Below are 57,671 nucleotides of genomic sequence, written 5' to 3'. Positions count from 1 at the left end.
TCATGCTGGGTCCCCCAGGCGATCTGCGTTGGGGTTATTACGCTTTTCCGGACATGTGGAGGGCCCCGGGCGGAGAGCTGTACCTGGCAGTAAACGTGGGTGAGGACGCCAACGACGTCGGGGAACGCGAGCCCACCCGATTCTTCGTCTCCCGGGATAATGGAGAATCCTGGCAGCCGATACGGGAAGATCAGGTGGACTTCTCTCCAGATGTCATTGCCCTGCCGAGTGGTGAGCAGGTGGCCTTCGGCACTGAAAAGTATGTCTATCATTATTCGACCTACGGACCTCGGCCGCGGGAATTCCACAGCCTGGATGAGCTTGGTCTCAAACTTGCCTTCACAACCAAGAAACCTGGCCTGATTGCGGCTCATTATCGTTACGCCGACCTGCCTGAGAGGCTGACCCGGATCCCCGTTAAGCGCCGTAAAGGACCGAATGCTCCCTGGCAGGACGAATATGCTCATTTTGACTCGTCCGACCTGCTGCTGCGTACCCCGATCGGTGCCCCGGACGCCAAAGGAGATTGGCATGAAATAGCGCCTATGATCTCAACGACGCCGCGGGATGCAGCCTCCGTCCTGTGGCCGGACCGGTTGGTCGTGCTGCCCGACGGCACGCTCCTCTGGCCACTCGCCAGTCAGGATCCACGCATTCAGAGTATGTTCTTTCGCGTCCAATGTGTCGCTTCCAGCGACGGGGGACAGACTTGGGGAATCCGTGGCACGATCGCCGATCAGCTGGAGCTGGCCGATTGGGGGTACGGCTGCGGCGAGCAATCACTGCAGAGGATGCCCGACGGGGATCTACTGTGCATTATGCGTACCCGGATGGCGGGCAACACGCTGGGAACGCGTCCCTTTACGAAGGTGGTGCATTCGCTGGCCGCGGCGCGCTCCTCGGATAACGGCTACACCTGGAGCAGGCCGGAGGCGATTGCGCCCTTCAGCGTCACGCCCCACTTGCGCACCTTGGACAACGGCACCGTTGCGGTCGTGTATGGGAGGCCAGGCGTGCATGTTCGCGCTTCGGCGGACAGCGGAAGGACCTGGACCAATGCCTTTCCGCTGGTGGGCCCCGTGGAGGCGCAGTTGATGGCCGAGTCCAGAGAAGAGCGCATGGCCCTGAGCCACGCCGGACACGGCTCCGCCCAAACCAGGGTCATCAGCTGCAGCAATACGGATGTGGTCGTCACGGGATCCGACCGGTTCATCGTTGCGTATTCCGACTTTCAGTACAGAGATGAGCAGGGCCGGCAGCGAAAAGCGATCAAGGTCAGAGAAGTGATCGTCGAAATGCCAATCTAGTCCGAAATTCTCACCACGCCGTTGAGTGATCGGAGAAGACGCATTTTTTGAGGAAACAGCGATTGTTGCGGAGCAGCCTCCTGGGGACCGACCGAGCTGGGCGCGCCCTCGCTGGTCTTTTCCTGACCAGGGGAGCGTCCGGCTCTCCCCCGCCCCGTATCAAGTCGGTCCGCCAATGGACAGAAGTTCGACGCCCTCACCCTCCTCGGGTTTTTTGATGCGGAACCGGACCGAAGTCACTTCCGATCCATGGGGGCCAAATCGGTTTTTGAAGCCTTCTCTTTGTCCGACCATGAAGATGGAGCCGTCCTCCAGAACGCAGGCGCTGGGGTAGTAAGACTTGGGATCACACTTGAAGCCGCGGCCCGGCGCCGGTTTCACCCAGGTCTTCCCATTGTCGCGGCTGTAGATCACTTCTCCGTTGTTCGGCACCTGAGGATCGTCGCTGCTGAGTTTGTGCCGACCCCCAAAGACCACGACCGATACGCCGTCGGGTGTCACCACCAGTTCACCCCTCCGGTACAACTTGGGGCCGCGATACTCGCTTCCAAAGTCAGGGTCTTCGATGATGGGGTCTGTCAGGAGCAGACGCGGCGGCGACCAGGTCTGCCCGTCGTCGTAGGACTGAAACCAAGCCGACGTCGGCCGGCAGGGGAAGGCCAGACTCCCGTCCGGCAAGTAGGCGGCGGTGCCCTCGTCCGCATCCCAGTCATTGCTCCCAATCACCGATACGGTGGACCAGGTGCGGCCCTTGTCCTCAGAGCGCATGAGGACCATGAACCAGCGGGGATCTTCGGTGGGCCAGCCGTTGCCCCCGGGAATGCAACTGCCGGCGGCGAATAGCAGCAACGCACCATCCTTGCTTTCGAACATGCTGTACGGGGCGTCCATATCGAAGGGCCCCACGAACCTAGTCACCTCCTTCCAGGTGTGGCCGTCGTCGTCGCTTCGAAAGATCAGGGTCTTGGACTGCCGGTTGGCCATGATCCGGGCGAATTCAAGGGGCGTCGTGGGCATCTGGTTCCAGTAGCCCCAATGGGGTTTCAGCCGGACTCCCGCAATCATCGTGCCGTCACTCAGTTGAACAACGTCCCCGACGTAGTAGGCGCCAGGCACCACCGGAAACGACCGGGGACGGCTCCAGGTCTTCCCCTGGTCCCGGCTGCGGACCCACATCAACCTTCCGCCCTCGGGCGCATCCCAGTCCAGGAGCCATTCCCGATCAGGCCTTTTGATGCGTTCCCAGGCCTCCGGAGGCATGTCCCAAGGGGTGGGCCAGGAAGCGTGCCAATAACCGGCTGAGAAGGTCATGAACAGGTCGCCATTCTGCAGTCGGCAGACCGTCGGCCACCCGCAGTAACCGCCAAACCCGCGGAACGGCTCCGGTGGATTGACATCGGGGGAGACGATGATCTGTCGATACTTCTCGAAGTCCACCCGGGGTCCATCACCCGTAATCAGGGCCTCAACCGGTGGAATGGAACTCGCGGCCGACTTCTTCTTGCCGGCACTGACAAGACTGGTGGCCGCCAAAGCGGTCGCTGACGCAGACAGATATTGCCGGCGGGTCAATTGAACACCCATCACTGAACCTCCTCCTTGTGCCGATTTGAAAACGAAGGTCCCAGCCCGATTCATTCTTCGGGTAAGCCTAAGCTCTTTATAACATATAAAATCGTGCCGGGAGCCATCCCGCCCCGAGTGATCGGTTAGGTTTGGGAGCAATATATGACCGATTTCCAGGCAGTCGAGGTGGCAAGCCAGGAGGAGGATCAGTGTCTATCCACGGTCTGACTGAAAAGACTGAAGCAAGAGACGAGCTTCGTTCCCTTAGGCCGGTCGTCATGGGGACCGAACACATGGTCGTAGCCGGGCACTATCTGGCGGCACAGGCCGGCATGCAGATCCTGGAGGAGGGAGGCAATGCGGTTGACGCCGGTGTGGCAGCAGGTCTCGCTCTCGGTGTCGTGCAGAGTGACCTGGTAAGCGTCGCCGGCGTCGCCCCCATTGTTCTGTTCTTGGCTGACCAGCAGGAGGTGGTGACCATCAGCGGTCTGGGCGTTTGGCCCCAGGCAGCCAGCGTGGATCTGTTCCGGAGGGAGCACGGAGGAAGAATCCCGGAGGGACTGTTGCGAACGGTCGTGCCAGCCGCCCCAGACGCTTGGATTACGGCGCTGGAGAGGTTTGGGCGCATGAGTTTTGGCCAGGTGGCCGGGCCAGCCATCCGGTTTGCTTCCCATGGTTTCCCCATGCACTCGTTCATGAGCGCCCGGATTAGCGAGGCGGAGGAGGACTACCGTCGTTGGGAGAGCAGCGCCCAGGTCTTTCTCCCTGGCGGTCGTCCCCCCACACCCGGAGAGATCTTTTTCCAACACGATTTAGGAGCCGTTCTCCAGTACATGGTTGAGGAGGAGCGGAGCGCATCGCGCCGTGGACGTCTGGCAGGATTGCAATCGGCACGAAATGCATTCTACAGAGGGGACATTGCAGTAAGAATTGTCCAATACCACCATGAGAATGGTGGACTCCTCTCCGCTCAGGACCTGTCCAACTTTCGCGTGAGAATCGAGCCACCCGAGAAAATCACCTTCCAGGACACTGAGATCTATGCTTGTGGACCATGGTCTCAGGGTCCGACTCTGCTCCAGACCCTCAAGCTGCTGGAGGCCTATGACCTGAAATCCTTGGGGCACAACTCGGCGCCGTATGTGCACATTTTGACGGAGGCCCTCAAATTGGCATTCGCTGACCGCGAACACTTCTACGGTGACCCCCTCCATGTCAAAGTGCCTATGGCCGAACTCCTTTCCGAGCGGAACGCCAACCAACGGATAGGGCTCATCCGCTCACACCAGGCGTGGGTAGAGATGCCTCCGCCCAGCCGGTTGGGCACAGCCGGTGAGTCGCCAGCCGATTCGTCGCGGGGACCGGCGAACTCTTCCGGCGAAGCTGGAAATCCAAAGCGGCCTGGCTGGGACACGAGCTACGTCTGCGTCGTTGATCGAGACGGAAACGCCTTTTCGGCCACTCCAAGCGATGTGTCCTACGACACACCGATCATTCCGGGAACCGGCCTGGCGGTCTCTTCGCGTGGCTCGCAGTCGCGTCTGGATCCGAGTCATCCGGCTTGTCTCGCTCCCGGGAAAAGACCGCGCCTGACGCCCAACCCCGCCCTGGCGTTGCGGAACGGGGGCGTTTTCATGCCGTTCGGTACTCCGGGCGGGGATGTGCAGCCACAGGCCATGCTTCAGGTCCTCCTCAATGTTCTCATCTTCGGTATGAACCCCCAGGAGGCGGTCGAAGCGCCCCGTTTTGCTTCCTACAGTTTTCCCAGCTCTTTCGCACCACATTCCTGTTTTCCAGGGCTGCTGAAAATGGAATCGCGAGTACGTCGGGAGACGGGCGTAGAGCTCGAGGAGCTGGGTCACCGGGTCAGTTGGTGGCCGGACTGGAGCTGGCGGGCCGGCGGAGTTTGCACGATCATGGCCGATCAGGCCAGGGGCGTTCTGCAGGGTGGAGCCGACCCGAGACGCCCGGGATACGCCGTGGGCTGGTAGTGATTACAGGTATGACATCAGCGCGGTCCTTGATTCAGCCGGCTCAAGTCAATCGGATTGGACCAGGCATAGCCATCCTCCCCGTCCCATAACTCGACCCGCACATAGTGGCCGACCGTCTTTTCCTTCTTAAAATAGCCGCGCTGGATGAATCTCCGGTTCATGGCCGAAACGCCGTCAGGACTGGCCAGCCCAAACAATGGCGCCCGGGCCTGCGCCAGTTTCTCGCCCGGCGCTGCCACTCGGCGCACGCCGAGGTAGGGAACAGAAGCGAACCAAATCCACCGTACGGGTGAAGTCTCAACCTGGATCTCCCCGTCTACAACGGCAATGTCCTTGATCCGTGGCCCCGTCGTCGAATAGAACTGCCCCCGGCGCATGGCGGCAAGAATAGCCGGTGCAGTGCACGACTCGGCGCGGACCATCACCCAAGCTTCGTACTGGTCGCGAAATGGCTGCTTTCCGAGTGGCGCGAAAGTCAACTCCGGCTTCCGGCCACTGTGCCGATCATCACTGGCCACACCCCAGAGCATGTGGCCGTTGGCGAGCAGTTCGTCCCATTGCGCGGTCGAGAGACCGCGGCGCCCGGTCCAGTAGTTGGGAGCGTTGAAGATCTCGATTCCGACCAATCCGTTGAGTCGTGATATGGCGGTGGCATTGGCGCCGCTAAGGGACGGATGCGAGAGAAACGGAAGTCCCCCCTGTGCCAAAACGTCACCAATAACCCGCTGTGGGGCGACCTTGTGATTCTTGACCCGTTCTATGCCAAGGGCCAGCACCTCCGCCGGGAAGGTTTCCTCCCAGTCCACGCGAATCTCGGCGCCGGGCATGACCAGAATCCCGGGTGAGCGGCTCTTGCTCACATCCGTTACCACGTTGTGGTCAGTGACGAACAGAAAATCGTAGCCATTGCGGTCATAGCAGGCAGCCAATTCGGCAACGCTGAACTGACCATCGGAATTCGTCGTGTGGCTGTGAACATTACCCCTGTACCACTGGCCCGAGCCGGCGAATGGGTTACCTGGAACCATCACTTACGTTCCTTGATCAATTGGCGCCGTTTCCGTCCACGGTCAAGCCCGACCTCTTATCGGCAAGAGTTCTACGCCTTCTCCCTCCTCCGGCGTCTTAATGCGAAACCGGACAGACGTCACTTCGGCTCCATGGGGACCGAATCTGTTCTTGAAGCCTTCGCGCTGACCCACCATGAAGATGGAGCCGTCTTCCAGAACACAGGCGCTGGGGTAGTAGGACTTGGGATCACACGTGTAGCCACGTCCTGGCGCCGGTTTCACCCAGGTTTTCCCGCTGTCACGGCTGTAGATCACCTCCCCGTTGTTCGCCACCAGATGGGTACCGCCGCCGACTTTGTGGCGGCCTCCGAATACGACCACGGAGACTCCGTCCGGCGTCACCACCACGGCCCCTTTTCTGTACAGCTTGGGCCCGTGATACTCAATTCCGAAGTTGGGGTCCTCGATGATCGAGTCGGTCAGGAGCAGACGCGGCGGGGACCAGGTCCGCCCGTCGTCGTACGACTGATACCAGGCCGAGGTCGGTCTGCAAGGGAAGCCCAGGCTGCCGTCCGGCAAGTAGGCGGCCGTGCCCTCGTTCGCATCGAAGTCATTGCTGCCGATCACCGACACGGTCGACCACGTGCGGCCCTTGTCCTCAGAGCGCATGAGGAGCATGAGCCAGCGAGGGAATTCGCTAGGCCAGCCCTCGCCCCCGGGAATGGGTGAGCCGGCGGCCAATATCATCAGAGCTCCGTCTTTGGCCTCGAACATGCTGTGGGGAGCGTCCATGAACAACGGTCCCACGAAGCGGGTCACCTCCGTCCACGTGTCGCCGTTATCATCGCTTCGAAAAATAAGCGTTTCCGACTGCCTGTTGGCCGCAATCCGGGCAAATTCAAGGGGTGTCGCGGGCATCCGTCTCCAGTATCCCCAATGGGCTTCCATCCGGGCGCCTGCAAACATCGTTCCGTTTCTCAATTGCACCACGTGATTCATCACATACGCGCCACGCACTACGGGAAAGGAACGGGGCCGGCTCCAGGTTTTTCCGCCGTCCCGGCTGCGGATCCACATCATTCTTCCGCCGTCGGGCGCATCCCAGTCCAAGAGCCAGGACTGGTCCGGCCGTTTCCAGCGCTCCATCGCCTCAGGAGGAATGTCCCAGGGGGTGGGCCAGGAAGCGTGCCAATAACCGGCTGAGAAGGTCACGAACAGGTCGCCGTTCTGCAGCCGGCACACCGTCGGCCACCCACAGTAGCCGCCAAACCCGCGGAAGGGCTCCGGCGGATTGACGTCGGGGGAGACGAGGATCTTTCTATACTTCTCGAAATCCACTCGAGGCCCATCACCCGTAATCAGAGCCTCGACCGGTGGAATGGAAGCCGCGGCTGACTTCGTTTTACCTGGTCTGACGAGCGTCGTGGTTGCCAAAGCGGTTGCTGAAGTGGACAGAACTTTCCGGCGGGTCCATTGGACAGCCATCTCCTTGCCTCCTCGCTGCGCCGAATTGCAATATGAAGACCTCGGCACCAGAACTTCTCAGAATCGATTATAATTTTATAACATATAAAACATCGAATCTTCCGGGCCACTTTGGCAGGATGAATCTGGGTTCCTCCCGAACCGCTGAATCAACGGCCTCTTCTTTGCAGCCTGGCCGACGGGAAGTTCGGGAATGCCGGTGGAACCGGCGGAAGAATTTTCGGTCAAGTCTTGACCAGCAGAGAGACCGCATTGGGTAATTTTGACAACGATGGCGATCAGGACATCGAGGAGGAGTTAGGCGCTGACCACGACCGGGAGACAACCTGAAATCCTGCTTCTATGGCTGGCATTACTGGGAATTGAGTTCTTTTCAGCCAGCCTTGCCCATCAGGCATCGGTGTCATCCCTTCACCAGGAAGCCTACGAGGCCCAGCGGAAGGGAGATTTCCAGACCGCACTTCAGAAATACCAACAGCTCGTTCAGCTGCGACCGGAGTTGGCAGAGTTGCAGGCCAATCTGGGCCTGATCTATTTTCACCTGGGACAACGGAAAGAAGCGGAAACCGCCTTCCGGAAGGCCATTTCGCTCAAGCCCGAACTGCCGGGCGTGGATCTCTACTTGGGAACCATTGCTTTTGAGCAAAGGCGTTATCGGGAGGCCACGACTCACCTGAAGAAGGCGGAGAAAGCCGAGCCTACTCACCCACAGGTTCTTCTGTTGCTGGGTTACCTGTATTTTGCTGAATCGAAGCATGGCATTGCCGCGCGTTACTTCGAAAGACTCTCCGAGGCTGAGAACCGACCCGATCTCCACTACTATCTGAGCCGGTGTTATTCTCGCTTGGCGGCCAACTTTCACTCGCGGTTGCAAGCGGAATTCCCCAGTTCCTTTTACGCACACCTGGCCCGGGCTCATTTCCACCTGACACAAGCGGACTGGGAGAAAGGTCGGGAGGAGTATGAAGCGGCGCTGAAGCAACGCCCCGACAACCGGCAACTTAGGGTCAGATTGCAGTGGCTCACCGACCGGACGGGTGCCGCCCCAACCTGGTTTTCCAACGATCCTGATTTTGAGCTCATCGATGGCGTTACCCGCTATCTGCAGTCCCTTCCCGAGCCAAGTAAAATCGACCAGGAACTGCGTTTTTACCAGGAGAGGATACGAACATTGGGCGAGGATGCGCCCCATTCGGATGAGCAGGTCTATCTACTGGCGGAAGCCTACCAGATCCTGGCGCTTCTGACCTCTCACAAGCTGGAATCCGGACCGCATTCTTTTCAGGCCCATTTGCTTCGGGCGCAGCTGAACCAGGAGCTGGGCGAGGCAGAAGAGGCCATTCGAGAATACCGCAAGGCGCTCAAGCTGAAGCCTAACCTGGGAACCATCCACCTTTCGATGGGGAATCTCTACTGGGAGCTTCGACGCTACGACGAAGCGCTGGCAGCGTTGCGAGAAGGCATCGACAAGGACTCGGCTACACCACTCTCCCTCTATCAGATCGGGGATATCCTGTTGCTCAGAGGCCAGTTGGAGCAGGCGGAGGAGTATCTGTCCCGAGCGCTGGTTCTGGATCCGGAGATGATAGAGGCCCTATTGGCCATGGCACGCGTCTATAGCTTGAAACGTGACTACAAGGAGTCCCTGAAGTATCTGAAGGCAGCCGCGGAGCGGCGCCCGAATGACCCTCAGTTGCACTATCGGTTGTCGGAAACCTATCGAAATCTGGGCCGCCCTGAGGACGCCCAGAGGGAATTGAACATTTTCCGAGAGCTGTACGCCGCACAGGAAAAGCCATGATTTCCCTCCCCCGGAAAAGTCGGCTGTGAAATCGTCGACAGAGAGTTGATGCCCAGGCAACAAAAGAGCCGATAGGCTTCGATTCCGTTGAAATCGGGCTGGCCATAACTTGGGCCAAAACCGATCGCTCAATTGTAGACTTCCATGATGAGATCCTCTCTCACCTTGCTCGTCAACGCACCCCTGGAGGAAGACCAGAGGAAGCGCATTCGAGACCTGGGAGTGCGCTTGTTGGATGGGCTTTCGGAGGAGAGTCTGAGGGTAGCTGAGGTCATTTATACGACGCGCATCCCCTTTGAGCCTCGCCAAGTGCCTCGGCTCCGTTGGATTCAACTCAATACGGTGGCCGTCGACCACATCTTGACCGGCGCTATGGCAACAACGGGTATTCGGATAGCCAACGTTCGGGGTGCCTACAGCGTAGCCGTGGCAGAGTTGGCGGTGGGAGCGATCGTGGCGCTGAGTCGCCGTTTCCAGAGTGCTCATTCTCTACAGCTTCAGAATCGCTGGCCCGATGACTTCACCCCGCTCAAAGGCGAGAATTGTTACGGCAAGACATTGTCTATTCTCGGATACGGCAGCATCGGGCGTCATCTGGCTCGAATCGTCACGGGCATGGGGATGCGGGTGCTCGCCTGCAAGCGTTGCCCTGAGCGGAAAAAGGACAAAGGATTCTATCTGCCCAATACAGGGGATCCCGAAGGGCTCTTTCCAGAGGAATGGTATGGTCTCAGCAATATTGGGGAGATGTTGTCTATCAGCGATATCCTCGTAATCTGCCTTCCGTTGACCCCGGAAACCAAGGGTGTCATCGGACCGTCGGAACTGGCCAAGCTACCCCGCAACGCCTATCTGATTAACGTCGGTCGGGGTGAGGTGGTCGCGGAAGAACCCTTGTTGGACGTGTTGAGAACGCGCCGCATAGCCGGAGCGGCACTTGACGTCTTTCCTAAAGAGCCCCTGCCTACCGGTAGCCCCTTCTGGGGGCTGCCCAATACGATTATCCTACCCCATATCGGCTCGTTCACTCGCGAGCAGGGTCACTTGGCTGGCGAAGTCCTGATCGAGAATTTGACCAGGGATCTTTCCGTATCGCCGCTGCTAAACCTGATTGATCCCCAACGGGGATACTAGGATCGGAGTCTCTGACGTGGGGTAATCCGGTGGCGGATCCAAACTCCTGATTCAATCCGTTTGCGGTTTCTTGTATTGAGTTCTCCGTCGCTGGCGCACACGGCTGTGTTTCTCGATCTCCAGCAACAGGCTCAGGAATCCGATAGATCCATATTACTCAGGCTCCTCTCCAAGGACTTTTGGACGTTAAACCGGATCGCCTCTGGAAGGCCTCTCTTGTTCTCCCGGTTGCAGGCCTCCAGAATGTCCCTGTGTTCCCCGAGTTCTTCTTTAACTCGTTGGGCGTCGTGAGTCTGTATCGTGCGATAGCGAGTGCTACGGTCCCACAGTTCATTAAGCAGTTCCAATAGTAGCGGTCGCCGACAGGCTTGGTAGACCGTAAAGTGAAACTTACGGTTGAGGTTGAAGAGCGAGCGAAAATCATTCCGTTCGGTTGCAGACTTCATCCGGGCAAACAGGGTCTCCATCGTCTTGACATCTCTCTGAGTCAGTCGTTTCGATGCCAATTGTGCGGCCAGCTCCTCCAACTCGATGCGAATTAGATATACATCCTCGATTTCCCGAAGAGACAATTCGTTCACATAGGCGCCACGATGCGGAATGATACTGATGAATCCCTCCGACTGCAATTGCTTAAACGCTTCACGCAAAGGGATGATACTGATTCCCAATTCCTCGGTGAGCTGCTTCTGGTTAATACGCTCACCCGGCCTGAACTTTCCGGAAAGTATTGCCTGACGAATCTCGTTGAAAGCAATCTCGCTGACCGTCGTGTAACCCATCTATTCACCTTTTTAAATAAAAGCCAAAAAATATCTGCACAACACCAGGTTCTTCCTTCAGCCAAGACATGATACCAGCCCGTTCACCACCGTGTCGTCCGCGCCCACTGCGAGGTACGTCTCCTCCAGTGCCCCCCTCGCAGCCGCAGTTCCTGCGCCCGACTCTCTTCCAAGTCCCGATACTTGTCCCGGAACAGCCGTAATACCGTCATCTCCCGCTCCACGGCTCACGAAGGACCTGGCTGCATCCCCGCTTCCTCTCTGTCGGGGGAACTACTGATCCTGCCCGGCCCCTTCCGGGATCGGACAGATCACGTGCCCAAAGACCGGACACTTCACGCACCAACGACACACCGGCAGGCGACCACTTTGACATACTCGCCGGGTCTTTCTAGACTCTCTCCTCAATGACTGGATCCTTATACTTTATTAGACTCTCAGGAAGTAGTAGGCAGCGTGGCCTCCAACACGGCCGCCAATTGCGTGAGCCCATTCAGACCGCGATCGACTTTTACCGGGAGCTGTTCAGCAGACATCTGAGCATCGATTCAGCGGAAATTCGAAGGAGGGCCGCGCGCTTCATCGAGCCGACCGCCCGGACCAGTCCCGAGCTCCTGGCTGAGTATGAAGGAATTGCTGAGGGATCGGGCCAGACACTGGAAGACATTTTCGCACTCTCCGGCCGTTACGAAATCACTTATGAATCGATTCGACTTGGAGAATGCTCGAATGTTTTCGTAGGCCCTCAGTGCATGGCCCAGGGACACACGCTGCTGGGTCAGAATTGGGAGTGGAGACCGGAGGTGATGGCTTTTCGAGCCGTGATTATCGCCCGCTGCGACGATCTCCCGGATCACATCATGGTGACCGAATGCGGACAGCCTGGGAAATACGGCCTGAACGAATATGGACTTGGAGTAGCCGAAACCGGTCTTTCCTGCGCCAGCCAGAGGAGCGTTGGAGACAACCTGTTCGTGGTTGTGATGCGAAAGATGCTGGCTTGCCGGGACCTGGACCAAGCCCGGCAAATGGTTCATCGATATCCTCCGGAGGCCACCATCAGCTTTTTCGCCGCCGACAGTCGAGGTCACGGATTCAATCTGGAGGCTCTCCCCTCCGGGATTGTCGAACGAGAGTTTTCTGAGGACGAAATCGACTGGCACACGAATCACTCCCGCTTGACGGAGGAGCCGTGTCTGTTTGGAGATAGCTTGATTCGGGGCCGCCGTTGGGAAGAGCTTATCGATGCCGCGCGTCCTGTCACCGTACCCCTTCTGGGAAGGTGGCTGGCAGACTCCGCAAACGGATACAACTCAATTTGCCGAGCACCCGATCCGGAGCGAGCCCAGACCCCAACCTTTCTACAGACGCTCTGCTCAATTGTGCTTGACCTGACGACTCGCGAGATGTGGATCAGCGACGGCCTGTCTTCCCAAATGCCTTACCAGCGTGTCGGATTTGATGAGGAAGAGCGACGACCATCCTTCTTGGCCTTTGACCAGGAACAAATGACCCCAACGGGACCTGATCACACCCGCCAACGAGCGTCGATGGAATGAGCCTGTTGCCTTTCTCTTTTCTCCGCTCCGCTGCTTTTTAACGCACGCTCGGAACATGTGCATTCACCCAGGATAGAGGAGTAGAGGCGATGAGAATCACCGATCTTCATTGTATGCGCTTGCTGGGCCCGCGACCCCATGGGGGTGGTGGGAAGCCCGGCACCTTTTCCAAGCTCCTGGTCAGAATCGATACCGACGAGGGTAGTTACGGCCTGGGAGAGGCCGAAAACATGATGGGAGTAAAAGAGGGCATCGAATATCTAAGGGCATGGCTGATCGGCCGGGATCCAATGGCTGTGCGCCCCTTTTTCTCCGAAATGCTTTATGGGACCGTACCTCCCCATCCCAGATTTCGGGTCTATGACCCCATCCGTTTCGAGAAGACTTATCGCCCGTCCCTGATCTGCTCTCCGACGGCGACGCCGACCGGGCCCGTGATCTGGGCCCTTAGCGGAGTAGAGATGGCTTTACTCGACCTCGCCGGCAAGATCCTGAATACTCCAGTCTACAACCTCCTGGGCGGACGGTATCGTGATCGGATACGCATCTACCTCGATCGGAGCGCTCCGGAAGCGGTCGACGATCTGGACGCTTGGAAGAAAATGGCCGAGGACTCGGTCAGGGATGGTTTTACCCAGCTGAAGTTCGACATCGACTATACGGCGTCTGACCTCGTCGAAGACTTCTGGAACCGCTCCATCCCCCTTCAACAAATGAACGGGATGGTCCGAAGACTGAAGTCCGTTCGCCAGACGGTCGGGCAGGACGTCGAACTATGCGTCGATTGCCATATGCAATACAACGTCGTCGATGCCGTGCGGCTGGCGCAGGAACTGGCATTTCTCAAATTGATGTGGCTTGAGGATCCTACTCCCATAAGCAATCCCCAAGCCTGTGCCACGGTCCGGGAAAAGAGTCCGATTGCCATCTGCATCGGAGAGATGTTCATCGCCGAGCAGTTCCGGCTCTTCATCGATGCCAAAGCCTGCGACATCATCCATCCCGATGTCCTTTTCTGTGGGGGGCTGCAGGAAGGCAGGCGGATCGCCGACTACGCCGAGTTGCACTACCTCCCCATGGCCATGCACGGAAACGGAGGATGCCTGGCAACCATAGCCGCCGCGCACCTGGCAGCGGCCACCCGCAATTTTCTGGGTCTCGAATACCATTTTTGGGAGGCACAATGGGTGGGCCGATATGTGAACCGCGAAGGGGTTTCCCTCTTCAAAGATGGATACCTTCCCCTCACCGATGCCCCCGGTTTCGGAGTCGAGCTCAATGTGGAGGTCTGCCGCGAGCACTTGGCACCGGGGGAGACGTTGTTCTCCGAGCCTTAGCCGCCCTTCATTGTCTGGTAAAGAAAGCAGTATCCTGGAGACGAAGTGTACCCCGCATGATCCTCCTGCTCATGGTTGCCATCGCCGTTTGGGCTCAGCCGACCGGTACCCTTGATCTGGCTCCGGCTGAGATCTATCCGTTCATCCCCCTGGAAACCCTGACGTCGGACTCGACCCCATCTTTTGACGAACTGACAGAAGCACCACCGGAAAACGATGTTTCCGGCTGGCATTTCCGTCTGGCCCGTCATTACCACCGCCGGGGTCATCCGATTGAGGCGGCCCGTCACGCCCGCCGTGCTGCGGAATTGCAGGGTGCGGAACCGTCCCACCAGTTGTTTCTGGCGAGTATCTACTGCAGGATGCAACGTTACGAGCTGGCCCGGACTGTCCTGGCAGGGGTTCTGTCCAGACAAGAACTCGCCTCCGAAGGGCGTATTCTGCTCGCCTACATCCTCCAGCAAACGGGTGAAATGGAGGCACAGCACGGACTGTTGCAGGAAGTCCTGAAATCCGATCCGCAAAACCCTTACGCCCTTTATCTCGCCGGAGTTTCATACTTTCGGCGCAATCGACACGAGAACGCGCTACAGACCTTCCAGGCTGCTGCCGTTGCAGGATTGGATCTGGCCGAGCTGCACTTCTATATGGGCCGGATCTATGCTCGGGATGCGGCGACTTTTGAACAAGCCATTCAGGCCTTTCAGCTTGCAGACCGATCCGACCGGAAGTCACCAGAACTGAAGAAGGAGCTAGGCCTGATTTTCTATCGCACCGGCCGGTATCAGGAAGCGCTGGCAGAGCTCAGAGTAGCCGTTCAACTGCAGCCGGAGTTTCCCCAAGCCTTCCATATCATGGCCCAGGTCTATCAAAGAGTGAGCCGTCTCGAAGAGGCCGGACAGGCACTGGCACGCTATCAAGAGCTCACCCACAATCAGGCGGTCCGCGAAAACAACCGCAGGAGAGGCCAGATCGCCTACCAGGAAGGCCGAACCCAACTCTCGGAAAAAAGACTTGATGAGGCCTCCAGAAGCTTCCGGGAATCGCTTCAGTTCCTACCCGAAAAGGATGCATCCTATTATGCTCTGGCCAGTATCCACTATCGGCGGCGGAAACACGCCCAGGCCATCGAGTTGGTTCGCAGGGCTATTACAGTGAATCCCCTCATCGCCGATTACCACATTCTGCTCGCCGAGAGCCTGGACAAGCGAGGCGATTTCCGATCGGCTATCGAGTCGATGCAGAAGGCTCTACTCTTGTCGCCACCGAGGGCGCGACTTTCCAACTATCTGGGCAACCTGTGTTTCAGATCGGGTGACTATAGCTGTGCCGCCGATGCTTACCGAGCAGCGTCCGAGCTGGAACCGGACAACCGATTCTATCGGATGAATCTGGACAGTGCGTTGCGCCGACTGGCGCCATATGAGAGCAAGAAGTGATCGGTTTTAGCCTGTGAACCGAAATAATGTCCTGTATTCGTCATTCGGGAAACGGTTCCAACCACTGCGGCAGTTCATTCTGCATCCGGTTCCGGTAGGTTGCAAAGGCTTCCTCACGAGCCCCCAGATAAGGTGGTAACAGCCGGAGGGGAAACCCGGGATGATGGAGTTTGAATATCAGCTTATCGTAGGTGCCGTCCATGTGGCTTCCATTCATCTGCAGGGCTCGCAAGATACTCGAATGATGATGCAGGTCCTTGAGGAGCTGCCTTAAACGCCCTTCATTCCTGCCTGTCTGTCCTAACTCGAAAAGTTCGCTGGCCAGCAGGCGATTCGAAGCGGCAATGGCTATCAGTTGACCACACTTGAGGCCTTTGAGACTTGCTTCAGCATACCCGATGTCACCGACGAAATGGCAAAGCTGGGGAGCCCGTTCAACGGCAGACCGGATCGTGGACATTCCAACTCGTCCGGCCCATTTGACCGCGACCAGATTCGAATAACGTTCTGCCAGTACGGACAACTCCCCGGGGCTCAACCAGCGCAGCCCCCTGGGAACGTTATAGAAAAGAAAGGAACAGTCAGGATTTCGCCCGCAGGTTGTTTCGAAGAACAGGTCCCTTTCGAGATCATTCAGTTCTCCCCAAGAAGGAAATGACAGCTGAAAGCTGGCGAAACCGAGAGCCCGGCCCACCTGTATCCGTTCCTGGATCTGCGGAATAGCAAGGGCGATAATGCCCAGTTGTCTGAGGCTGGTCTTGCCTTCGGTTTCTTCGGCAAAAACACGGGAGATGCTTTCAAACTGATTCAGAGTCAGCGCGTAGCCTTCCCCCGCCGTACCGAACAAGTAAATGCTCGTCTGGTCCTTGGCCAGCTGGCCGCGGACGACATCTCGAAACAGGGATTCATCCAGTTCGAATCGATCGGTCCAGGGAAGTGCACAACTGCACAGGATACGGGGACTCAGCCTGAGTTTCATGTAAACGCTCGACGAACCTATTGTATGATCTCTCTGGAAAACAGACAACGTAGAAGCCGGCGATGGTGTCCTTCCTCAGACCGGGCGAGCTGAACTTCTACAATCTTCGGAGGCTACTCACGAGACGAGGACGTACATGAGCCTGCGAGTCTTGTTGGTCGTCGGATCACTTGTAGGACTATTTCCCACGGTTTTCGGTTCTGTTTCCCTATCCGAGCATCAGAGACCCCCCGGCGCTGAAAGTGATTCGTTCAAGCCTGTCTTCACCGAGGTTACGGCTGCTTCGGGCATTCACTTCCGTCATCACAATTCACCGACTCCTTCCAAGTACGTGGTCGAAACGATAGGTTCCGGGTGTGCTTTTTTAGACTACGACCGAGATGATTATCTGGATATTTTTCTGGTCAATGGGGGTCGGCTTCCTGGCGCCGAGAAAGGCGCGCCCCCGGATCACGCTCTCTACCGAAATCGAGGAGACGGGACTTTCGTGGAAGTCGGAAAGGAGTCGGGGATCGAACGAAACCGTGCCTTCGGTCAGGGGATTGCAGTGGGAGACTACGATAACGACGGATTCGACGATCTGTTCCTCACCAATTTCAACGGACCGAACCTGCTCTACCGAAACCAGAAAAATGGGACATTCATGGAAGTGGCCGAAAAAGCCGGACTTACCTCCGACGGCCGGTGGAGTGCTGGAGCCGCCTTCCTGGACTACGACAACGACGGGCGTCTCGATCTGTACGTGGCTCGCTACATCGACAACACCTTCGAGAACAACCTCAGATGTGGCTCTCTGGTCGACGACTCTCTGCACACGTATTGTACCCCGGAGGTCTACGAAGGTGTTCCGGATCTATTGTACCGAAATCACGGGAATGGGACTTTTTCCGACGTCACCGCCGCTTCCGGTCTGGCTCGTTTCGTCGGGAGCGGCCTGGGCGTCATCACGTTTGACTACAACGAGGACGGTTGGACAGATATCTACGTGGCTAACGACACGGATCCTAATTTCTTATTTGAGAACGAAGGTGACGGAACCTGGAAGGAAGTAGCGATGTCCAGGGGAGCAGCAGTCGATGTGAACGGCAATGCGCAAGCCGGGATGGGGGTTGCGGCGGGCGATTTTGACAGAGACGGCCTGCCAGACCTGGCGGTCACCAACTTCGATTTCGAGTATCTGATCTTGTACCGGCAGCTCCCCGGGGGCTTCTTTGAGGATGCCAGTTCTCTAGCCGGGGTGGAGATTCCCAGCTCAGCCTACGTCGGTTTTGGGTTGGGGTTTTTGGATTTTGACAATGATTCGGATCTGGATCTCTTTGTGGCCAACGGTCATGTCTACGACAATGCCCATCGGGTTTTTCCCGGATCAAGTTACGAACAGCCGAAACTTCTTTTTGAAAATTCCCAGGGCAGATTTGCGGAAGTTGCCGCCCGTCACGGCAAGGCTCTGGTTCTGCCCCAGGTGAGCCGGGGCACCTGCTTCGGTGATTACGACAATGACGGAGACCTGGATGTTCTTGTCACCAATTCTGGTGCTTCTCCAATGCTGTTGCGGAATGACGGCGGCAATCGAAACAACTGGATTTCGTTGCGGCTGATCGGTACAGCGTCAAACCCCAATGGGATCGGCGCTCGGGTCAGATTGACACTGGACAACCTGGTATTGGAGTCCCAGGTCAGTGGGGGAGGCAGCTACTATTCCGCCTCGGACTATCGGCTGCACTTTGGCCTGGAGGATCGGGATGTCATCCGGCGCTTGGAGGTCTTCTGGCCTTCGGGAACCGTGGATGTGCGGACAAAGATTTCCAGTCGGCAGTTTCTTGTCATCCGAGAAGGGGAGAAGGGCGAATAGCACCAGCCGCGGAGCCACGGTCTGAATCGTCAAATGGAAGAGCCACAGGGGGTGAAATCATGTCCTTGACCTTCATTCACATCACCGACACCCATCTGGGAACCACTTGCGACGAGCTGGTTTATTTTTACGCTCCCGGACAGGCCTTGAAGGCGGTATTGAAGCAAATCGCAGCCGATGGTGCTTATGATGCCTCTTTAATCGTCGATACTGGGGATATGATTCGGGACTGGTCGCATCCTTCGGCCTATGAAACAGGCAAAAAGATCTATGGTTTAGAAGAAAAGTCACCAGCTCCCGGACCTCTCAGGATGCGTGCCGAAGGAATGGATCTGCCCTGGTATTATGTTCCGGGGAATGTCGACAACCGCCCAGAGTGCCGGAAAAGGCTATTTGCTCCAGATCCCGGAACGGCACTTTTCAACTACACGTGGAAGGCGCAGGGAATTCGCTTTCTCAGCCTGGACTGGGGAGCGTCCGGGACCAATCGTTACACGTTGACTTCCCAGTCCTTTAACTGGCTAAAGAAGCAACTGAATCAGAGCTGCCCTACTGTCATTCTCACCCATCACCCTCCCGTGTCCATAGGCATTCCGATGTTTGACGAAATGACACCGCCGGATCTGAACCGTCTCCACGAACTCATTGCCGGTTCCCCGGTGCTGGCCATCTTTCACGGACACACCCACCATCCGTGGGAGAATCGGATTGACGGGATCCCGGTATTCGGAACCGGCTCGGTGACCTACAGGCGCTGTTTGCATCACAACTACGAGCAGGGCATGGTGCTGGAGATCCATCCCCCACAGTATCGGGTCGTGACCATACACAGTGACGGTTCGGTGTCTGCCCCGATTCACGAAGTACCCTGGCGATCATGAAGTGATCTTGTCTCTGTGGATGAAACTTCGGTCTGATCTTGCCGGCAGGTTGGAAGAGGACGGCTCAAGATCGATCCGGTTTCACAACCGATTTACGCTCTTGAGGTCGAAAGCCGCACCTGAAGCAACTCTACAGGCACCGATGGGTCACCTTGCTGAGCTGGTTCCACGCTCAACTCAAGAGAATTCGGTCCTTTTCTGATCAGATTCCCGGGCAACTGCAGGCCGATCCACGACTCCTGACTAGGTCCTGATCTTTCGACCCCCGGCGGGAAGCCGCTTTGGAGATCCATCCACTCCCGGCCGTGTTCGGAAGACGCTTCGGAAACGGCAGTACCGTTGAGGGTCCACCTGACGCGCCGCTGATCCACATCTCCCTTCCACTGGATGAGAAGGATGGCTTGGTCTATCGAATTGGGAGCATCCGAGACATTCAGCGTAAACTCCACACCTGCCACCCCGCTGACCGTGGTGAGTGCACGGGGAATTTGAGCAGGATAGCAGGCATCGGCCAGAGCCCCCTGCCCAGGCCGAACCGGAAAATCGGGGTCAACCTGGTACAGCTTGTTTCCGTGAGCCAGCTCGGCGGGCTCTGCCAGCCTCGGCACTGTGCCGAAATCCTCCGGATCAGTGGGTCCGTGATGAGTGTGCCAGTCATAGAGGTAAATGCCATCGACTCCTTCTTGCCAGAAACGGTGGGCGGCGGCGCGGACCGCGTCATAGTTGGAAGGGTCGTCGTTGGTGATGGCCGGGTCCCGGACATCGAACTTGGGCCGGCCGGTTCGGAACAAGGGATGAATGCGGTCCAGGCAACCGTAAACGGGGACCTCGTGCCGTTGTCCCAATTCAACCCATTCCTTCATGGGAATGGAGAAGGGCATCAATCCCGAACCGGCCATCAACAAGTCGACCCATCCCTGCTCCGTCCAGGTTTCCGGATCCAGTCCTACCGCAAGACACAGCTCCATGCTGTCCGGAACACGCACGGCAAGGAGAATCGGCCGGCCCTTCTGCTGAGCGAAATGATCGAGCCGCCGGCGCACCTGGTGAACGAAATCGTTCATGATGGGAATGTTTCGCCGCTGCTCGCCCAGCTTGAAAAACATGGGCATCCGGATCCAGTCCAGTTCGACTCCGTCGACGTCATAGCGCTGGCAGATGCCTTCGACGACTTCCAGAAAATGGGCCCGGGTTCCCTCCAATGCGTAATTGTAGGCAGGCCACGACCAGAGATCCCGGGACGCCAATCCCCTTCGGTCCAGCACGTCCTTGAGGGGATTCTCCGCGACGACTTGGCGTCTCAGCTCGGACTCTGAGGGAAGTACATTGGAGGGTGTTTTTCCCTGCTGTGCCCTCTGTTCCTCCAACCGGATGAATTTCATGACCCAGGGCAGATATTTTTTTTCCCAATGTTCCTGCGAGATGTAACCGAGCAGCAACTCGGGGTGCTGGAGCCGAAACGGCACCCAGTACCCTCGATTGGGAGGGAAGTAGGCGGCATGCGTATCATTCATTCGAATGGAATAGAAGAACTCCATCCCGTTACGACGAGCGAAGTCGACGACGTGTTTGACCGGGTTGGGCGCCAGGACGGCAATCTTCTCGGTGGGAAACTCCCAATCAGGTTCGTTCGTGTGGCCATTGTAAAAGATGGAGTTCACCTGAGTTCCTTCCAGGTATTTCATGGTGTAACTCAAGTATTGATCCACCGACCGAACCGGTGCCGGGAACGTTCCCCGCCCACGGGCAGTACTCTGGATGTCACTTCCGTCGTTGTTCCACACCAGCCGACGATTACGGCGGCGAGCCGCAAGGCGGTCTCTTGGAATCGATCGTGACCTCACGGCAGGACCTGCACTCTCCTGACTACAAGCCGTAGCCAGTGCAGAAACCGTTGCCAACTCTTTCAAAAAGACTCTTCGGTTCTCCAATTCGTTCCTCCTCTGAAGATCCTTACTGTCAGCCGTGCTTCGCCGGCCGGCATCAAACCCTCGGTAACAATCTAATGGCGGCATCCTGGAGTGCGGAAGCCTGTCCTCCGCTCGTCAACGCAGCGTTCCAGGTTCCTTTTTGCAGCACATGGCTGCTTCTCACCCGAGTCTGAATCACGACTGCTGACGGACGGCACGCAGAAAACAATTCCTAAACCTGAACGATTACTAGACCCGATCGATCTTGACTTCCAACAGATAGATTCGGCTGCGCTCGCCGGAATTGGGAGGAACCGGTTCCCAGCCGAACGGAGTCCGGTCGTAAACCAGGAAAACCCGGTTCGGAGAGACCTCGATCAGATCGATGTACGCCGATGTCTGTTTTGCATTCATCTGAAAGGAACTTGGAACCGTTCGATTGTGATGAGCCATGAGGTCGACGGATTCCCACTTCCGGCCACGGGAATCGCCGGAAATCCATAAAAAGAGTCCCGGCCGACCCGTCACAAGCGTCAAAGCACCATTGGCCAGTCGAAGCAACTGGGGGGCGACACTGTAAGCCGGCAGCCGGTCCACCCGAGACCAACTCTTTCCGCCGTCACCGCTGTAGGCGCGCGCCAACTTCTGATCTTCTCCGGTACCGACTCGGCTCACACACATCAGGTCTCCGTCTGCCAGTTGCACCAGGCAGGGCTCATCGAAGCCCTCCTTGGCATCGGGTACGGAGTCGGGTCCGGCGATTGTGGACAGATAGCGCCAGTGACGCCCTCCATCGTTCGAGGCCACTGCGACGGTGCCCCACCGAGCGTCACCCTCGAACCGCACGGAGATCGTAGCGACGAATTGGTCCAGTTCCAGAATATCGCTGAACCAGTTAATTCGGGCCCACCAGGTGCGGCTCTCCCGGGGCCAGGGTTCGACATCACGCGGCAGTCCTTCCACCACAGCTCCCCACGGCTCCACCATATAGCGCTTCCCTCCCCGATCGTATGTCCATCGGTGTGCGGAGAAGCGGCGGGACTGTCCGGCGGGATCCGGTTTCAAGTAGGTCGAAGTGCCGATGATCCGGCCATCGGGCAGACTGATCCTGGGCTCGCCGCAGCCGTTGTGAAATCCATTCACATCGTAAGCAAAATCAAAGTTCAGCCCCTCGTCGGTGGAAACGTAAACCGCCTGAGTGTTGGTGAGATTGGTATTGACATCCGCGTTCAAGGAATGATTGAGCATCAACTCACCAGTCGAAAACTTCTCCAGGCCCGGATACCAGCAGTGTCCGGACGCTGTTTCGGCCACTACCCGAGGTTTACGCAGCCGCAGTAGGAAGTCTCTCATCTGGATCTCCTCTCGCACCGTGGTGAAGCTCCTGGTTGAGGTCGCAGACAGCCCCGCGACGCCAACGGCTGCCAGATGCCTCGATCCAACCTGAATGAATTCGCGCCGGCTGGACTGTTCTTCCAGGTTACTCCGATACCGGTTCTTCCTTGTAGAGTCCACCGTTCCCTCCCTTACGAAAATACGAACTATTCGAAAGCTCGTTGGTCATTTCGAATCAACTGGCGTGGAATCTGATTCTTGGCCCCAAATTGGTGGCCAACTCCTGAAACAGCCGCAGCCGAGGCTCTCACTCGGAGTCCCTTCCGGTCAGCGAAGCCGGAAGTGGCAGTAACGGCTACCGTGGATGTCCTTCTCGTGACACCAGAACCCAACGAAAAAAGACCCGTCAGAAAAGGTCGCAATTCGGGGCTCTCCGAAGGCAAAGTCGGCCCAGTACATGGCCTCCGTATCCTGATCCTCCTCCCGGAAACCGGCGACTGCCTTCCAGAGGATTTCTTCGAACTCAAGATGAAAACCTTTTTCGTCGGGACGGGCGGTGGCAAACCCAACACCGGGAGGATTGCCGTACCGCCGGTTGAAAGCACAGGCTACCCGGCCATCTGGGAGTGCGTGAACAGCGGTCGTCTGGCCGATCAGCGTGGTGGATCGATTGGAGCAGAAGCTCTTGCCCCCGTCCCGGGAAATACTGTATTGAACAGGCAGGTCTTCACCCGCTTCCATATCACGAGCATAAGCAATGCCGAGAAGTCCGCCGTCGGCCATCTCTTCCACCCACACCTCTTGGTAGGCAATTTTCCCGGAAGGATCCTCCATGAATTCGGCAAAATCGGGCCAACTCTCTCCCTGATCATGGCTTATCATGACGGCCGCTTTTCCCTGATTGGCGTTCGTGCCGGTGTGATCCAGCCAGGGCGCGAAAGGAGCCAGCCAGTCTCCTTGCCGGGTGGCACAAATCACTCCGCCCACTTCGGGAGGCTCGGGATAACACATGGGAATGGACCTGACAGGACTCCAGCTGACACCCTGATCATCTGAGACGGAGAAGATCAGCTCAGTGTGGGAAGCTCCCCCAGTCTTGCGGTCATAGTAGGTCTCGCCGGCAGCGGGAGTGTCCCAGAGCATCCCTAATCCCAGCAACTTCCCGTTCCGGGTCCGGCTCACATTGAGCCGACCGCTCTTCCCGGACGAATGCCAGTCCCACATCGGGCCCTGATCTTGCCAACTGCTCCCCCGATCGTCAGAGCGGAAGATCCGGCTATAACTGCGCCCGGTTCCGATTTCGAGGTGGAATCCGACGGACGCAATCAAAGTGTCGTCCGCCAAGCGGACGATCTGGCAGTGCCTGGGATAGGCTCCGTTTTCGTCCGGCTGGCTTAAGAAATAGCCCTCTGAAAATATTTCAACTCTCTTCACCGATCACCCTCCACGACCACGTGACAATTAAAGTCAGGAAATTGCCCGACGATCTGCGGTGGTTCCTCACGTCGCGCTCCGCGGATTCGCCCAGTCGCTTCTTGCGACCCTTTGGCGGTGGTTCAGTCGAACCACCACAGCGGCTTGCTTTCCCGAATACTCCTCTATTCTTCAGTGTCCCGCCACCAGGTAAGAAATCAGCAGCCAGGGCAATAGGGCTAAACTGCCCCACATGAGATTTGTCTTCCAGCCTTTTTCGCGCGTCGGAAGCATGCTTAAGAGCGGGCCAAAGATCAGGCCCGCCAGTAAGGAAACGACGGCAATCCATTGAAAGCTCACACCGGGCTGGCCGGTCAACACGTCCCAGAACGCGATCAGAGCGCCTGCCAAAAAACTGTAAATGGCTCCAAACGCCGCCCCAAAAGGGGTGGCAAAGGATACGAACAAGGCCAGAAAAAAGAGAATGAACAGGGGGACGAGAAAGAGGTAGTTGGTCTTGACTGCCACCTCCTGGATGTTACCGGGCACCTTGTCGATGATGGAACTGATCAAGACTACGGCTACTCCAATGCCCACAGTGAGATAGCGCGCTGTCGCCAGGTGATGTCTTTCCGTGCCCCTATTGGACCGATTGAGGAAATCGACCATGATGACCGTAGAAACAGAGTTGATCCCAGAATCAAGACTGGACATCACGGCAGCAAACATTGCCACAATGACCAATCCGGCCAAGCCGATAGGGAGATAGTTTGCAACGTAGTGCGGAAATATATAGTCGGCATCTTCAAGCAGACTTTGACCGTCGGGAATGAGGTGCGGATTCACACTGAAAAAGCCAAGCAGCGCAAATCCGACTAACGCCAGGACCACGGTAATGAAGATGCCGGCCACGGAGTTGACCAGGAAAGCGCGTCGTGCCGCCGTGGCGTCCCGGGTGGCCAAATAGCGTTGAATCGCCAGTTGGTCGGAACCGGCCGTACAGATCCAGTAGATCAGGCTGTTCAGAAAGGCGCCCACAACAGTGGCGCGTACTGCCGGGTCCAAGGAGAAAACGGGCTGAACGTCCCAGTTGGGGGCCCAGGACGTTGGAAACCAAGCATAAAAGCTGCCCAGTTCACGATTGATCAACGCAATCGTGAGAACCGCCCCCCCGAAAAGAATGAAAAACTGGGTCACGTCGGTGATCACCACGGCACGCAGGCCGCCCAGTGCCGTGTAGATCACGGTGACGAATCCAGCCACGATCACGATATAAGGGAGAGTTTCCAGAGACCAACCTAACACCACGACCATGACTCTTCCGGTGAGGTAAATCATCAGCGCCATCCATACCAGCCGGGTGACAATGAAAATGAACGACCCCAGCAATCGGATCCGGGTTCCGAGCCGGCCTTCCAGGATCTCGTAGGCGCTGGTGACGGGCAGACGCACCAGATACGGAATCAGGCCGTAGCCGACGATGACATAGATGAGCGGGATCATGGCCACACTGGCGAGAACTACGGGGCCATGTTTGATCATCTCCCCGGGATGAGCCAGGTAGGAAACCGTGCTGAGCAGAGTGGCGAAAAGGGATATGCCAATGGCGAAGGAATTCATGTTTCGTCCGCCGACAAAAAATTCCTCGGTACTTTTCAACTTGCGCGATAGAAACCATCCGACCCCCAATACCGCAGAGCCGTAAAAAAGCATCACGGCCCAATCCAGCCAACTTAAACCCCGATGTTGCCGGCGTTCGATACGCAAGAGGGCGTTGGCGGCGCCGACGCGCACATCGATGTCTCCGCTCCTCAACAGGGCTTCCAGCACACCCTCATCTTGCCGATCTCCCGAAGCTCCAAGGGCGCCGCACACTTCGACTTTCTGCGCCGTGTTCCCCGTTGTGAGGTATTTCAACAGCTCCTGCCGAGCCTTCGACCTCCGTTCTCCGGAGGAATGGACGAAACCGGCGCCCAGGGCATAGACTCGGCTGCGGTCCTCGGAGGATGCGCTGAACGCGACTCTTTCTAATCGAGCCAAGGTAGTGGGCTGGATCTTTTTCAGGTTTCGGAATGCGTAACTGACGTTGGCGCGCCCGTCCGAAAAATCCAGAAGCTCAGCCAGAGCCCCTTCATCGTCAGCGTCCCCTGAGTTGGCCAAGGCCCACCGGGCGAAGGCGCGAAAAGAGCCTGTTTCTTCGCTCGCGACCTGTAGGAGTTCCGCCGGCCTCTCGGAGTAGCCCAGTTTGGCCAGCGCTTCCACGGCATGCACTCGGTCAACACCTTGGACATCCAGAAAGGCATCGCGGATCTTTCCGACATACCTTTTGGCGGCCGCTTGATCATTGCCTTGCGCTTTAGCCAGCGCTCTCCACAACCCGATGCGATAGAAGGGACCCGCGCTGGCCAATTCCTTTTCCAGCGCGTCCTTGACTCCCACGGAGTAGCCATTCCAGAGCAGTGCCTCCGCGGCTCGCACTTTGGTCCACTGGCGGCCTTCTTCCAATGCCTGACGCAGGATGAAAACCGCCTGTTCCCGACGTTCATCCTGCTGGGTGATTGACGCTGTGGGCGCGGCACCAACCCACGCCATGGACAGGACGAAGCTCAGCCAGCAGACCCAAAGAAGCAAGTAAACGGACGCTGTGCCGATACCTGCGGAGAAGCGCACTCCGCCGTGGGACGTGGAGCTTCCGCCGTTCCTATCAGAGAGACGAGGCGGTATGAGTATACGAAATCTTGGAGTTATGTCGTGATGGCAGGGTGTTGTCGATTCGCTCACACCTCGTTTTTCTGCGAAGCTGTCACCCCGCCCGCTGCAATTGGGATCTAGTCTGCAGATTCACCGGCGGCAGCGCAGCAGGCCCCATCAGAACGCGTATCGGATACCCAATTGTATGCGCCGCATGGGATAGGCATTCCGCAGCGTAACGGTTCCGGGTTGTGAGACATCGATCCGCTGGCTCGGGACGAACAGATTCGGATGATTCGTAGCGTTGGCCATCTCAACGCGTACTTCCGCCGTATGGGTCTCGGTACCCGGAATGGCGAAGAGTTTCGAAATCCCAAAGTCCAAGTTGACGAAGTTGGGTCCGTCGATGATGTTACGTCCCACATTTCCCTGACCTGTTCCGGACCGGGCCGTAAAATGGGTGGGATCAACCCATCGCTGTCGGCTCGGCTTCGGTAGTCTGTCCGGCCCCTTGTTCGGTGCCCAATCCGGCCGCAGCACACCACCCCAAAGCACATTTACGGGTGCTCCGGAATTGGCGTCGAGGAGGAAATTCACCTTCCAGCCTCCCAGGACAGCGTCAATTATGCGATTCCAATCGCCGCCCCACAGCCGCTGCCGACCGAACGGCAGCTCGTAGATTCCCGACAGATTGACGATATGTGTCATATGGCCTTGGCCTCGACCCCATTCCTCCTCCTTCCGGACCTCCACAGCGGCGCCGACCGTGGTATCGAAATGTTCCGGTGTATCATTATGCAGACTACCCAATGTGTAGTTGGTACGAAACGAGAGTCCCGCCGCAAAGCGCCGCTCCAGCGTCATCTGAATGGCATGATATTTGCTATCGTGACCACTGGAGCTGATCCGGAGTCCGTTACCCAGTGTGAAATTGTCGTATCCGTACAGGGATGCGAATTTCTGTCCCCTGTGCTCGAACTCGAGATGAACTCCGCGGGAGCCGATGTAGCCCACTTCCGCTGCCAGACTGCCCGGCAGTTCCTTTTGGATCGTCAGGTTCCAGTGCTGCATATAGGGATTATGAAATCCGTTTTCCGGCATGCGGATGTTGCCGACGGTCAAGTATTGCAGCCTTGACACCTCTGGCTGTAGCTCGTCCCAGAGGAAGACGCGACCACCCGTAGTGCCAAAGGCTCCAAGATTGAGCCACGCCTGCCAGGGAGCCACTGAAGACGAATTTCGATTGACGGCAAAGCCCTGAGGGCTTCCGTAAAAGATACCGTATCCGGCGCGGACGACCATATTGCCGGTTCCGAAGGGACGATAGGCGATTCCGAGTCGAGGTCCAAAACTGTCTTTGTCCTCGTCGAAGAAGGTCTGCGCGGGGCCGTCGAACCGGTGGGGGAACAGCAATGCTGCCCGCTCATCGGGGGTCATCTGGTCATGGGCATCGGCCGGATAAATTACTTCATCGGTGACGAGGTCGTAACGGGCTATCCGGGCATTGCCGATAGGACCAAACGGAGCAAACCAGTCATGGCGCAGACCGATGTTGACGGTCAGTCTGGGGTTCACCTTCCAATCGTCCTGAATGAAGAACGAAATTCTCCACCTCTTGCTCTTTCTCCACTGGGGAGTGAACTGAAAGCCGGCGAAATTATAGTCGCCGATGAGGAAGTCGGCGGCTTGGTTCGTGGTCCCGTTGTCGGTGCCCCAGCCCAGCCAGTACTGCCCGGTTGAACCGCACGCCCCGATCGCGCGGTGACGATCCTGGAGCAGGTCTGCCCCTATCTTGATGAAGTGATTCCCGTGGTGGACGCTGAGCGAGTTAGAGACTTGGTAGTTATAAGACATCCGTTCATTGAACGGCGTCGCCCAGAGTCCGAAGTAGGAGCCGAAGCCCCTCACATTGACGCGGGGGACGCCGTGAAGATGCGTGTCTTCATCGGACGGATGAAAGGCCATACCAAAGTTCTTGGCATAATTCTCAGACCTGTTGGTCTGGGCATAACCTCCCTTGTGAAAGGCATAGCCCGCACGACCCTCCCAGATCACTTCCGGGGTGATACTCCACGCCCCTCCCAGCACCGAATTGACATTGTCGGTGTTATTGGAAAGGTCGCTGGCACGTTCGCAACCAGCGCCACAATCGATGGCCGGGGCGACCACTCCCGCGCGTGTCGTCCATAAGGTTGAGCTGAAGATGGAGAAATCGTCAGAGAAACTGTGGTCGATTCGGATAACGTGTTTCGGCTCAAACGTACTGGCGTCGAAGTTGCCATTGTAGTTATAGGCACCATCGAATCCCTGGTTGGGACGAGGCAGGATCTGGAGCATGTTCTGCGTCGCCGCACTGAATTGCGATGAAGGAATCACTCCGTTGGGGTACGGTTCCTTGGTATAGGGATCCACCGGCAGACCCCACGGGGACTGGGAGAAGTCCCCTGCCAACTCGGCGTCGTCCAACATGTAACCTCGCTTGACGTCCTCGCTGGGGCTTCGAAACTTCTCAAAGTTGTAAAAGAAAAATGTCTTGCCGGTTCCGTCGTACAAACCCGGTACCCAAACGGGGCCACCAATACTGCCTCCATAATCGTCCTGCTCGTACACCGGCTTGGATGCCGCGAAATAGGGAATGGCCGCCCAGTCTCCGCGGCGGGAAAACCAGTAGACGCTTCCGTGGAAGTCATTGCTTCCCGACTTGGTTCGAACATTGACAATGGCCCCCATGGCCCTCCCGTGTTCAGCCGCGTAAAGGTTGCGAACCAGCTCGAACTCGGCAATCGAGTCGAGCGGGGGCTTAACGGCCATGTCCGCGTTGTGATCATCCATGGAGCGGATGCCGTCGATACTGTACTCGTTGTCACGGGCACGGGCCGCACCCACGACGAGATTGGTTTCCTGATACCCCATTGCTGCGGGTGCCCGAGTGGAAACTCCGGCGGTGGTCTTGGTCAAGTCTAAAAAGTTTCGACCGAAGAGCGGCAACTCGGTAATTTCACGGTCCTTGACGATTATTTCCAGGCTGGATGTCTCCGACCGCACAAGCTGGGTCCCTGCACTTACGGTGACCACTTCGGCTACGGCCCCGACTTCCATGGTCAGGTCGACACGCACCGTGCTGCCTGTTTCCAACAATACATTCTGAGCGACAGCAGCTTTGAATCCGGCCATCTCAGCACGAATCTCATAGGCACCGATGTTGGTCAGCTGGGCGATGAGGTAGTCCCCGGTATCGTTGGTGACAACCGTGCGTGTCTGATCGGTTGCCGTGTGGCGGGCAGTTACCTCCACTCCGGGAATCACACCTCCCGAATCATCCTTTACCGTTCCCACAAAGCTTTGGCTACTTTGTCCCCAGAGCAAAGCAGAACCGCCGACCACAACCCAAATTGCGACCAGCCAGTTCAGACACCAGATGCCACGGTTAGCTGTGTAATGGCTTCTCATCTCTACCCCTCCTGAAAAAGCCTGGGATTGGCGGATGACCTGCACTCTCGCCGAAGGTCGACCAGAGACACCTTATAAATTATATATTGTAGGCTCCGAAATTCGGGGAGATTCTAAATTAGAAATTTTCTACTGTCAAGTATGTTTCGATTTTTCCCCAGGATGATCTCACGCTTGTCATTTGTGGAGTGTCCTCCACAACGCGAAGGGGAAGGGAGATAAGTTCCCCAGGATCCTTGGCCGAGGTCGCCAAGTGATCCGGGGCTGGTAGCCATTGACCTCTGATCCAGTCCGGCCGGAAGGAACCAGTTTGGGCCCGGATGGGGCCACAACGGTCGGGACCGAGCCGGAGGATCCCAAGATCCGGGGGGCGGGAGGTGGAGTTGTGATCGGAGACAGCTCAGGAAGCGAACTGAGCCGCATGCGGTGACCGCACGGATCGCTTTGCTCCGTTTCATCGAGAAGTGTTGGACTGCGGCTTGAACCTGTGGGAAACCGCGATGGAAGATAATCTCCAGCACCGTCTGGGTGACGATCGCATTGTTGGGCGTCCCGGTACCCGTATGCCTCGGACACGCAGCTTCGCCGACTGTGGTGTCCGGGAGGCGGAGGTTGCGGTTCTCGACGACCCAATGGCCGCCTGGACGGTCCCCCGCTGATCATTGCCGCGTTCTCCATTCAGAAATGCGGGTCAGAGAAGCATACCCGCGCGACCCATCGATTCCCGGGAGACCACAATCAGATCTTCGCCAAATATGACGGTGCCCTGAAAAATCTCATGAACCTCCGAGATGACCTGTTCCCGCACGCCCGGTCCGTCGATCTGTCCCGTGAAATGGGTCAGAACGACTATTTTGACGCCCGCATCCCGGGCCAGAGCGCCGATCATTCCGGGGCTCCCACAACCCCTCGCCATGGCCTCGTTGAGTTCCGTGCCGGAAAGGTAGTGGCACATGTGAATGAGCACGTCGGCACGTTCGCAAAAGGAGACCATTCGATCGGTGGGCCCGGAGTCTCCACTGTAGACCAGAGATCGCCCTTCCGATTCCAATCGATAGGCAAAGTATGGTTGAACATGGGAAACTTCGATAGCCCGGACCATCCAGTCGTCTCCCCGGAACTCGGATCCACTTTCCGCTTCGGCAATGACGGGCCGCGGACGTTCTCTCGCCCCGGTTCCGCCGCGGGCGCGATAGATCGCCACGCTCATTTCGTTCCGGGTCCTGGCCTCCATATCGGAATCGAAGATCCCGTCTTTTTCGAATAGGGCTTTTGCGATTCGCCGGATCGGCCGGGGACCATAAATCTTCAACTCGGGAATTTTCCCCGCCCCTTGTCCCAGCGCTGAAGAACGTAGTGCGGAAGGTCGATGCAATGATCGTAATGCCAATGGGTTGTGAAAAGTTGTGTGATCTCGGTCGGCTCTTTCCCCGTCTCCAGAAAACGGCGGTAGGAACCGGGACCGCAGTCGAACACGAAACATTCCGACTCGGTTTCCACCGGGTAGCCCGAACCGGCCCGCTTGACTGAAGGTGTCGGAGTCCCGGTCCCCAGTAGAGTCAGTCTCACTCGGCTGTCTCCCTGACGCTGCAGATCAAGGCATGTCCCGAAAATGGGTTGCCATTGGATTCTTCCCTTGCAGGACGGCTCCTGCAAGTGCCTCGGAGCTTTACCGGCGACGAGATCGAAACTATCCTTGTGCCGAATGCAACCCGACTCCTGACCTTGGTCTGACCCGCCAATGCCGCCCCAACTGGTCATCTCCAACGGAACCCTGCTGGACGGGACCGGCGCCCCGCCAAGACGCGCCGACGTGGCAGTCTCCCAGGGCAGGATCTCGGACGTCGGAGATCTCGGATCCGTCTCCGACGTCCCCCGGCTCGACGCCTCCGGCCTCTTCGTCGCGCCCGGTTTCATCGACATCCACAGCCATTCCGACTACTCCCTGGTGGTGGACCCGCGGGCGGTCAGCGCCGTCAGCCAGGGGGTGACCCTTGAGGTGATCGGAAACTGCGGCCACGGCTGCGCCCCGGTGGAGAGCGTGGACTTGGCGGCCAGCAACATCTACGGCTACCAGTCCTCCCTGGGCATCCCCTGGAAGACCATGGCCCAGTACCTGGACCACCTGGAGTCCCTCGAACCGGCCCTCAACGTCGCCACCCTGGCCGCCAACGGCAACCTGCGCCTGGCCACGCTGGGCCTGGCGGACCGTCCTGCCGACCCGGGGGAGTTGAGGCAGATGGAGAAGTTGCTTGCCCAGGCCCTGGAGGAAGGGGCGTACGGATACTCCACCGGGCTGGAGTACAACTGCGAGCAGGGCGCCAGTGAAGAGGAGGTGGCGGCCCTGTGCCGGGTGGCCCGGAAGGCGGGCGGCTTCTACGCCACCCACACCCGGAACCGGGCGGGCGAGGCCAGGGAGACCATCGCCGAGGCGATCCGGACGGCCGCGGCGGCCCGGATCCCGCTGCAGATCTCGCACATCGCCACCGTGGCCCGGCTGGCGCCGGACAGCCACTGGGCGGTCCAGCAGGCCCTCGACCAGGTGGAGGACGCCCGCGCGCGCGGCCAGGACGTCACCTTCGACCAGCACACGCGCATCTTCGGCACCACCAACCTCAGCACCATGCTTCCCCAATGGGCCTTGGAGGGAGGACCCGGGGCCATCGCCGAACGGCTCAAGGACCCCCGGATCCGCAAGAAGATGAGCGCGCACCACAGCATCATCGTCTCTCTGGCTCAACGGGACTGGAACCGCATCGTGGTCTTCCACAGCCGCGCGCTGCCGGAGATCTCCCAGAAAAGCCTGGCCGAGATCGCCGAGACCTGGAACCTGGAGATCTTCGACGCGGTCTGCGAAATCCTGCTGGCCGAGATCGACGACCTGCACGCCACCATGGTCATCTGCTTCGCCTACGAAGTGGCGGACCTCCACCTGCCCTTCGCCAGTCCCCACTGCATGCCCGGCTCCGACGCCATCGCGCTGGCGCCGGACGGCCCCCTGAAGAACGAGACCTTTCACGGCGCCTACACCTGGGCCGGCTACTTCTACCGCACCTTCGTCCGGGACAAGGGTCTGCTCACTCCCCAGGAAGCCGTCCGCCGCATGACTTCATTCCCCGCCGCGCGCCTGGGTGTCACGGACCGGGGCACGATCCGGAAGGGCATCTGGGCCGATCTGGCCATCTTCGATCCCGAGGCCTTCACCGACTGCGGAACGACATTCCACCCGAACCAGGTCTGCCGGGGAATGGTCCACGTCCTGGTCAACGGAACGCCGGTCCTGGAGTCGGGACGGCTGACCGGGGCCAGGACGGGACGGGTGCTGCGCAGCGGATAGGGTCCCCTGCGGCGCCGGTCGGTCCCGGAAACCCGATTCAGAACGACATGAACCGGGAGTCGGGAAACGGCTCGATCAGTTCGTCCGCGGCGGGTTCCGCGTGGTGGATCTGGAAGGCGTAAAGGTCTCCCTCCCGGAGATAGAACCGCAAGCGCACGGGACGGCCGGCCAACTCTGCCAGGTCTTCCTGATGCCTCCAACGGACCGGCTGTTGGACACCGTCGAATCTGCCGAGAACGCAGTCCGCCTGAGTATACCCCTCAAGGGGAGTTCCCTCGGCATCCAACACCTCCACCTTCAGATCTCCTTGAGGCACCTGGGCGTTGACCGTGAGGAGCCGGCCCTGGAAGACCAGGGGGTGGGTGGTCAGGACCCCCACGTCCCGCTTGGCTCTCCGGGAGACGAATCCGTTGGTCCGGAACTCGGCCAGACCGGGCCAGATCCGGTAGTCGGGGCTTTTGGCAAGGAACGACTCCGGCGTTTCTCCGGTGTTGGCGGTCAAATCCGCCCAGAAACGGCTCCTGGCATCTTCAACCGTGCCATGAGTTCCCCGTCTCCAGCTCCAAGCCGAGGGCATCAGAGACCAGGAGAAGCCCTTCGTCGAGGGAGGCGCCAGGTACGGACGTTCCACGAAAGTCTCGTCGGCAACCAGATCTTGAGCGTCCTTCCCCCCCATGCCGCTGTACAAGCCGGAGAGCTTTTCGCGAATCCAGGCGTGGAAGTGGAGATAGTTGCCCCCGTGATAGAAAATTCGGGTTCGTTCGCCCTGCCGGTGCCAGCCGGTGGGCAGGTAGACGACACCCCAGTCGAAGGCCCCCGGGGGGCCGTTGGCCAGCCATGCCTGTTCTCCACCCGGCTGCTCCCAGTGGATGCCGTTGCGGCTCACCCAGAGCTGCAGATCCAAGTGCTGGGTGCGGACGTTGTAGCGGGGGAAGAACCCCACGTACGAGTCCCCCAGCCGTCGCACCCGGAAGCCGTAGTTGTGGAGATTGGGATCGGACACCTCGGGAACCCAGATGTAGCGGGCCTCCCAGTTGATGCCGTCCCGGGTGACGTGACGGGCCAGGGTCCGGGCCTTGGTGGAGTTGTCGTACCGGATCCGGCCGCGCCCCCGGTTGGGGGGACCCGGGGAGGTATAGGCCACGAACTCTCCGGTCGCCTCGTCGTAGCCCATGGCCGCCGTGGTGTCGCCGGAAACGGACATGGTTTCGGTGCCGCCCTGTCCCAGCCCCAACACGGGCGTGGGGCTGGTGACATAGCTCTTCCCGTCCTGGTCCCAGACCACCAGGTAGTAGCCTCGGCGCAGGGCCGAGCGATCACTGGTCTGCTGGCCGGTGAAGAGCCACAGGCGGGCCCCGCGCAGGTCCGGGTTCCCCCGGCGCCTGTAATCCCAGACACCGGAGAACCCGGGAAAGAGATCCCCCGGTTGGGTCACGTTCAACCCGGCCAGGATGTTGTTGGCTCGCGAGCCGTCGAATTCCACCCGGCCCAGGTCCGGCTTCGTCCAGGTGACAAGATCCTGGGAGACGGCCAGCATGTGATAGCGGGTCCGGTCGTAGTTGACGTGGCGGTAGGTCAGTTCGTAGCGCTTCTTCTCGCGATTGTAGCGGGCCGAGTTGTCCAACAGGATGGAGTGGCCTTCGTAGGGACGGTCGGGTGAGAGGATGGGACCGTCCGTTACTTTTCGCGCCGGATGAAACACTTTCCGGAGACCGCGCGACTCGGCCACCAGGTAGTCGTCCACCAGGAGTTGCGGTCCATCGCCGATCCTGGCCGCATCGTCCACGCGCGGCGCCGGTCCGTTTCGAAACAGTTGGACGGTTCTTACCACCCCGTCCGGCGACACCTTCCCCTCCCGAAGGAACCGGACACGAGCCCGGTAGACCCCCGGCAGCAGGCCGTCCAGGGAAAACGTCACGTGCGTATTGAGCTGGGTCAGCGACACCTGAACGGGCTCGGCGACTCGTTGACCGGTCGAAGGCTCCACCAGGTCCACCACTGCCGGAAGTTCGTCGGCCAGGGCGCCCGGGAGCAGTTTCAGATCCAGTCCCGCTTCGGCGTCGTCGATGTAAAGGAGCCGATCCAGGTCCGCCCAGATCCATTCCTGGGGCGGAAGGCGAAACAGGGTCTGGAAGACGGTTTCTTCCGTAACCGGATCCCGGCCTGAGACCCTGAGCGTGTACTCCCCGGGATAGAACTGCTTGGGCCGATGCACCCAGGGACCGTGTCCCAGCAGCGGACCGAGACCGAAGCTGACCGGCCGGGGACCGTCTGAGGCTTCAACGTACCGCTCCCGGCGAGTCGATCCTCCGTTGGGAAAGGTGAGATCGGCACGAACCAGGAGCGCCGGCGACGGACCCAACCGGAATTGCACCGCGTGGTCCAGATCCCCCTCGAACGCCAGGGAAAAGCCGGAGACCAACTCGGACGGTGGGGCCGCGCCCTCCAGGTAGGAATCGAGTGGTACGCCGGCTTCGGCGGTCGACAGGCCGAGAGCCGCAATCATCAGGAAAAGTGCCAAACCCGGATTCAAAACTCCAAAGCTCGAAGAAGTTCCCATTTTCAGACCCCGATCTTTAGTACGAATTTCCCGTATCCGCCGGTCCCCCGTCGTCAGCGTAGCCGATGAGCCGGCTTCAATCCATGACCGCATTGTCCCTGGATCAGGGTCCGATCTACAATTCGAACATGATTCTGCGAAACCGGTTCATGCTCGCAGGGTTCCTGATGATCGGCCTGATTGCGGCTCAGGGCTGCCCCGCAAAGGCGCCCGCCAGGCCGCCCAACATCGTCTTCATCCTGGCCGACGACATGGGGTATTCGGACCTGGGATGCTACGGCGGCGAAATCGAGACGCCGAATCTGAACGCCCTTGCTGCGGGGGGACTGCGTTTCACCCAGTTCTACAACACGACCCGGTGCTGGCCGACCCGGGCGGCTCTGCTGACCGGATATTACGCTCAGCAGGTCCGGCGCGACGTGCTGCCCGGTCACTGCGGAGGAGGCGTCACCGTCCGTCCGGAGTGGGCTCCGTTGCTGCCCGACCTGCTGGAACCGGCGGGCTATCGCAGCTACCACAGCGGCAAGTGGCATATCGACGGCAAGGTGCTGGACGGCGGCTTTGATCGTTCGCTCGACATGAGAAACGACGGCAACTTCTTCACCGCCGCCGGGAACGCCGTCGACGATCAACCGATCGAACCGGCCGCGGACGAGTCCGGGTATTACGCTACCACCGCCACCGTCGACCACGCCCTCGACTGTCTCCGGGAGCATGCGGACGCCTACCCTCATCGACCCTTCTTTCACTACATCGCGTTCATCGCGCCCCACTTCCCTCTCCATGCCCTGCCCCAGGACATCGCGCGGTACCGGGACCGGTACCTGGACGGCTGGGACGTCATGCGGCAGCAACGCTTCGCCCGGCAAAGAGAGATGGGACTGGTCAATACGATCCTGTCGGACCTGGAGAGAGAGGTCGGACCCCCGTATCACTTTCCGGAAGCCCTCCGGAAGCTGGGGCCCGGCGAGATCAACCGCCCGCTGCCGTGGAATGAGTTGACGGAGGAACAACAGCGTTTCCAGGCGACGAAGATGGCGATCCATGCGGCGATGGTGGATCGGATGGATCGTGAGATCGGCCGCGTGATCGAGCAGCTCAAGGCCATGGGCGCCTTCCGGAACACGCTCATCTTTTTCGCCTCCGACAACGGCGCCAGCGCCGAGATCATGGTGCGTCATGGCGGTCACGATCCGGAGGCCCCTCCCGGGAGCGCGGCCACTTATCTCTGTCTCGGCCCCGGTTTCTCCAGCGCCTCCAACACTCCGTTCCGGCGCCACAAGACCTGGGTCCACGAAGGCGGCATCAGCACGCCGCTGGTGGCGCACTGGCCCGAGGGGATCCGGGCCCGCGGCGAGCTCCGGCACACTCCGGGTCACGTGATCGACATCGTCCCCACCATCCTGGACGCCGTCGGCATCCGGAAACCGGCGAGTCTGGGCGGCCGGGCCGTCCCCGACGCTCCTGGCCGAAGCCTCCTGGGCACGTTTGCTGAAGACAAGGCCATCGATCGCGAATTCCTCTGGTGGCTGCACGAAGGAAATCGCGCGGTACGCGCCGGCGATTGGAAGCTGGTCGCCTCGAAGGGAGATCCGTGGGAGCTGTACGACCTGTCGACGGACCGTGCCGAGGCTCGAAACCTGGCTCAGGACGATCCCGGAAGAGTCAAGGCACTGGAAGCGATCTGGCAGCGCGAACTCGAAGCGATGAAGAGGGTGGCAGCCTACGCCAAGCCGAGTGAATCCGACCCTGCCAAGTGACACGTGGCCGCACGGCCATCGATGTCTTGACAGGAGACTTCCAGGTTGGTCTCGGAATGGATTCGGCTCTCCCGAATCTACGTGTCAGAAACTCCGGGCCGGGACCATTTCATAGACCTTCTGGTGCAGGGCGATCTCGGCCTCTTCGAATCCTCCCCGGTGAATGACGAGGCGGTGGCGCAGATCCAGAGGCTGTCCCCGGGGCAGGTCCACGGGATGACGGCCGGGAAAGGCGACATTCTGCATCCCGTAGTTGCGCAGGAGCCATCTTGGAGGAAACTCGGGATAGCTGGGATGGGTCAACATGCCGATGCCCGAAATCATGCCGCCCAGCCCGAATGTTCCGCTGTAATCGGCCCAGGGGCTGGACTCGCCGACCCGGTCCCCTTCCTGGATTCCCGACTGGTCATGGATGCGGCCGTCCGGCGAGGCGTGGACCCGGACCGTGAAGCCGGAATATCCACGCGGATTCTCCGAACCGCCGAGACGGATCCCATCCACCAGGGCCCGGAATCGAATGTGGAAGTCGATGACCTGGGAGTCCGGCGTGGATCGAAACACCTGGATCCGGACCCGCTCCCGGACCAGCGGAACCAATTCACCGGCGTCGTCCCTCACTAGCGGGGAGGTCCAAAGTGCGGTCGCCTCCAGAACGGAAAACAATGGTCCGTCGAGGAATCGGACGTGTTCCACTTCGGTCAGGAAGTCCTTCGTCAGCCATGGGTCGCCGGCCTTTTCGTCTCCGACCCAGAGTTGATGCCAAGCCCAGAAGATCCCCCGGTGATGCAAATGGTCGTCGGGGAAGTCATGGGTCAGCACCTGTCCGTCGAGGCCGTACAGGGGATGAACGTAGCCGGCCCGCGTATAACGTCCGTCCAGCGAGCGGGGCGCCGACTGGTAGAAGAGTACCGGGCGGTCTCCTTCGGAGACCAGGTATCCCTGGTCATCCGAGACCATTCGGAAGGCCGGTGCGGCCTCTCCCGGGTCCGGCTTGACCGAGTGACTCCCGGCTGCGGGCACATCGCCCATCAGCCATAGAATCCCGGTCTCGGGATCCGACTGAGCCGACGTCCCGTTTGGGTTTTTCCCCACTACGGTAAAGACCCGTCCCTGGGGAACCCGGCTCTCGAAGGCCGCCGCCACCGGGGAGGACCACCCTTCGGGAATGCCTTCGGGAACGCGAACTCTGGCGCCTGAAGGAAGCTCCTGACCCGGCCCGGCGCACCCGGCGGGCGGCCAGACCAGGAGGGCCAGCACGGCCACCCGTCTCAAAACCCGTTTCTGACTCTCGAATCCGCTCATGACGATTGCAACGGTATCGGTCCTGGCCTGCGGCGGCAAGACCGGCCCCGGCACTTCCCAATGAATCTTCTCCTCTGAGAGAATAGGCGCCCTCAAACGTGGTCGAAGGAACGCCAATCGAAATTTCCCTGGGGAAGAGATCGAGAGCATGAGCAACGAGAATTCCTTGATTCGAGTCGGCCTCGTCGGGGCCGGCGCCAACACACGCAGAAAACATATTCCCGGGTTCCAGGCCTGCCCCGGCGTGGAGGTCGTGACGGTAGCCAATCGGAGTCTCGAGTCCTCCCGAAGCGTGGCTCGAGACTTCGGGATCCCCAGGACCAGCGATTCCTGGCAGGAAGTGGTCGGGGACCCGGAGGTGGATGCCGTCTGCATCGGCACTTGGCCCTACCTGCACCGGGAGGTCACCTGCGCCGCGTTGGAGGCGGGAAAGCATGTCCTCTGCGAGGCCCGCATGGCAATGGACCTGAGCGATGCCCAGGCCATGCTCCAAGCTTCCCGTGAGCATCCCGAGCTGGTGGCCCAAGTGGTTCCCACGCCCCTGGGCCTGCCTTACCACCGGGCCGTCCGGGAGTTCATCGACTCCGGAGGGCTGGGGAGAATGCTCGCCGTGGAGGTCCGGGACGTCTTCTCCGATCTGCTCCAACCGGACGCACCGTTGAGATGGAGACAGCGCCTGGAGCTGGCCGGATACAACTGCGTGACCCTGGGGCAGTGGTGGGAGACGCTGCTTCTATGGGTCGGACCCGTTTCCTGGCTGGACGCGGCAGGCCGGATCGTTGTCGCCTCCAAGGACGACCCGGAAACCGGGGAAACGGTGCAGGTTCAGCTTCCGGACCATATCACCGTCCTGGCGGAATTCGAGAACGGGGCCGTGGGCACCATTCTGTCCAGCGCCGTGACCGGCAATGTGCCCGAGTCGATGCTGCTCGTGCACGGCGACCGGGGCACTCTGAAATACGATGCCCTGACGGATACCCTCTGGTGGAGCGAAGGCCACAGCGGCAGCTACTCAATGATGCCCGTGGACCCGGATCTGGTCGGCGGTTGGAGAGCCGAAGAGGAATTCATCAACGCGGTGAGGGGCCGGGAGCGGGTCCGTTACATCGATTTCGCGACCGGAGTCCGCTACATGGAGCTGAGCCAGGCCGCGCACGTCAGTTGGGCCGAAGGACGGCGGGTCAGCCTTCCCCTGCCCTGATTTCCGGTTTCACGCCCGGGTCAACTCCCGAAGTACTGAGAGGGTGCGGTCGATCTCGGCTCGAGTATTGAAGAAGTGGGTGGCGATCCGGACCGCGTCGTGTCCGTCCCGGACATGGTCGTCCACACCGATGCCCCGTTCCTGAAGTCCAGCCCTCAGCTTCATTCCGCCATGTCCCGGAACCTCGAAGATGGTGATGCCCGGTGAGGACAGACCGGGCGACCGGGAACTGATCAATCGGACGCGGGACAGACTGGCCAGCCGGTCTTTCAACGTGTCGGACAACCCGCGGTTTCGCGCCCCGATCCGTTCCAGGCCGATTTTCCGGAGAAAAGCGATGGCGTCGCCGAGGCTGGCGCGGACCGAATACCCGAAAGTTCCGGGCATCTGAAAGCGGCTGGCGTCCGCGGGCTCCTCCAACGCGAGCCCGGGAGAGAATTCGCCCTGGACATCCCGCCGGACATAGAGCACGCCGGTTCCCGCCGGCGCCAGAACCCACTTGTGAAGGCTGGCCGCATAGAAATCGCATCCCAGCTCCCGGAGATCGACCGGCATCATTCCCACCGCTTGGGCCCCGTCCACCGCAGAGAGCACCCCTCTCTCCCGGGCGAGCGAGCAGAGTTCCTTCACCGGATTGAGCAAACCGCCGCGCGTGACCTCACAGAAGAAGAGAACCCGGGTCCTGGGAGTCATGCGGCCACTGATCCGCTCCAGGATCTCTTCCTTGGGCGGGAGCGGACTGGGCATGGGGATCTCGTGCACCACGATCCCGTCCCGTTGGGCCCGGCGCCTCCAGGGCCGGATCCCGGCCGGGTGCTCGTGGCTCGTGGTCACCACCTCGTCTCCCCGTTTCAGGGGAATCCCTGCGGCGATGCTCTGCAGACCCTGGCTGGCGTTCTGGGTGATGGCCACTTCCCGGGAATCCACCCCGAGAAACCCGGCCAGAGAGGGACGGACCTGTTCGATGATCCGGCGGCTCAGACGTTCCTTGGCGCCCACCGGGTCCGTGGCCATGGACCGCCGGTTCCGGCTCAGAGCGTCCACCACCGGCGCCGGAGGGACGCCGATACTGGCGCAGTTCAGGTAGATCGCGCCCGGCTTCAACAGGAACTGCTTCCGGACGCGGGACCAGTCCGGTTCGGCATCGCTCCGAGGTTCGACGCCGGCCAGCACCGAACTCCCGGCCAGCGTCGCCACCGTCCCTTCCAGGAATCGTCTGCGGCTGGCGGTGCCCGTTCGAGCCGAACCCCGTTCCTTGCCCACTCGCACCTCCATCGATCGGAAAGAACCGATTCGGACGCTCAGGTCTCGACCTTCAGGAGCTTGATCTCCAGGACTTCCCGGTTCAGTTCCAGGAACTTCACCTCGATCTGGAAGCCCGGCTTCAGGTCCTGCCACGACGCCTTCTTCTTGCCCAGTGCTTTCCGGACCTTCCTGGAGGTCTTCACCTTGGCGCTCTCGGGGAAAAAGAGCGCAAAGGAAGTGCCCTCCTTGCGGTCCAGCACGGTGAGACTCATCCGTTCGTGGCTGATCCCGATCAACATGCCCTTGACCGTGCGGGTGGGATTGAAATCGGAGCGACGCTCAGCCCGGTAGGGCGGAGGGACCGGCGAACCCACATCCTGGGCCAGGACCCACTCCGATCCGGAGGAGACCAGGCACAGGCAGGCGCCGGCGGCAAGCTGCCACCACCGGAAATTACCAGTAAGCCATCGCATCTTCATACATTCGGGCCAGTTCCTCCTCGCCGGCGGGGCGAGGAGAGAGTTTCGTCACTCGGTGTTGAGGCAGCGTTCCCTGCACCAACCCGGGGATGTCCTCTGAATCATACCCGATTTCGGCGAGACCGCTGGGCATCTTCAGCCGCCGCATCATCCGGATGATGGCATCCGCCAGAATTTCTCCCCCGTCCTCCTCCCTGGCGCCGGAAGTCCGCGCACCCAGGATCCGGGCGGCTTCCAGGTGGCGTCCGGGACAGGCGGGGGCGGTGAAGCGGAACACTGCCGGAGCATTCAGGATCACGGCCATCCCGTGGGGAACCATGGGATGCCCGGGTCCGTACCCCTCCGGGCGGAAGCTCTTGACCATTCCCGAAACCGGGTACGACATGCCGTGGGGCAGATGCACCCCGGCATTTCCGAATCCGATGCCGGCGTAGGCGGCCGCCAGCAGCATCTGGGAACGCGCTTCCTCGTCCCCGATATCCTCGACGGCGCGGACCAGGTAGCGGGAAACGATCTCGAGGCTCTGCCGGGCCCAGATGTCGCTGATGGGATTGGAGCCCTGGTAGGCAGGCCTCTCCACCGGACGCGGCGGAAGAGGGCGCCGGCCGAAAGGGATGGCGGTAAACGATTCGAGAGCGTGGCTCAGGACGTCCAGACCCGTGGAAGCGGCCACCACCGGTGGCAGCGTCCTGGTGTTCTCGGGATCGATGATGCCCAGCGTGGGCCTCAGCCGCCGGTGCGCGATCCCGGTCTTGGCCTTCATGCCATGCAGATCGAAGATGGCCACTCCGGTGGTCTCGCTCCCGGTCCCGGCCGTGGTGGGAATGGCGATCAAGGGCTTGAGCGGACCCGGAACCGGCGTTCCCCGCCCGATGGGATGGTTCACATATTCCAGAAAGTCCGCGGGATAGGTGGAGTAGAGGTTGGCCGCCTTGGCCGTGTCCATGGTGGAACCGCCGCCCACGGCGACGAAGGCGTCGAATCCACCATCGGTGGCGAATTCTATGGCCTGTTGAAACGACCCGTCGGTGGGCTCCACGCGGACCGCGTCGAAAAGAGAGAAGTCCACGTTCTCGCATGAGAGGGATTCCAGGGCCGACTCGACGGGAGGACTCTCCACCAAGTTCGGGTCCGCGAGCACCATGACCCGCCGGGCGCCGAGATCGGCCAGATCCATCCCCACTTCCCGGGTGGCCCCGGACCCGAAGCGGATGTTGGACGCCGACATCTCGAACGCGAAATCCCGCTCCATGAAGTCAGTCTCTCGAGACGCTCCAGCCCGTCAACGAGGCGGGAGAAACCGCCTCGTCGCACCGGTGGTATGGTACTTGAAGGGTCGGAAAAGGCGCAAATTCGGGGCCGATTCCCCACTTCCGGGAACCCTGACAGCCCGTGGCAAAAGTCACCACGGACTGTTGACACCCTCCTGCTCCAAACCTACAATCCGGCTTCCCAGGAGGACCGACTGATGGAATACCGACGCTACGGCAGCACTGAACTTCGAGTGAGCCAGATCGCCTTCGGCGGAGCCACGTTCGGCCGGGAGATCGATGGGCCCACCGCCTGGCGCCTCATGGACCGGGCTCTGGAGCGGGGAATCAACCTTATTGACACGGCCGAGGCGTACAGCAACCGCGAATCGGAACGCATCATCGGCCGCTGGCTCGCCGAACGGAAGAACCGCCAGGAGATCGTCCTGGCCACCAAGTGCTACGGGAAGCTGGACGCAGGTATCATCACCGAGAAGATCGACCAGAGTCTCCAATGCCTGCAGACCGACTGGATCGACCTCTTTCAGATCCACCACTTTCCCCACGACGGGGACCCCTTGGACGAGATCCTGGAGAGCCTGGACCGGGCCGTTCAAGCGGGCAAGGTCCGCCACCTGGGACTGAGCAACTGCGGCGCATGGCAATTCTGCAAGGCGCTCTGGCGCCAGGACCGGAGCGGATGGGCGCGCTTCGAATCGATGCAGCCTTCCTACAGCCTGGTCGAACGCACCATCGAAGCCGAGATGATTCCCCTGTGCAAGGACCAGGACGTGGCCATCATTTCCTACGCCCCCATCGCCTCGGGATTCCTGGCCGGCAAGTACTCCAAGGAAGGCCCCATCCCCTCAGGCACCCGGTTCGACGTGGCTCCCGGCCACCAGGACGTCTTCTTCAGCAATCGGAACTTCGCCTGTGTGGACCGGATCAAGGCCATCGCCGCGGAGGCGGGACGCTCACTGGTGGACCTGGCGCTGGCCTGGGCCATTTTTCAGCCCGACATCACCTGCGTTCTCATCGGGGGGAGAAAGATCTCCCACGTGGATCAGGCCTTCGAAACCCTGGAGCGAGGCTTGGACCCGGAGTTGAGGGAACGCTTGGACCAGGCGTCCCAGCCCGATACCTTCGGTTGACCAGCCCGCCGGATTCGGCCTCCGGCGCCAGCCACGGCGATCAGCGGACCAACTTCTTGACGTGCTCGTGGAGCAGGTCCGCCGTGTACTCCAGGCCGAATTCCAGATGGTGCCCCTGCATCCAGACCGTCGGTTCCGGACCGCTCCGGTGCCAGGCGAGGTGCGGCTTGTAGAGGACGTAGATGTTCCAAGCCGACTTGTCGTCGGGATACTGGAGCTTCTTGTTGTAGTGTTGCCGGCCGAAGTTCCAAAGGTCCCAGAAATGTTCCGCGCGCGGGTCCCGGAGATAGGCGGCGGCCTGCAGCGCCGCTCTCCTGGAATCCCTTCCCAGGATGGGCGCCCAGAGGATCAGGACCTTGATTCTCGCTCCGGATTCCTTGCTTAAGATGTTCTGGATATCGGCCGCTCCCCGGAGACAGTGGCCGCACGTGGGAGAAAAGACCGTGACCAGCCGGGTCCGATCGGAGGCGGCGTTGAAGACGTTCACGAACTCCCGCCCGTCGGGGGAGACGGAGGTGATTCCGGGGCTGGGACCCTGCAGCGCGACCGCGGCGCTGATCAGGATAGGGACCAGAATGAGGGACGGCAGAAGTCTTCTCATAACCGTTGCAGGGTAATGAATCGGGCGTTCGGCTGGCAAGTGCCCATGGGATCCCGGAATCATCGCGCGCCCTCCCGGGACCGGATCCTGATGGCGGCCTCCTCCGCCTCCTGCAGGACCCTCAGCGTGTTCTCACCCAGGATCAATCGGATCTGGCTTTCGTCGTAGCCCCTTTCCAGCAGTTCCCGGGTGATCTTGGGGAGAAAGCTCACGTCCTCCATTCCCGTGGGCATGTCCGCACCGTCGAAATCGGAGCCGAGACCCACGTGGCGCACTCCCGCCACCTGGACGGCGTGATCGATGTGGTCCACGATCCTCTCCCAATTCACCGGGGGGATCGGCTTCCGTTCCGTTTTCGCCTCCCCTTCTGCGGCAGCCTCTTGGATCGAGGCCTCCCGGGCCGCATGATGCTCCACATCCAGAAAATGGTCCACGAAGGTGATCTGGATCACACCGCCCTGCTTGGCCAGGGCCCGGATCATCTCGTCGTTCATATTCCGGGGATGATTCGACAGATTCCGGCAGGAGGAGTGACTCGCTATGACGGGTGCTTCAGTGACTTCCAGAACGTCCCAGTAGGTCTCGTCCGAGACATGGGAGACGTCTATGAGCACACCCAGGCGGTTCAGCTCCCGCACCACGTTTCGGCCCAGATCGTTCAGCCCTTCGTTGACGCGCGAATCGGCCACCGAATCGGCCCAGTCGGTGTTCACGTTGTGGGTCAACGTCAGATAGCGGACCCCCAGCCGGGCAAACATCCGGAGGATGGGGAGGCTGTTGTGGATCATATGCCCCCCCTCCATTCCCATCAGCACCGCGATCCTGCCCGTTCGTTGAGCCCGGCGCACATCGGAGGCGCTGGTGCAGAATTCCAGGGAATCCCCGTGCATCTCCACCAGGCGATGAACCGAGGCAATGGTTTTCAGCGAATCGCTGACAGCCTTGGGACCGGTGACGGTCCCGGGCATGTAAATGGAGAAGAAGGCCCCGTCGAGTCCTCCTCGCTTGAGCCGGGGAAGGTCCACGTGCCCCATGTCGTTTTCCCGGCCGAAGTCATAGTTCGGGTCCTTCATCCGCAACGGGGTGTCGAGGTGCGTGTCCAGCACCAGGGAAGAAAAATGCAGCCGGCGCGCCCTGGCGTCGCCGTCGCCGCCGACACCCACGGCCAGCCAGGCGCTGGCTGCCGCCATGACCGCGAGGGCCAATAAGAGATTCCATTGCTTCATGGTTGCTCCTGGTTTTTCGTTTCGCCCGAGAGTATACACGCGGGAAAGGAACCGGGACCCCGTATGGGCCACCCGCTTGGCGGCCCTCGACTCGCTACATTGTCAAACCTGGGGAATCCTTCCACCGAGGGCAGACCCGGCCGCCGGGGAGAATGCATGCAGGGTGGGGCGGGTCCGGCGTCATCCCGAAGCGGCCCAGGAGCCGGGCCAGTTCACAGAGCGGAAGGCCGACGATGTTGAAATAGCATCCGGAAAAGGACTCCACCAACCCGGCTCCGGCCGTCTGAATCCCGTAGGCGCCCGCCTTGTCCAGCGAATCGCCTGTGTCCAGATAGCGACTCAGGACGGATTGGCCGAATCGGTGCATGCGCACTCGGGAAGTGACCACCACCGACTCTTCCCTTCCCGTTGGAGCCTCCAGCACCGCGGCGGCCGTCATCACATCGTGGGTCCGGCCCCGGAGCGCCAAGAGCATCTGCCGTGCGTCATCGCGATGGGACGGTTTGCCCAGGACCCTGTCATCCAGGCACACCAGAGTGTCACATCCGATGACGACGCCCCGGCGCACGCCGGAAGCAACACTTCGCGCCTTCATCCGGGCCAGCTTGACAGCCAGCGCCGTTGGTTCGGGAGCCTCGATCCGATCCTCATCGAGACCGCTCTCGCAAAAGACACAGGGAAACCCCAGCCGGGCGATCAACTCCCGGCGCCGGGGAGAGGCCGAGGCCAGGATCAGAGTCGGCTCACCGGACATGACCGTCCGTCCGCGAATCGTCGTGAGCGACCTGGTGATCCTCTCCGCGTGAGTTGACCGGAACGGCGCTCCCCCGGTCCGCATTTCTCACCGGGCGGTCTGACCCCGCCGCAACGCGCGCTGCAGAGTCCTGGGCTCGTCCGGGTAGAGAGAGGCCACGTATTTTTCGTAACCGTTGAACAAAGGGGTGGGGAACTCGTCGCCGCTGTCGAGCCAGTGCGAACGGTTCTGCGGCCACCGGGGATGGGGAATGTAGGGATTGACGTTGGACAGAAAGCCGTATTCATGCTCCTGGATCTGCCAGAAGATCTTGGGCTGCTTCTTGACCAATTCGATCTTCACGATGGACTTTGGACTCTTGTAGCCGTATTTCCAGGGGACGACGAGCCTCACCGGGGCGCCGTGCTGCTTCAGGAGCGGTTCTCCGTACACTCCGGTCGCCAGCATCGTCAGCTCGTTCATGGCCTCGTCCATGCGCAGGGCCTCGTGGTACGGCCACGGATAGAGGCGGGCCTGCCGGACTCCGGGCATCTGACTGGGCTTCAAGGCGCTCAGAAAGCGGACGAAGCGGGCGGACGCCTTGGGTTTCACGCGGTCCAGGAGCTTGCTCAGGGGAAATCCGCTCCAGGGGACATTCATGGCCCAACGTTCCACGCAACGGAAGTGATAGACCCTCTCCTCGTGCTCGAACCCGAAGAGGTCGTCCAGATCCAGAGTCTGAGGCTCGTGGCATTCGCCGCTGACCACGACCTTCCACGGATCCACCTTGAAGTCCTCGATATGCTCCCAGACCGGCCCGCCGCGCCCCGGAAGGAATTCGTAAAAATTGTTGTGCACGGCGGCGGTCGCCCGGGGAGTCATGCGGGGGTCGACTCCCGCCGGGAGCGTGTAGGCCGAATTGCGCTCCGTCGGAAAGACGTCGGGCCGCTTGAAGGGAGCCTCCAGCATTTCCTTCGGCGCCGCCGCTTTTCCACAGAGCAGGTTGCCGGCAGCCAATGCGCCGATGGAGAGCCCTCCCAGAAACCGGCGCCTGGAGAAGAAGACCTGGGGCTCGGTGACGGGGTGGGAAGAGATGCCGGCGATGGAATTCTTGTACATGGAGCCTCCTCAGTCGCTCATTTCAAGATATCAAAGATGATCGGTCAGGCGCGCCCCTTGTGGGCGCCCTTCTTGGTCCCAGACAGAAGCTCCCCCACCGGCCCGGCGGACACCCGGTAGAAAAAGGATAGGAGCGGGAACGGCGGTTTCCTAACCGCCGATTCTTGGAACATCGGGGAATGCGGCGCACGGGCGATTGGAAATCGCCCCTCCTTTTGCTTAGTGGGATATGGGAACTCTTCACCTGCACGTGCTATAGATTGGGGCCGCACCATGCCGGAGAAAAGGCCGAACGTACTGCTCATTTGCGCCGACCGCTGGTCCGGACTCTTCACCCGTTCGGCGGGACATCCGGTGGCGATGACACCCACCGTCGACCAACTGGCCCGAAACGGCGTCCAGTTCGACCGTGCCTATTCGGCTTGCCCCGTCTGTATTCCCGCCCGGCGCAGCCTGATGACGGGCCTTTCGCCGCGAAACCACGGGGACCGGGTCTTCAACGAGACTATGGAGATGCCGGACCCGGAAAAGGTTCCGACGCTGCCCGGGCTCTTCCGGAGGGCCGGCTACCAGGCTCATGCCGTCGGCAAGCTCCATGTCTACCCCCAGCGCGACCGCATCGGCTTCAACGAAGTGATCCTGAACGAGGAAGGGCGCCACCATCTGGATGACGGCAAGGCCGACGACTGGGAACTCCATCTGGCCGACCAGGGCTATCCGGGCCAGGAGTACGCCAGCGGACTCAGCAACAACGACTACCTGACCCGCTCCTGGCACCTGCCTGAGCGTTGTCATCCCACCAACTGGGCGGCGGAGCAGATGTGCCGCACCATCCGGCGCCGCGATCCCCGGAAGCCCGGCTTCTGGTATCTCTCCTTCGTGGGACCTCACCCGCCACTCTGGCCGCCGGCCGCATATCTCGATCTCTACCGGAATCTGGAACTGGACCCGGCGGTCCACGGAGACTGGTCCCGGTCGTTCGAGGACCTGCCCTGGAGCGTCAAGCCCTACATGGACCAATTCTGTCTGCGAATGGCCACCCCAGGGGAGATCGACCTGGCGAGACGGGGTTTCTACGCCACCCTCACCCACATCGATCACCAGATCCGGATGGTTCTGGGAACGCTACGCGAAGAGGGGCTGTCGGAGGACACCATCGTGGCCTTCACGGCGGATCACGGCGACATGCTGGGAGACCACCAGATGTGGTCCTTGGGAGTCATGTACGAGAAGTCCGCGCGGGTCCCCCTCATCATCGTCCCGGCCGCCGGTGACGAGCGATTCCCGCCGGGCAGCCGTGACCATCGCCTGGCGGAGCTTCGGGACCTGGCGCCGACGCTGCTGGACCTCTGCGGGCTCGAGCCTCCCGCAGTCCTGGACGGGATCTCTCTGGCCGGCGGCGACGACCGGGATCATCTCTACGGCGAATTCCGGGAGGGTCCCATGGCCACCCGCATGATCCGCGACCGGCGCCACAAGCTCATCTACTACCCGGTCGGCAACGTCTTCCAACTCTTCGATCTGGAGCGGGACCCTCTGGAGCAAACGAATCTGGCCGGAAAGGCTTCCCTGCGGGAGGTTCAGGACCGCTTGGTGGGACTGCTGGTGGACCATCTCTACGGCTCGGACCTGGAGTGGGTCCGGGGGGGGCGTCTCACGGGGCTGCCGGACCGGGAATACGTCCGGTCTGCAAACCGGGGCCTGAGCGGCCAGAGAGGTTGGCGGTTCCTTTGACGTGGGATTCCAAAGACCGTTGAAGACCCGAATGAGAGAACCGGGGACCCTTCCCCTTGGCGTGCTGTAGACTGGGACCGCACGATGCCGGAGAAGGCGCCGAACGTATTGCTCATCTGCGTGGACCACTGGTCCGGACTCTTCACCCGCCCGGCCGGGCATCCGGTGGTCATGACTCCCACCATCGCGCAGATGGCCCGTAACGGCGTCCACTTCGACCGTGCCTATTCGGCTTGCCCCGTCTGCATTCCCGCCCGGCGCAGCCTGATGACCGGCCTCTCCCCGCGGAGCCACGGCGACCGGGTCTTCAACGAATACCTGGAGATGCCCGACCCGGAAACGGTTCCGACGCTGCCCGGGCTCTTCCGGGAGGCCGGCTATCAAGCTCATGCCGTCGGCAAGCTCCATGTCTATCCCCAGCGCGACCGGATCGGCTTCGACGAGGTGATCCTCAACGAGGAAGGGCGCCACCATCTGGATGACGGATACGCCGACGACTGGGAGCTCTACCTGGCGGACCAGGGCTATGCGGGGCAGGAGTACGCCGGCGGGCTCAGCAACAACGACTACGTCACCCGTTCCTGGCACCTGCCCGAACACTGCCACCCCACCAACTGGGCGGCGGCGCAGATGTGCCGCACCATCCGGCGCCGTGACCCCAGGAAACCCGCCTTCTGGTATCTCTCCTTCGTGGGTCCGCACCCGCCCGTCTGGCCTTTGGCCGCGTATCTGGACCTCTACCGCAATCTGCAACTGGACCCGACGATCCGGGGCGACTGGTCCCGGTCGTTCGAGGACCTGCCCTACAGCATCAAGCCCTACATGGACCAGTTCTGCACGCGCCTGGCCACTCCGGGCGAGATCGACCTGGCGAGAAGGGCTTTCTACGCCACCATCACCCACATCGATCACCAGATCCGGATGGTTCTGGGAACGCTGCGCGAAGAGGGGCTGTCAGAGAACACCATCCTGGCCTTCACCGCGGATCATGGCGACATGCTGGGAGACCACCAGATGTGGGCCAAGGGAGTCATGTACGAGAAGTCGGCCCGGGTGCCCCTCATCATCGTGCCTGCGGCCGGTGACGAGCGATTCCCGCCGGGCAGCCGTGACCACCGCTTGGCGGAACTCCGAGACCTGATGCCGACGCTGCTGGACCTCTGCGGCCTTGAGCCTCCCGGCTCCCTCGACGGAATCTCTCTGGCCGGCGACGCGGACCGTGACCATCTCTACGGCGAATTCCGGGAGGGTCCGGAATCGACCCGCATGATCCGCGACCGGCGCTACAAGCTCATCTACTATCCGGTCGGCAACGTCTTCCAGTTGTTCGACCTGGACCGGGACCCCCTGGAACAGCGGAATCTGGCAGGGCATGACTCCCTGCGGGAGGTTCAGGACCGTCTGGCGGGGCTGTTGGTGAAACATCTCTACGGCTCGGACCTGGAGTGGGTCCGGGAGGGCCGCCTGGTGGGGCTGCCGGACCGGGAGTACGTCCGCAAGGCGAACCGGGGCCTGGGCGCCCAGAGAGGCTTGCGGTTCCTTTGACGCCGGACCCGGAGATCTCATGAAAGCCGGAAGCGGTATCCGTATCTCCTCCGTTTTGATGCTGGCGGCGGCGACGTCGCTGCTTCTGCCGGCGCAGGAACGGGAGCCCAATTACGACGAAACGAAGGTCCCCGCCTACGTCCTCCCCGATCCCCTGGTGACGGAGGACGGCCGCCGGGTCAAGACCGCCAGCGACTGGCGGGAGGTCCGCCGGCCCGAGATCCTGGAGCTCTTCCGCTCCCAGATGTACGGGCGCCGACCCGGACCGCCCCCGGAGCTGAGATCCCGGGTCATCTCGGTGGATGCTCGCGCACTGGGCGGCGCCGCCGTCCGCAAAGAGGTCTCCGTTTACTTCAGCCCGGAGCAGGACCGCCCCCGGATGGATCTTCTGATCTACCTGCCGGCGTCCGGTTCCGATCCGGTCCCGGCGTTCCTGGGTCTCAACTTTGGCGGGAACCATTCCGTCCATCCGGACCCCGGCATCGCCCTGCCCAAGACCTGGATGCGCCCTTCCAGGGTCGAAGGCGCGGTGGTGGAGAACCGGGCCACGGAGAGGGGCCGCGGAACGTTGTCCCGCCGCTGGCCGGTGGAGAAGATTCTGGGCCGCGGCTACGCCCTGGTGACGGCCTACTACGGGGACATCGATCCCGACTACCACGACGAGTTCCGAAACGGGGTCCACCCCCTCTTCTACCGGCCGGGACAGACTCGGCCCGACACTGACGAGTGGGGGTCCATCGCCGCCTGGGCCTGGGGATTGAGCCGGGCCCTGGACTACCTGGAAACCGATCCGGGAATCGACGCGGCCAAGGTGGCGGTGCTGGGCCATTCCCGCCTGGGAAAGACCGCCCTCTGGGCCGGCGCCGAGGACGAGCGATTCGCCCTGGTCATTTCCAACAATTCCGGTTGCGGCGGCGCGGCCCTGAGCCGCCGCCGCTTCGGAGAGACCGTGGAGAGAATCAACCGCGTCTTTCCCCACTGGTTCTGCGGGAACTTCAAGCAATACGGCGACCACGAGGAGAGGCTCCCGATAGACCAGCACCTGCTGGTGGCCCTGATGGCTCCCCGTCCGGTCTACGTGGCCAGCGCGGTGGAGGACCGATGGGCGGATCCGAGAGGCGAGCACCTGTCGGCCCGGCACGCGAGCCCCGTCTACGCACTGCTGGGGCTGCCCGGCCTGCCCGGGGACTCCATGCCCGGGGTGAACCAACCCCTCACGGGCACCATCGGCTACCACGTCCGGAGCGGCCGCCACGACGTGACCGGCTACGACTGGGACCGGTATCTGGATTTTGCCGACCGGCACCTGCGCAAGGGCCGTTAGCCCGACATGGCCGGGACCCGGACCAGCCGGTCCTCCTCCTGGCACCACGCCGTCAGCTCGCCTCCGTAGACGCACCCCGAATCGAGGCCCATGGTGAGGCCGCCGCGGTAGAACCCCCGCGCCGCCCAGTGCCCATGGACCACCAGGGCGTTTCCCCGGTAGAAGCTGTCCCATGGCTGGTAAGGCGGCGTGCAGCCGGCGGGGGGGCCGCTGTACTTCAGGGGAAGACCCTCGGCGGTGCAGCAGCGGACCGACGTAGCGAACCGGACACCGTCGCTCCGGAGCCAGGCGTCGTCGTGAGGCGCCGCGTTGAGTCTCCCCGCCACATCCGGCAGGTCGTTCCACGTGGGCTTCAGGCCGGCGTGCACGATCCACGCCCCGGGTCCTCCGCCCGGCGACGGGAGATGCACCAGCACCGGACAGGCTCTCAGCCGGGCCATGTGTTCGTCGACGTCAGGTGCGGCAAACAGTGCCCGGAGAGACTTGGGCGGCTCGGGCCGGACTCCCGAGAAGGCGAGCAGGGCGTGAATCTCGTGGTTTCCCAGGAGCGAGCGCCCGCCGATGTCCGACCAGATCCTCAGGGCGGCCAGCGAGTCGGGTCCCCGGTTGATCAGGTCGCCAAGGCACCACAACTGGTCCCGTTTCGGATCGAAACGGATAACCGAAAGGAGTTTTTCGAACTCCCGGGCGCAACCTTGAATATCGCCTACGACCCAGCGCACGACACCTCCCCGGCCACCACGGCGCGTTCACCGCACCGGAAAACGGCCGCACCATTCCCGGGCGTTCTGGAAGAGCCGGAGCCACGGGGAAACCTCCAGGCGATCCTTCCAATCCTGGGGCATCCATCCCCATTGCCACTTGAGGGAGGTTCGCTCCGGATGGGGCATCATGGCCAGGTGGCGGCCGTCGGGGGAGCAGAGCGCGGCGATTCCGTCCGCCGAGCCGTTGGGATTGAGGGGGTAGTCGCCGGTGACCCGGCCCGAGTCGTCCACGTAACGGATGGGCGCCAGGCGCCGTTCCCGGATCCGGGCCAGCGTAGACTCCTGAGGAAAGAACGCCCGCCCCTCTCCGTGGCTCACCCAGATGCCCAGAACGGATCCGGCCATCCCCTTCAACATCACCGCGGGACTCTCCTGGATGCGAACCGTGGAGAAACGGGACTCGAAGCGTCCCGACCGGTTGCGAACGAAACGGGGCTGAATCGAGGTCTCGATTCCCCGCCACGGGATCCAGCCCAGCAGGGCCATGAGCTGACAACCGTTGCACACTCCAAGGCTGAAGCTGTCGGGACGATGATAGAAGCGCTCGAACTGTTCCCAGAGTCCGGGGTTGAACCGGATGACCCCGGCCCAACCCTTGGCCGAGTCCAGGACATCCGCGTAGCTGAAGCCCCCGACGAAGGCGACACCGCGAAACGAGGAGAGTTGGACGGAGCCGGAGAGCAGGTCGGACATGGTCACGTCCCAGGCCTCGAATCCGGCCAGATGGAAGGCGGACGCCATCTCCCGATCCCCGTTGCTTCCCTCTTCCCGCAAGATGGCCACCCTGGGAAGTCCTTCTCCCGCGAGCCGATCCGGCGCGGTGGCCCGGGGAGTGAAGGAGAGAGCGTAGGCCGGCGTCCGCCTTCGCTTGAGGGAACGGCGCTCCTGACGGACGCAGTCCGGATCGGCTTGCAGCAACTCGATCCGGTAGCTGGTCTCCTCCCAAAGGTCCCTGAGTTCCCGCACGTCGCCTTCCAGGACGACGCCTCCGTCCACCCGGATCTCCACCCGGGGTCCCGCCAGCGTGCGGCCAATCGTCCGGACCGGGATGTCCGCACCCTGCAGGATCCGGCGAACCCGCGCCTCCGCGTCGGCGCTCACCTCGATGACCAGTCCCAACTCCTCGGAGAACAGAAGGGGAAGAACTTCGCCTCCCTCCGATCCTTCCAGATCCACCTCGACGCCGCAGTCCCCCGCGAAGGCCATCTCCAGGATCGTCGTGAGCAGTCCGCCTTCGCTCCGGTCGTGGCCGCTGGCGAGGAGCTTCTTTCCAATCAGCGTCTGGACCGCCTCGAAGGCCCGGCCCAGGAGCCGGGTGTCCTCCAGGTCGGGAGGTTCGTCTCCCAACTGTCCGTACACTTGCGCCAGAGCCGAGCCTCCGAGCCGGTTCCGGCCCTTCGCCAGGTCCAGGAACAGGAGCCGCCCCTGCCCCGGCAGCTTCAGGTCGGGCGTGACGGTCCCGTCGATGTCGGGACAAGTGACGTAGGCGGACAGGACCAGCGCGCCCGGCGCCTTCACCGTCTCCTCCCGGCCCGAATCTCCCAGCGGCGCCAGGGCCGCCATGGAAAGGCTGTCCTTGCCTCCATCCACGGCGACTCCCAGTTCCAGGAGCGCGTCCCGCAACGCCACCGCGGCGGCGTAGACCCGGGCTCCCTCCCCCGGGAGCTTGGCCGGCCACATCCAATTCCCCGAGCACTTCACGTCCTGGAGATGACTCACCGGAGCCCAGACCAGGTTGGTCAGGGCCTCGGCCAAGGACATCCGGGCCATGGCTCCGGGATCCAGCAACCCCAGAATCGGCCTTTCTCCGATGGCGGTGGCGGCGCCGGTGGACCCGAAGTGGCTCTGTGCGATGACCGCAACGTCGGAGAGCGTCAACTGGAGGGGACCGACGCACTGTTGCCGGGCGACCAGACCGGTCACGCTGCGGTCCACCTTGTTGGTCAGGAACCGCTTGGACCCCACCGAAACCAGCCGCAGGACCCGCTCCAGGGCCTCCCGGACCGACGCGGAGCCGGGCAGCCGGAGCGGCCTCGATTGCGGCGGCATCCGCTCAAGTTGAAAGACCTTTCGCGGCATGGATCCCAACACCTGGTCCAACTCCAGGTCCACCGGAGTCGATCCGTCCCGCTCGTCGAAAAGGACGATCCGCCCGTCGCCCGTGACCCGTCCCACGAAGGCGGCCGGCACCTTCTCCCGCCGGCAGAGATCGAGAAACACTCCTGAGTCGGCCGGTCTCAGCAACAGGGCATCCTGCTCCTGGTATTCGGCCACCCAGATCTCCAGAACCGACAGGGTGTCGTCTCCAACGGGGATCTTTCGCAGCTCGATTCTGGCCCCGGCCGGTTCGGCAATCTCCTTGAGCACGTTGCAGTTTCCGCCGGCGCCCTGGTCGTGGATGCTGACGATGGGGTTCCCTTCCCCCATCTCCACGCAGGCGCGGATCACCCGGTTGACCTTCTGCTCCATCTCGGCGTCGCCGCGCTGGACGGCGTTGAAGTCCAGCTCGGCCACGTTCTCCCCCTGCACCATGCTGGAAGCGGCTCCCCCGCCCAGACCGATGCGATAGGCGGGGCCTCCGATCTTGACCACCCACATCCCTGCTTCGGGCACTTCCTTGCGCAGGTGGCGGGCGTCGATCTGGCCGATTCCCCCGGTGAACATGATGGGCTTGATCCACTCGCGCCGCACGCCGTCCGGCAACCGCAGACCGAAAGAGCGGGTAAAGCCCTGGATCAGCGGTTCGCCGAACTTGTTGCCGTAGTCGGAGGCGCCGTCGCTGGCCTCGATCTCGATCTGCAGGGGAGAGGCCAGGTTCTCGGGATATCGGAAATCGCTCTCCTCCCAGGGCAGCTCGTACCCGGGAATACGCAGGTTGCCCACACAGTAGGCGGCCGTGCCGGCCACCACCAGGGACCCCTTCCCGGTGGCGTGGACGTCCCGGATGCGCCCGCCGGTCCCTGTCTCCGCTCCGGGAAAGGGAGCGACGCCGGACGGGAAGTTGTGGGTCTCGGCGGTGAAAATGATGTCGTGGTCGACCTGGGAGGACATCATCGGTCCCGGACGCCCCGGCTCCGAGGGGAGCAGGGTCTCGATCCGGTATCCGCGAATCGCGCTTGAGTTGTCCCGAAAAGCGATCACGCTGTTGCGGGGATTGGCCTCCATCGGCTCCTGGATCAGTTCCAGCAGCGACGACGCCTGCTCCTGTCCGCCGATGACCATCCGGCCCTTGAAGAACCAGTGACGGGAGTGCTCGCTGTTGGACTGGGCGATGTCGAAGCACTCCACGTCGGTGGGGTCGCGGCCCAGCCGCCGAGCGAACAGATCGGTGTAATAGTCCAGGTCCCAGTCGTCGAAGGCGAGGCCGGCCTCCTGGTTCAGCCGCTCCAGGGCGGCTCTGCCCTCCTGCAGAATCGGGACCCGAAAGCTGGCCTCGGGGCGGACCGCCCCGTTGAACGACGTGAGGGGCGCGTCATAGGGGCACTCGGTCATCCGGTCGTGGACCAGCGCCAGAAAGCGGCTCCGCTGGCGGTTCGAGAGCCGGTTCGCTCCTCTCAGAAGGTATCGCCGGGATCGTTCGATCCGGGTGACCTCCTCCAGACCGCAGGAATGGCAGACGGCGACGGCATTGGTGCACCAGGCCGTCTTGAAGCTCAAGCGGGGTCCCACTTCAAGGCACGTTCCCTCGCCGGAGAGAAAGGACCGTGCACCGAATCGTTCCGGCTCGAAGGTCTCGCCCAGGAGCCAGGACAAGAGCTTCTTTCCTTCTTCCGTCAGCCGGCCGGCAGCTTCCACGTAGAAGCAGTACTCGGTTTCGATCTCCCCGATCTCCAGGCCCAGCGCCGCGCGGACCTTCCGGACCAACTCTCTCTCGTTTGCTTCGGAGAGCACCGGTGTCCGGTAGAACTGAGTCAGCACGAATCCTCCCTCCGCGCCCTATTGTAGCCCTCCCCTCCCGACATGAAGAGGGGGGACGGAGAAAATGGCGCAGCCGGGTTCGTAGTAGACTGGCCGGGAGTATTTTCATGTCGGAAAAGGATGACCTGGTCGTCATCTTCGCCGGAAGCGTCTTCGACGCGACCCTGGTCAGGAACCTGTTGGAGGGGGCGCAGATCGAAGCCTGCCTGCTGGACGAGCAGATGGGACGCCTGATCCCCTTCTACCTCTCCGCAATGAGTGCGGGAGCGGTCAAGGTGGCCGTGCGGCCGTCCGATGCGGAGGAAGCGAGGATCGTGTTGTCCGCCACCGGCGAGCCCGTGCCCGGGGAGGACGGAACCTGGGACTGTCCCGGTTGCGGCGAGGCCATCGAGGCCCAGTTCGGGGCCTGTTGGAAGTGCCAGGCGCCCCGTCCCGAGGAAAATCCATCGACTCCCGTCTGACGGATACTCTGGCCAAGCGGACGTCCACCTCTCCCC

The 57,671-nt window shown here is 61.0% G+C and carries 40 protein-coding genes (1 of these 40 only partly in view); 17 read left to right on the top strand and 23 right to left on the bottom strand.

Going from position 1 to position 57,671, the window contains the following annotated elements; all coding sequences use genetic code 11:
* A protein-coding gene (locus OXT71_09455; protein MDE2926611.1) for a sialidase family protein crosses the window boundary here: on the top strand, positions 1-1,307 show its 3' portion. It extends 130 nt beyond the left edge of the window; only the last 1,307 of its 1,437 coding nucleotides appear in the window; the start codon falls outside the window, past its left edge; its stop codon occupies positions 1,305-1,307.
* 159 nt (positions 1,308-1,466) lie between these two features.
* Here OXT71_09455 and OXT71_09450 read toward each other — a convergent pair whose 3' ends face one another.
* Complete coding sequence (locus tag OXT71_09450) at positions 1,467-2,891, bottom strand: sialidase family protein (GenBank protein MDE2926610.1); 1,425 nt, start codon at positions 2,889-2,891, stop codon at positions 1,467-1,469.
* Positions 2,892-3,151: 260 nt separating this feature from the next.
* On the opposite strand from OXT71_09450, the gene OXT71_09445 reads away from it, so the two are divergent.
* Positions 3,152-4,864 (top strand): gamma-glutamyltransferase family protein, encoded by a 1,713-nt coding sequence (locus OXT71_09445; GenBank protein MDE2926609.1) that lies wholly within the window; start codon positions 3,152-3,154, stop codon positions 4,862-4,864.
* 17 nt (positions 4,865-4,881) lie between these two features.
* On the opposite strand, the gene OXT71_09440 is transcribed toward OXT71_09445, so the two are convergent.
* Positions 4,882-5,895: a CehA/McbA family metallohydrolase gene (locus OXT71_09440; protein ID MDE2926608.1), complete on the bottom strand. Its 1,014-nt coding sequence runs from the start codon at positions 5,893-5,895 to the stop codon at positions 4,882-4,884.
* Positions 5,896-5,937: 42 nt separating this feature from the next.
* Positions 5,938-7,215 carry a sialidase family protein gene (locus tag OXT71_09435; GenBank protein MDE2926607.1) on the bottom strand — a complete coding sequence of 426 codons (1,278 nt, stop codon included), beginning with the start codon at positions 7,213-7,215 and terminating at the stop codon, positions 5,938-5,940.
* Positions 7,216-7,762: 547 nt separating this feature from the next.
* On the opposite strand from OXT71_09435, the gene OXT71_09430 reads away from it, so the two are divergent.
* Together OXT71_09430 and OXT71_09425 are read left to right on the top strand one after the other, a co-directional pair.
* Positions 7,763-9,163 (top strand): tetratricopeptide repeat protein, encoded by a 1,401-nt coding sequence (locus OXT71_09430; GenBank protein ID MDE2926606.1) that lies wholly within the window; start codon positions 7,763-7,765, stop codon positions 9,161-9,163.
* A 144-nt stretch (positions 9,164-9,307) separates the two neighbouring features.
* Positions 9,308-10,297, top strand: a complete 990-nt coding sequence (locus tag OXT71_09425) for a D-2-hydroxyacid dehydrogenase (protein MDE2926605.1) — start codon at positions 9,308-9,310, stop codon at positions 10,295-10,297.
* A 131-nt stretch (positions 10,298-10,428) separates the two neighbouring features.
* Here the strand turns inward: OXT71_09425 and OXT71_09420 are convergent, their stop codons facing one another.
* The gene (locus OXT71_09420) at positions 10,429-11,079 is read right to left on the bottom strand and encodes a GntR family transcriptional regulator (GenBank protein ID MDE2926604.1); all 651 of its coding nucleotides are present in this window, start codon (positions 11,077-11,079) and stop codon (positions 10,429-10,431) included.
* Between the two features lie 407 nt (positions 11,080-11,486).
* On the opposite strand from OXT71_09420, the gene OXT71_09415 reads away from it, so the two are divergent.
* The 3 genes from OXT71_09415 to OXT71_09405 all read left to right on the top strand — a co-directional run bounded on the left by OXT71_09415 (position 11,487) and on the right by OXT71_09405 (position 15,414).
* Entirely contained in the window at positions 11,487-12,638 is a 1,152-nt protein-coding gene (locus tag OXT71_09415) for a C45 family autoproteolytic acyltransferase/hydrolase (GenBank protein MDE2926603.1), read from the top strand.
* 89 nt (positions 12,639-12,727) lie between these two features.
* Positions 12,728-13,975, top strand: a complete 1,248-nt coding sequence (locus OXT71_09410) for a mandelate racemase/muconate lactonizing enzyme family protein (protein MDE2926602.1) — start codon at positions 12,728-12,730, stop codon at positions 13,973-13,975.
* 56 nt (positions 13,976-14,031) lie between these two features.
* Positions 14,032-15,414 carry a tetratricopeptide repeat protein gene (locus OXT71_09405; protein ID MDE2926601.1) on the top strand — a complete coding sequence of 461 codons (1,383 nt, stop codon included), beginning with the start codon at positions 14,032-14,034 and terminating at the stop codon, positions 15,412-15,414.
* Between the two features lie 40 nt (positions 15,415-15,454).
* Here the strand turns inward: OXT71_09405 and OXT71_09400 are convergent, their stop codons facing one another.
* Complete coding sequence (locus OXT71_09400; GenBank protein ID MDE2926600.1) at positions 15,455-16,393, bottom strand: dihydrodipicolinate synthase family protein; 939 nt, start codon at positions 16,391-16,393, stop codon at positions 15,455-15,457.
* A 136-nt stretch (positions 16,394-16,529) separates the two neighbouring features.
* Here OXT71_09400 and OXT71_09395 point away from each other — a divergent pair, with 136 nt between their 5' ends.
* Positions 16,530-18,245 carry a CRTAC1 family protein gene (locus OXT71_09395; protein MDE2926599.1) on the top strand — a complete coding sequence of 572 codons (1,716 nt, stop codon included), beginning with the start codon at positions 16,530-16,532 and terminating at the stop codon, positions 18,243-18,245.
* A 59-nt stretch (positions 18,246-18,304) separates the two neighbouring features.
* Positions 18,305-19,126 carry a metallophosphoesterase gene (locus tag OXT71_09390; protein MDE2926598.1) on the top strand — a complete coding sequence of 274 codons (822 nt, stop codon included), beginning with the start codon at positions 18,305-18,307 and terminating at the stop codon, positions 19,124-19,126.
* Between the two features lie 92 nt (positions 19,127-19,218).
* Here OXT71_09390 and OXT71_09385 read toward each other — a convergent pair whose 3' ends face one another.
* The 7 genes from OXT71_09385 to OXT71_09355 form a co-directional block, all read right to left on the bottom strand.
* Positions 19,219-20,811, bottom strand: coding sequence for a hypothetical protein (locus OXT71_09385; protein MDE2926597.1), 1,593 nt, complete (start codon positions 20,809-20,811; stop codon positions 19,219-19,221).
* A gap of 474 nt (positions 20,812-21,285) precedes the next feature.
* Entirely contained in the window at positions 21,286-22,389 is a 1,104-nt protein-coding gene (locus OXT71_09380) for a sialidase family protein (protein MDE2926596.1), read from the bottom strand.
* Positions 22,390-22,698: 309 nt separating this feature from the next.
* A complete protein-coding gene (locus OXT71_09375; GenBank protein MDE2926595.1) occupies positions 22,699-23,805 on the bottom strand; it encodes a sialidase family protein in 1,107 nt (368 codons plus the stop codon).
* A gap of 171 nt (positions 23,806-23,976) precedes the next feature.
* Positions 23,977-26,454 (bottom strand): hypothetical protein, encoded by a 2,478-nt coding sequence (locus tag OXT71_09370; protein MDE2926594.1) that lies wholly within the window; start codon positions 26,452-26,454, stop codon positions 23,977-23,979.
* A gap of 198 nt (positions 26,455-26,652) precedes the next feature.
* Positions 26,653-29,925 (bottom strand): TonB-dependent receptor, encoded by a 3,273-nt coding sequence (locus OXT71_09365; protein ID MDE2926593.1) that lies wholly within the window; start codon positions 29,923-29,925, stop codon positions 26,653-26,655.
* A 691-nt stretch (positions 29,926-30,616) separates the two neighbouring features.
* Positions 30,617-31,237 (bottom strand): MBL fold metallo-hydrolase, encoded by a 621-nt coding sequence (locus OXT71_09360; protein MDE2926592.1) that lies wholly within the window; start codon positions 31,235-31,237, stop codon positions 30,617-30,619.
* Positions 31,234-31,494, bottom strand: a complete 261-nt coding sequence (locus OXT71_09355; GenBank protein MDE2926591.1) for an MBL fold metallo-hydrolase — start codon at positions 31,492-31,494, stop codon at positions 31,234-31,236. The genes OXT71_09360 and OXT71_09355 overlap by 4 nt, the downstream gene beginning before the upstream one ends.
* Positions 31,495-31,666: 172 nt before the next feature.
* Here OXT71_09355 and OXT71_09350 point away from each other — a divergent pair, with 172 nt between their 5' ends.
* Positions 31,667-33,262: an amidohydrolase family protein gene (locus OXT71_09350; GenBank protein ID MDE2926590.1), complete on the top strand. Its 1,596-nt coding sequence runs from the start codon at positions 31,667-31,669 to the stop codon at positions 33,260-33,262.
* Positions 33,263-33,299: 37 nt separating this feature from the next.
* On the opposite strand, the gene OXT71_09345 is transcribed toward OXT71_09350, so the two are convergent.
* Positions 33,300-35,783: a hypothetical protein gene (locus OXT71_09345; protein ID MDE2926589.1), complete on the bottom strand. Its 2,484-nt coding sequence runs from the start codon at positions 35,781-35,783 to the stop codon at positions 33,300-33,302.
* Positions 35,784-35,989: 206 nt separating this feature from the next.
* Here OXT71_09345 and OXT71_09340 point away from each other — a divergent pair, with 206 nt between their 5' ends.
* Positions 35,990-37,582 carry an arylsulfatase gene (locus OXT71_09340; protein MDE2926588.1) on the top strand — a complete coding sequence of 531 codons (1,593 nt, stop codon included), beginning with the start codon at positions 35,990-35,992 and terminating at the stop codon, positions 37,580-37,582.
* Between the two features lie 84 nt (positions 37,583-37,666).
* Here the strand turns inward: OXT71_09340 and OXT71_09335 are convergent, their stop codons facing one another.
* Positions 37,667-38,938: a PmoA family protein gene (locus OXT71_09335; protein ID MDE2926587.1), complete on the bottom strand. Its 1,272-nt coding sequence runs from the start codon at positions 38,936-38,938 to the stop codon at positions 37,667-37,669.
* Between the two features lie 94 nt (positions 38,939-39,032).
* Here OXT71_09335 and OXT71_09330 point away from each other — a divergent pair, with 94 nt between their 5' ends.
* Complete coding sequence (locus OXT71_09330; protein ID MDE2926586.1) at positions 39,033-40,085, top strand: Gfo/Idh/MocA family oxidoreductase; 1,053 nt, start codon at positions 39,033-39,035, stop codon at positions 40,083-40,085.
* Between the two features lie 9 nt (positions 40,086-40,094).
* Here OXT71_09330 and OXT71_09325 read toward each other — a convergent pair whose 3' ends face one another.
* From OXT71_09325 to OXT71_09315, 3 genes are read right to left on the bottom strand one after another with little or no spacing between them, the layout of a single operon-like run.
* Complete coding sequence (locus tag OXT71_09325; protein MDE2926585.1) at positions 40,095-41,348, bottom strand: aminotransferase class V-fold PLP-dependent enzyme; 1,254 nt, start codon at positions 41,346-41,348, stop codon at positions 40,095-40,097.
* A gap of 38 nt (positions 41,349-41,386) precedes the next feature.
* Positions 41,387-41,803 (bottom strand): hypothetical protein, encoded by a 417-nt coding sequence (locus OXT71_09320; GenBank protein MDE2926584.1) that lies wholly within the window; start codon positions 41,801-41,803, stop codon positions 41,387-41,389.
* A complete protein-coding gene (locus tag OXT71_09315; protein ID MDE2926583.1) occupies positions 41,784-43,061 on the bottom strand; it encodes an iron-containing alcohol dehydrogenase in 1,278 nt (425 codons plus the stop codon). Before OXT71_09315 ends, OXT71_09320 begins: the two co-directional genes overlap by 20 nt.
* A 216-nt stretch (positions 43,062-43,277) precedes the next feature.
* On the opposite strand from OXT71_09315, the gene OXT71_09310 reads away from it, so the two are divergent.
* The gene (locus OXT71_09310; GenBank protein ID MDE2926582.1) at positions 43,278-44,210 is read left to right on the top strand and encodes an aldo/keto reductase; all 933 of its coding nucleotides are present in this window, start codon (positions 43,278-43,280) and stop codon (positions 44,208-44,210) included.
* A 40-nt stretch (positions 44,211-44,250) separates the two neighbouring features.
* On the opposite strand, the gene OXT71_09305 is transcribed toward OXT71_09310, so the two are convergent.
* The 4 genes from OXT71_09305 to msrP form a co-directional block, all read right to left on the bottom strand.
* Positions 44,251-44,811, bottom strand: coding sequence for a hypothetical protein (locus OXT71_09305; protein MDE2926581.1), 561 nt, complete (start codon positions 44,809-44,811; stop codon positions 44,251-44,253).
* 59 nt (positions 44,812-44,870) lie between these two features.
* Complete coding sequence (locus OXT71_09300; protein MDE2926580.1) at positions 44,871-46,037, bottom strand: dipeptidase; 1,167 nt, start codon at positions 46,035-46,037, stop codon at positions 44,871-44,873.
* 94 nt (positions 46,038-46,131) lie between these two features.
* Positions 46,132-46,791 carry a Maf family protein gene (locus tag OXT71_09295; protein ID MDE2926579.1) on the bottom strand — a complete coding sequence of 220 codons (660 nt, stop codon included), beginning with the start codon at positions 46,789-46,791 and terminating at the stop codon, positions 46,132-46,134.
* Between the two features lie 87 nt (positions 46,792-46,878).
* On the bottom strand, positions 46,879-47,889 hold the full coding sequence (msrP, locus tag OXT71_09290) for a protein-methionine-sulfoxide reductase catalytic subunit MsrP (protein MDE2926578.1): 1,011 nt from the start codon (positions 47,887-47,889) through the stop codon (positions 46,879-46,881).
* A gap of 273 nt (positions 47,890-48,162) precedes the next feature.
* Here msrP and OXT71_09285 point away from each other — a divergent pair, with 273 nt between their 5' ends.
* From OXT71_09285 to OXT71_09275, 3 genes are all read left to right on the top strand, one after another.
* Positions 48,163-49,623 carry a sulfatase-like hydrolase/transferase gene (locus OXT71_09285; GenBank protein MDE2926577.1) on the top strand — a complete coding sequence of 487 codons (1,461 nt, stop codon included), beginning with the start codon at positions 48,163-48,165 and terminating at the stop codon, positions 49,621-49,623.
* A gap of 84 nt (positions 49,624-49,707) precedes the next feature.
* Complete coding sequence (locus tag OXT71_09280) at positions 49,708-51,168, top strand: sulfatase-like hydrolase/transferase (protein ID MDE2926576.1); 1,461 nt, start codon at positions 49,708-49,710, stop codon at positions 51,166-51,168.
* 19 nt (positions 51,169-51,187) lie between these two features.
* On the top strand, positions 51,188-52,492 hold the full coding sequence (locus OXT71_09275) for an acetylxylan esterase (GenBank protein ID MDE2926575.1): 1,305 nt from the start codon (positions 51,188-51,190) through the stop codon (positions 52,490-52,492).
* Here the strand turns inward: OXT71_09275 and OXT71_09270 are convergent.
* Entirely contained in the window at positions 52,489-53,214 is a 726-nt protein-coding gene (locus OXT71_09270; protein ID MDE2926574.1) for a metallophosphoesterase, read from the bottom strand. The genes OXT71_09275 and OXT71_09270 overlap by 4 nt on opposite strands.
* Before the next feature lie 27 nt (positions 53,215-53,241).
* Positions 53,242-57,174, bottom strand: a complete 3,933-nt coding sequence (purL, locus tag OXT71_09265) for a phosphoribosylformylglycinamidine synthase (protein ID MDE2926573.1) — start codon at positions 57,172-57,174, stop codon at positions 53,242-53,244.
* Between the two features lie 107 nt (positions 57,175-57,281).
* Between purL and OXT71_09260 the strand changes: the two genes are divergently transcribed.
* Positions 57,282-57,635: a DUF2007 domain-containing protein gene (locus OXT71_09260; GenBank protein MDE2926572.1), complete on the top strand. Its 354-nt coding sequence runs from the start codon at positions 57,282-57,284 to the stop codon at positions 57,633-57,635.
* Positions 57,636-57,671: the final 36 nt, after the last annotated feature.

It is taken from the genome of Acidobacteriota bacterium (assembly GCA_028874215.1).
Lineage (GTDB): Bacteria > Acidobacteriota > UBA6911 > RPQK01 > JAJDTT01 > JAJDTT01.
Note: the sequence above shows the minus strand (reverse complement) of the source record. Positions and strands in the feature narration are given on the sequence as shown.

Bases quoted from the DNA above. Each gene is read 5' to 3' on its own strand.
- OXT71_09340 (MDE2926588.1), top strand. From the start codon at position 35,990: ATGATCGGCCTGATTGCGGCTCAGGGCTGCCCCGCAAAGGCGCCCGCC.
- OXT71_09445 (MDE2926609.1), top strand. From the start codon at position 3,152: ATGGGGACCGAACACATGGTCGTAGCCGGGCACTATCTGGCGGCACAG.
- OXT71_09415 (MDE2926603.1), top strand. From the start codon at position 11,487: ATGACTGGATCCTTATACTTTATTAGACTCTCAGGAAGTAGTAGGCAG.
- OXT71_09405 (MDE2926601.1), top strand. From the start codon at position 14,032: ATGATCCTCCTGCTCATGGTTGCCATCGCCGTTTGGGCTCAGCCGACC.
- OXT71_09390 (MDE2926598.1), top strand. From the start codon at position 18,305: ATGTCCTTGACCTTCATTCACATCACCGACACCCATCTGGGAACCACT.
- OXT71_09440 (MDE2926608.1), bottom strand. From the start codon at position 5,895: ATGGTTCCAGGTAACCCATTCGCCGGCTCGGGCCAGTGGTACAGGGGT.
- OXT71_09450 (MDE2926610.1), bottom strand. From the start codon at position 2,891: ATGGGTGTTCAATTGACCCGCCGGCAATATCTGTCTGCGTCAGCGACC.
- OXT71_09380 (MDE2926596.1), bottom strand. From the start codon at position 22,389: ATGAGAGACTTCCTACTGCGGCTGCGTAAACCTCGGGTAGTGGCCGAA.
- OXT71_09330 (MDE2926586.1), top strand. From the start codon at position 39,033: ATGAGCAACGAGAATTCCTTGATTCGAGTCGGCCTCGTCGGGGCCGGC.
- msrP (MDE2926578.1), bottom strand. From the start codon at position 47,889: ATGTACAAGAATTCCATCGCCGGCATCTCTTCCCACCCCGTCACCGAG.
- OXT71_09395 (MDE2926599.1), top strand. From the start codon at position 16,530: ATGAGCCTGCGAGTCTTGTTGGTCGTCGGATCACTTGTAGGACTATTT.
- OXT71_09310 (MDE2926582.1), top strand. From the start codon at position 43,278: ATGGAATACCGACGCTACGGCAGCACTGAACTTCGAGTGAGCCAGATC.
- OXT71_09320 (MDE2926584.1), bottom strand. From the start codon at position 41,803: ATGCGATGGCTTACTGGTAATTTCCGGTGGTGGCAGCTTGCCGCCGGC.
- OXT71_09425 (MDE2926605.1), top strand. From the start codon at position 9,308: ATGATGAGATCCTCTCTCACCTTGCTCGTCAACGCACCCCTGGAGGAA.
- OXT71_09385 (MDE2926597.1), bottom strand. From the start codon at position 20,811: ATGAAATACCTGGAAGGAACTCAGGTGAACTCCATCTTTTACAATGGC.
- OXT71_09350 (MDE2926590.1), top strand. From the start codon at position 31,667: ATGCCGCCCCAACTGGTCATCTCCAACGGAACCCTGCTGGACGGGACC.
- OXT71_09285 (MDE2926577.1), top strand. From the start codon at position 48,163: ATGCCGGAGAAAAGGCCGAACGTACTGCTCATTTGCGCCGACCGCTGG.
- OXT71_09315 (MDE2926583.1), bottom strand. From the start codon at position 43,061: ATGGAGCGGGATTTCGCGTTCGAGATGTCGGCGTCCAACATCCGCTTC.
- OXT71_09410 (MDE2926602.1), top strand. From the start codon at position 12,728: ATGAGAATCACCGATCTTCATTGTATGCGCTTGCTGGGCCCGCGACCC.
- OXT71_09275 (MDE2926575.1), top strand. From the start codon at position 51,188: ATGAAAGCCGGAAGCGGTATCCGTATCTCCTCCGTTTTGATGCTGGCG.
- OXT71_09280 (MDE2926576.1), top strand. From the start codon at position 49,708: ATGCCGGAGAAGGCGCCGAACGTATTGCTCATCTGCGTGGACCACTGG.
- OXT71_09260 (MDE2926572.1), top strand. From the start codon at position 57,282: ATGTCGGAAAAGGATGACCTGGTCGTCATCTTCGCCGGAAGCGTCTTC.
- OXT71_09365 (MDE2926593.1), bottom strand. From the start codon at position 29,925: ATGAGAAGCCATTACACAGCTAACCGTGGCATCTGGTGTCTGAACTGG.
- OXT71_09305 (MDE2926581.1), bottom strand. From the start codon at position 44,811: ATGAGAAGACTTCTGCCGTCCCTCATTCTGGTCCCTATCCTGATCAGC.
- OXT71_09295 (MDE2926579.1), bottom strand. From the start codon at position 46,791: ATGTCCGGTGAGCCGACTCTGATCCTGGCCTCGGCCTCTCCCCGGCGC.
- OXT71_09300 (MDE2926580.1), bottom strand. From the start codon at position 46,037: ATGAAGCAATGGAATCTCTTATTGGCCCTCGCGGTCATGGCGGCAGCC.
- OXT71_09420 (MDE2926604.1), bottom strand. From the start codon at position 11,079: ATGGGTTACACGACGGTCAGCGAGATTGCTTTCAACGAGATTCGTCAG.
- OXT71_09400 (MDE2926600.1), bottom strand. From the start codon at position 16,393: ATGAAACTCAGGCTGAGTCCCCGTATCCTGTGCAGTTGTGCACTTCCC.